At 68.9% G+C, this 55,343-nt stretch carries 59 protein-coding genes and 2 tRNA genes (1 of these 61 running past the window's edge); 31 read left to right on the top strand and 30 right to left on the bottom strand.

Annotated features, from left to right (window positions below):
* Both selA and L2C96_RS14005 read right to left on the bottom strand, forming a co-directional pair.
* Nucleotides 1–66, bottom strand: partial view of an L-seryl-tRNA(Sec) selenium transferase gene (gene selA / locus L2C96_RS14010; protein WP_237336443.1) — the start only. 1,215 nt of this gene lie to the left of the window's left edge; only the first 66 of its 1,281 coding nucleotides appear in the window; its start codon is at nt 64–66; the stop codon falls past the left edge of the window.
* Between the two features lie 18 nt (nt 67–84).
* Nucleotides 85–179: transfer RNA gene (locus L2C96_RS14005), tRNA-Sec, on the bottom strand.
* 66 nt (nt 180–245) lie between these two features.
* Between L2C96_RS14005 and selD the strand changes: the two genes are divergently transcribed.
* The 3 genes from selD to L2C96_RS13990 are packed head-to-tail and all read left to right on the top strand — an operon-like array spanning nt 246 to nt 3,834.
* Entirely contained in the window at nt 246–1,238 is a 993-nt protein-coding gene (gene selD, locus L2C96_RS14000; RefSeq protein WP_237336442.1) for a selenide, water dikinase SelD, read from the top strand.
* A 15-nt stretch (nt 1,239–1,253) separates the two neighbouring features.
* Entirely contained in the window at nt 1,254–3,401 is a 2,148-nt protein-coding gene (locus L2C96_RS13995; protein WP_237336441.1) for a KAP family NTPase, read from the top strand.
* A gap of 28 nt (nt 3,402–3,429) precedes the next feature.
* Nucleotides 3,430–3,834, top strand: coding sequence for a CoA-binding protein (locus tag L2C96_RS13990; RefSeq protein ID WP_020417021.1), 405 nt, complete (start codon nt 3,430–3,432; stop codon nt 3,832–3,834).
* A 1-nt stretch (nt 3,835) separates the two neighbouring features.
* Here the strand turns inward: L2C96_RS13990 and L2C96_RS13985 are convergent, their stop codons facing one another.
* The gene (locus L2C96_RS13985; RefSeq protein WP_237336440.1) at nt 3,836–4,612 is read right to left on the bottom strand and encodes an SDR family NAD(P)-dependent oxidoreductase; all 777 of its coding nucleotides are present in this window, start codon (nt 4,610–4,612) and stop codon (nt 3,836–3,838) included.
* Nucleotides 4,613–4,720: 108 nt separating this feature from the next.
* On the opposite strand from L2C96_RS13985, the gene L2C96_RS13980 reads away from it, so the two are divergent.
* The 5 genes from L2C96_RS13980 (at nt 4,721) to L2C96_RS13960 (ending at nt 9,893) form a co-directional block, all read left to right on the top strand.
* Nucleotides 4,721–5,839 carry a PucR family transcriptional regulator gene (locus L2C96_RS13980; RefSeq protein ID WP_237336439.1) on the top strand — a complete coding sequence of 373 codons (1,119 nt, stop codon included), beginning with the start codon at nt 4,721–4,723 and terminating at the stop codon, nt 5,837–5,839.
* A 119-nt stretch (nt 5,840–5,958) separates the two neighbouring features.
* A complete protein-coding gene (locus L2C96_RS13975) occupies nt 5,959–7,254 on the top strand; it encodes an MFS transporter (protein WP_237336438.1) in 1,296 nt (431 codons plus the stop codon).
* Nucleotides 7,255–7,329: 75 nt separating this feature from the next.
* Entirely contained in the window at nt 7,330–8,238 is a 909-nt protein-coding gene (locus L2C96_RS13970) for an endonuclease/exonuclease/phosphatase family protein (protein WP_237336437.1), read from the top strand.
* A gap of 99 nt (nt 8,239–8,337) precedes the next feature.
* Nucleotides 8,338–8,682, top strand: a complete 345-nt coding sequence (locus L2C96_RS13965; RefSeq protein WP_020417026.1) for a YciI family protein — start codon at nt 8,338–8,340, stop codon at nt 8,680–8,682.
* Nucleotides 8,683–8,684: 2 nt separating this feature from the next.
* The gene (locus L2C96_RS13960) at nt 8,685–9,893 is read left to right on the top strand and encodes an RNA polymerase sigma factor (protein WP_020417027.1); all 1,209 of its coding nucleotides are present in this window, start codon (nt 8,685–8,687) and stop codon (nt 9,891–9,893) included.
* A 13-nt stretch (nt 9,894–9,906) separates the two neighbouring features.
* Here L2C96_RS13960 and L2C96_RS13955 read toward each other — a convergent pair whose 3' ends face one another.
* From L2C96_RS13955 to L2C96_RS13945, 3 genes are all read right to left on the bottom strand, one after another.
* Nucleotides 9,907–10,344, bottom strand: a complete 438-nt coding sequence (locus tag L2C96_RS13955; RefSeq protein ID WP_020417028.1) for an ester cyclase — start codon at nt 10,342–10,344, stop codon at nt 9,907–9,909.
* Between the two features lie 113 nt (nt 10,345–10,457).
* Nucleotides 10,458–11,267 (bottom strand): PrsW family intramembrane metalloprotease, encoded by an 810-nt coding sequence (locus tag L2C96_RS13950; RefSeq protein ID WP_237336436.1) that lies wholly within the window; start codon nt 11,265–11,267, stop codon nt 10,458–10,460.
* Between the two features lie 60 nt (nt 11,268–11,327).
* Nucleotides 11,328–12,011 carry a hypothetical protein gene (locus tag L2C96_RS13945; protein ID WP_237336435.1) on the bottom strand — a complete coding sequence of 228 codons (684 nt, stop codon included), beginning with the start codon at nt 12,009–12,011 and terminating at the stop codon, nt 11,328–11,330.
* Nucleotides 12,012–12,305: 294 nt separating this feature from the next.
* Between L2C96_RS13945 and L2C96_RS13940 the strand changes: the two genes are divergently transcribed.
* The 5 genes from L2C96_RS13940 (at nt 12,306) to L2C96_RS13920 (ending at nt 16,164) form a co-directional block, all read left to right on the top strand.
* Nucleotides 12,306–12,746 (top strand): CBS domain-containing protein, encoded by a 441-nt coding sequence (locus tag L2C96_RS13940; protein ID WP_027935716.1) that lies wholly within the window; start codon nt 12,306–12,308, stop codon nt 12,744–12,746.
* A gap of 10 nt (nt 12,747–12,756) precedes the next feature.
* A complete protein-coding gene (locus L2C96_RS13935; RefSeq protein WP_237336434.1) occupies nt 12,757–14,046 on the top strand; it encodes an ArsB/NhaD family transporter in 1,290 nt (429 codons plus the stop codon).
* Between the two features lie 30 nt (nt 14,047–14,076).
* Nucleotides 14,077–15,267 carry a tyrosine-type recombinase/integrase gene (locus L2C96_RS13930; protein WP_308191150.1) on the top strand — a complete coding sequence of 397 codons (1,191 nt, stop codon included), beginning with the start codon at nt 14,077–14,079 and terminating at the stop codon, nt 15,265–15,267.
* 389 nt (nt 15,268–15,656) lie between these two features.
* Nucleotides 15,657–15,839, top strand: a complete 183-nt coding sequence (locus L2C96_RS13925) for a hypothetical protein (RefSeq protein WP_237336432.1) — start codon at nt 15,657–15,659, stop codon at nt 15,837–15,839.
* A 7-nt stretch (nt 15,840–15,846) separates the two neighbouring features.
* Nucleotides 15,847–16,164: a hypothetical protein gene (locus tag L2C96_RS13920; protein ID WP_237336431.1), complete on the top strand. Its 318-nt coding sequence runs from the start codon at nt 15,847–15,849 to the stop codon at nt 16,162–16,164.
* A gap of 38 nt (nt 16,165–16,202) precedes the next feature.
* Here L2C96_RS13920 and L2C96_RS13915 read toward each other — a convergent pair whose 3' ends face one another.
* A complete protein-coding gene (locus L2C96_RS13915) occupies nt 16,203–16,736 on the bottom strand; it encodes a hypothetical protein (RefSeq protein ID WP_237336430.1) in 534 nt (177 codons plus the stop codon).
* A 25-nt stretch (nt 16,737–16,761) separates the two neighbouring features.
* Nucleotides 16,762–16,980, bottom strand: a complete 219-nt coding sequence (locus tag L2C96_RS13910; protein ID WP_237336429.1) for a hypothetical protein — start codon at nt 16,978–16,980, stop codon at nt 16,762–16,764.
* 119 nt (nt 16,981–17,099) lie between these two features.
* Here L2C96_RS13910 and L2C96_RS13905 point away from each other — a divergent pair, with 119 nt between their 5' ends.
* Complete coding sequence (locus L2C96_RS13905) at nt 17,100–17,285, top strand: MerR family DNA-binding transcriptional regulator (protein WP_237336428.1); 186 nt, start codon at nt 17,100–17,102, stop codon at nt 17,283–17,285.
* A 163-nt stretch (nt 17,286–17,448) separates the two neighbouring features.
* Here the strand turns inward: L2C96_RS13905 and L2C96_RS13900 are convergent, their stop codons facing one another.
* The 10 genes from L2C96_RS13900 to L2C96_RS13855 all read right to left on the bottom strand — a co-directional run bounded on the left by L2C96_RS13900 (nt 17,449) and on the right by L2C96_RS13855 (nt 25,433).
* Complete coding sequence (locus tag L2C96_RS13900; protein ID WP_237336427.1) at nt 17,449–17,922, bottom strand: hypothetical protein; 474 nt, start codon at nt 17,920–17,922, stop codon at nt 17,449–17,451.
* A 72-nt stretch (nt 17,923–17,994) separates the two neighbouring features.
* Entirely contained in the window at nt 17,995–20,679 is a 2,685-nt protein-coding gene (locus L2C96_RS13895) for a phage tail protein (RefSeq protein ID WP_237336426.1), read from the bottom strand.
* A gap of 168 nt (nt 20,680–20,847) precedes the next feature.
* A complete protein-coding gene (locus tag L2C96_RS13890; protein ID WP_237336425.1) occupies nt 20,848–21,408 on the bottom strand; it encodes a hypothetical protein in 561 nt (186 codons plus the stop codon).
* Nucleotides 21,405–21,584 (bottom strand): hypothetical protein, encoded by a 180-nt coding sequence (locus tag L2C96_RS13885; RefSeq protein ID WP_237336424.1) that lies wholly within the window; start codon nt 21,582–21,584, stop codon nt 21,405–21,407. Before L2C96_RS13885 ends, L2C96_RS13890 begins: the two co-directional genes overlap by 4 nt.
* Nucleotides 21,565–21,909, bottom strand: coding sequence for a hypothetical protein (locus L2C96_RS13880; RefSeq protein WP_237336423.1), 345 nt, complete (start codon nt 21,907–21,909; stop codon nt 21,565–21,567). Before L2C96_RS13880 ends, L2C96_RS13885 begins: the two co-directional genes overlap by 20 nt.
* Nucleotides 21,910–22,342: 433 nt before the next feature.
* On the bottom strand, nt 22,343–22,969 hold the full coding sequence (locus L2C96_RS13875; RefSeq protein WP_237336422.1) for a hypothetical protein: 627 nt from the start codon (nt 22,967–22,969) through the stop codon (nt 22,343–22,345).
* Nucleotides 22,966–23,280: a hypothetical protein gene (locus L2C96_RS13870; protein WP_237336421.1), complete on the bottom strand. Its 315-nt coding sequence runs from the start codon at nt 23,278–23,280 to the stop codon at nt 22,966–22,968. The genes L2C96_RS13875 and L2C96_RS13870 overlap by 4 nt, the downstream gene beginning before the upstream one ends.
* A gap of 209 nt (nt 23,281–23,489) precedes the next feature.
* The gene (locus L2C96_RS13865) at nt 23,490–24,761 is read right to left on the bottom strand and encodes an AAA family ATPase (RefSeq protein ID WP_237336420.1); all 1,272 of its coding nucleotides are present in this window, start codon (nt 24,759–24,761) and stop codon (nt 23,490–23,492) included.
* 1 nt (nt 24,762) lies between these two features.
* The gene (locus L2C96_RS13860; protein WP_237336419.1) at nt 24,763–24,939 is read right to left on the bottom strand and encodes a hypothetical protein; all 177 of its coding nucleotides are present in this window, start codon (nt 24,937–24,939) and stop codon (nt 24,763–24,765) included.
* Nucleotides 24,936–25,433, bottom strand: coding sequence for a helix-turn-helix domain-containing protein (locus tag L2C96_RS13855; RefSeq protein ID WP_237336418.1), 498 nt, complete (start codon nt 25,431–25,433; stop codon nt 24,936–24,938). Before L2C96_RS13855 ends, L2C96_RS13860 begins: the two co-directional genes overlap by 4 nt.
* Nucleotides 25,434–25,451: 18 nt before the next feature.
* Here L2C96_RS13855 and L2C96_RS13850 point away from each other — a divergent pair, with 18 nt between their 5' ends.
* Nucleotides 25,452–25,886, top strand: a complete 435-nt coding sequence (locus L2C96_RS13850) for a helix-turn-helix domain-containing protein (RefSeq protein ID WP_237336417.1) — start codon at nt 25,452–25,454, stop codon at nt 25,884–25,886.
* A gap of 96 nt (nt 25,887–25,982) precedes the next feature.
* Nucleotides 25,983–27,311, top strand: a complete 1,329-nt coding sequence (locus L2C96_RS13845; protein ID WP_237336416.1) for a site-specific integrase — start codon at nt 25,983–25,985, stop codon at nt 27,309–27,311.
* 99 nt (nt 27,312–27,410) lie between these two features.
* Here the strand turns inward: L2C96_RS13845 and L2C96_RS13840 are convergent.
* A tRNA-Thr gene (locus tag L2C96_RS13840) sits at nt 27,411–27,486 on the bottom strand.
* A gap of 150 nt (nt 27,487–27,636) precedes the next feature.
* Here L2C96_RS13840 and L2C96_RS13835 point away from each other — a divergent pair.
* From L2C96_RS13835 to otsB, 3 genes are all read left to right on the top strand, one after another.
* Complete coding sequence (locus tag L2C96_RS13835) at nt 27,637–29,157, top strand: threonine/serine exporter family protein (protein WP_237336415.1); 1,521 nt, start codon at nt 27,637–27,639, stop codon at nt 29,155–29,157.
* Between the two features lie 82 nt (nt 29,158–29,239).
* Nucleotides 29,240–30,682: an alpha,alpha-trehalose-phosphate synthase (UDP-forming) gene (locus L2C96_RS13830; RefSeq protein ID WP_017985373.1), complete on the top strand. Its 1,443-nt coding sequence runs from the start codon at nt 29,240–29,242 to the stop codon at nt 30,680–30,682.
* Nucleotides 30,683–30,729: 47 nt separating this feature from the next.
* Entirely contained in the window at nt 30,730–33,261 is a 2,532-nt protein-coding gene (otsB, locus tag L2C96_RS13825; RefSeq protein WP_237336414.1) for a trehalose-phosphatase, read from the top strand.
* Between the two features lie 51 nt (nt 33,262–33,312).
* On the opposite strand, the gene L2C96_RS13820 is transcribed toward otsB, so the two are convergent.
* The 3 genes from L2C96_RS13820 to L2C96_RS13810 form a co-directional block, all read right to left on the bottom strand.
* Nucleotides 33,313–33,822 carry a hypothetical protein gene (locus L2C96_RS13820; protein WP_237336413.1) on the bottom strand — a complete coding sequence of 170 codons (510 nt, stop codon included), beginning with the start codon at nt 33,820–33,822 and terminating at the stop codon, nt 33,313–33,315.
* Between the two features lie 188 nt (nt 33,823–34,010).
* A complete protein-coding gene (gene radA / locus L2C96_RS13815) occupies nt 34,011–35,369 on the bottom strand; it encodes a DNA repair protein RadA (RefSeq protein WP_237336412.1) in 1,359 nt (452 codons plus the stop codon).
* Between the two features lie 33 nt (nt 35,370–35,402).
* Entirely contained in the window at nt 35,403–36,080 is a 678-nt protein-coding gene (locus L2C96_RS13810; RefSeq protein WP_237336411.1) for a copper chaperone PCu(A)C domain-containing protein, read from the bottom strand.
* Between the two features lie 325 nt (nt 36,081–36,405).
* Here L2C96_RS13810 and L2C96_RS13805 point away from each other — a divergent pair, with 325 nt between their 5' ends.
* The 7 genes from L2C96_RS13805 to L2C96_RS13775 all read left to right on the top strand — a co-directional run bounded on the left by L2C96_RS13805 (nt 36,406) and on the right by L2C96_RS13775 (nt 42,803).
* On the top strand, nt 36,406–36,897 hold the full coding sequence (locus L2C96_RS13805) for a CarD family transcriptional regulator (RefSeq protein ID WP_020417039.1): 492 nt from the start codon (nt 36,406–36,408) through the stop codon (nt 36,895–36,897).
* Nucleotides 36,898–36,995: 98 nt separating this feature from the next.
* Entirely contained in the window at nt 36,996–37,631 is a 636-nt protein-coding gene (locus L2C96_RS13800) for an IspD/TarI family cytidylyltransferase (RefSeq protein WP_237336410.1), read from the top strand.
* On the top strand, nt 37,628–38,095 hold the full coding sequence (ispF, locus tag L2C96_RS13795; RefSeq protein ID WP_020417041.1) for a 2-C-methyl-D-erythritol 2,4-cyclodiphosphate synthase: 468 nt from the start codon (nt 37,628–37,630) through the stop codon (nt 38,093–38,095). The genes L2C96_RS13800 and ispF overlap by 4 nt, the downstream gene beginning before the upstream one ends.
* Nucleotides 38,096–38,136: 41 nt before the next feature.
* Complete coding sequence (locus L2C96_RS13790; RefSeq protein WP_027935721.1) at nt 38,137–38,823, top strand: HAD family hydrolase; 687 nt, start codon at nt 38,137–38,139, stop codon at nt 38,821–38,823.
* A 31-nt stretch (nt 38,824–38,854) separates the two neighbouring features.
* Nucleotides 38,855–40,246 (top strand): cysteine--tRNA ligase, encoded by a 1,392-nt coding sequence (gene cysS / locus L2C96_RS13785; RefSeq protein ID WP_027935722.1) that lies wholly within the window; start codon nt 38,855–38,857, stop codon nt 40,244–40,246.
* A complete protein-coding gene (rlmB, locus tag L2C96_RS13780) occupies nt 40,247–41,203 on the top strand; it encodes a 23S rRNA (guanosine(2251)-2'-O)-methyltransferase RlmB (RefSeq protein ID WP_020417044.1) in 957 nt (318 codons plus the stop codon).
* A gap of 166 nt (nt 41,204–41,369) precedes the next feature.
* On the top strand, nt 41,370–42,803 hold the full coding sequence (locus tag L2C96_RS13775; protein WP_237336409.1) for an MBOAT family O-acyltransferase: 1,434 nt from the start codon (nt 41,370–41,372) through the stop codon (nt 42,801–42,803).
* Between the two features lie 563 nt (nt 42,804–43,366).
* Here L2C96_RS13775 and L2C96_RS13770 read toward each other — a convergent pair.
* On the bottom strand, nt 43,367–43,819 hold the full coding sequence (locus L2C96_RS13770) for a hypothetical protein (protein ID WP_237336408.1): 453 nt from the start codon (nt 43,817–43,819) through the stop codon (nt 43,367–43,369).
* Between the two features lie 120 nt (nt 43,820–43,939).
* On the opposite strand from L2C96_RS13770, the gene L2C96_RS13765 reads away from it, so the two are divergent.
* Entirely contained in the window at nt 43,940–44,245 is a 306-nt protein-coding gene (locus L2C96_RS13765) for a hypothetical protein (RefSeq protein ID WP_051123489.1), read from the top strand.
* On the opposite strand, the gene L2C96_RS13760 is transcribed toward L2C96_RS13765, so the two are convergent.
* Genes L2C96_RS13760 through L2C96_RS13730 form a run of 7 tightly spaced genes read right to left on the bottom strand, consistent with a single transcriptional unit; the run spans nt 44,242 to nt 50,749 of the window.
* Nucleotides 44,242–44,745: a GNAT family N-acetyltransferase gene (locus L2C96_RS13760; protein WP_237336407.1), complete on the bottom strand. Its 504-nt coding sequence runs from the start codon at nt 44,743–44,745 to the stop codon at nt 44,242–44,244. The genes L2C96_RS13765 and L2C96_RS13760 overlap by 4 nt on opposite strands.
* Before the next feature lie 25 nt (nt 44,746–44,770).
* Nucleotides 44,771–45,421: a class II aldolase/adducin family protein gene (locus L2C96_RS13755; protein WP_237336500.1), complete on the bottom strand. Its 651-nt coding sequence runs from the start codon at nt 45,419–45,421 to the stop codon at nt 44,771–44,773.
* On the bottom strand, nt 45,418–46,866 hold the full coding sequence (locus L2C96_RS13750; RefSeq protein WP_020417050.1) for an FGGY-family carbohydrate kinase: 1,449 nt from the start codon (nt 46,864–46,866) through the stop codon (nt 45,418–45,420). The genes L2C96_RS13755 and L2C96_RS13750 overlap by 4 nt, the downstream gene beginning before the upstream one ends.
* Entirely contained in the window at nt 46,863–47,894 is a 1,032-nt protein-coding gene (locus tag L2C96_RS13745; protein ID WP_020417051.1) for a 2-hydroxyacid dehydrogenase, read from the bottom strand. Before L2C96_RS13745 ends, L2C96_RS13750 begins: the two co-directional genes overlap by 4 nt.
* A gap of 28 nt (nt 47,895–47,922) precedes the next feature.
* Nucleotides 47,923–48,387: a ribose-5-phosphate isomerase gene (locus L2C96_RS13740; RefSeq protein WP_017985389.1), complete on the bottom strand. Its 465-nt coding sequence runs from the start codon at nt 48,385–48,387 to the stop codon at nt 47,923–47,925.
* Nucleotides 48,387–50,075, bottom strand: a complete 1,689-nt coding sequence (gene dhaL / locus L2C96_RS13735) for a dihydroxyacetone kinase subunit DhaL (protein ID WP_237336406.1) — start codon at nt 50,073–50,075, stop codon at nt 48,387–48,389. Before dhaL ends, L2C96_RS13740 begins: the two co-directional genes overlap by 1 nt.
* Nucleotides 50,072–50,749 (bottom strand): HAD family hydrolase, encoded by a 678-nt coding sequence (locus tag L2C96_RS13730; RefSeq protein WP_020417053.1) that lies wholly within the window; start codon nt 50,747–50,749, stop codon nt 50,072–50,074. Before L2C96_RS13730 ends, dhaL begins: the two co-directional genes overlap by 4 nt.
* A 68-nt stretch (nt 50,750–50,817) precedes the next feature.
* Here L2C96_RS13730 and L2C96_RS13725 point away from each other — a divergent pair, with 68 nt between their 5' ends.
* The 4 genes from L2C96_RS13725 to L2C96_RS13710 all read left to right on the top strand — a co-directional run bounded on the left by L2C96_RS13725 (nt 50,818) and on the right by L2C96_RS13710 (nt 55,026).
* On the top strand, nt 50,818–51,423 hold the full coding sequence (locus L2C96_RS13725; protein ID WP_237336405.1) for a histidine phosphatase family protein: 606 nt from the start codon (nt 50,818–50,820) through the stop codon (nt 51,421–51,423).
* A 9-nt stretch (nt 51,424–51,432) separates the two neighbouring features.
* Nucleotides 51,433–52,221 carry a DeoR/GlpR family DNA-binding transcription regulator gene (locus L2C96_RS13720; protein WP_237336404.1) on the top strand — a complete coding sequence of 263 codons (789 nt, stop codon included), beginning with the start codon at nt 51,433–51,435 and terminating at the stop codon, nt 52,219–52,221.
* Nucleotides 52,222–52,294: 73 nt separating this feature from the next.
* On the top strand, nt 52,295–53,626 hold the full coding sequence (locus L2C96_RS13715) for an MFS transporter (RefSeq protein ID WP_237336403.1): 1,332 nt from the start codon (nt 52,295–52,297) through the stop codon (nt 53,624–53,626).
* Nucleotides 53,623–55,026, top strand: coding sequence for an FGGY-family carbohydrate kinase (locus L2C96_RS13710; protein ID WP_237336402.1), 1,404 nt, complete (start codon nt 53,623–53,625; stop codon nt 55,024–55,026). The genes L2C96_RS13715 and L2C96_RS13710 overlap by 4 nt, the downstream gene beginning before the upstream one ends.
* Nucleotides 55,027–55,343: the final 317 nt, after the last annotated feature.

The following is a 55,343-nucleotide window of genomic DNA, read 5'->3' as shown; positions in this document are numbered from 1 at the left end:
CTCGGCCAGGCGCGGGTGCGCGAGCAGCACGTCGGTCCGCGGCACGCGGCGACGGGGGTCCGTCACTCCTCGCTCCTCCCTGGGTGGCGGAGGCGGACGGGAATCGAACCCGCCGGCGACAGCGGCTGCCGCCCAACGGTTTTGAAGACCGCGCCGGTCACCAGACCGGATACGCCTCCTCGGGGGACACCCCATGATCGCAACTTCGCGCGGCCCGCGCAGCGCGAACGCGGCACGATGTGGGCATGGGCCATCGACTGACGCAGTACGCGCACGGCGGCGGGTGCGCGTGCAAGATCCCGCCGGGCGAGCTGGAGGACGTGGTGCGCGGGCTGGTCGGCAGGCAGCCGTGCGATCCGGCAGGCGAACTGCTGGTCGGCCTGGACGACGGCGACGACGCGGCCGCGGTGCGGATCTCCGGCGGGCTCGCGTTGATCGCCACCACGGACTTCTTCACGCCCGTCGTCGACGACGCCTACGACTGGGGGCGCATCGCGGCGGCCAACGCGCTCTCCGACGTCTACGCGATGGGCGGCCGCCCGGTGGTGGCAGTGAACCTGCTCGGCTGGCCGCGGGACGTGCTGCCGTTCGAGCTGGCGGCGGAGGCGCTGCGCGGCGGGGCGGACGTCTGCGCCGACGCCGGGTGCCACCTCGCCGGCGGGCACAGCGTCGACGACCCGGAGCCGAAGTACGGGCTCGCGGTCACCGGCGTCGGCGATCCGGATCGCCTCCTGCGCAACGATTCCGCCCGGCCCGGGATGGCGTTGTCGCTGACCAAGCCGCTCGGCATCGGGGTGCTGAACTCGCGGCACAAGGCGACCGGCGAGCGCTTTCCGGAGGCGATCGAGGTGATGACCACGCTGAACGCCCCGGCCGCCAGTGCCGCGCTGGACGCCGGCATCCCCGCGGCGACCGACGTGACCGGCTTCGGCCTGCTCGGGCACCTGTACAAGATGGCGCGCGCCAGCGGGGTGACGGCCGTCGTGAACTCCGCCGCGGTGTCCTATGTGGACGGCGCACGGGCGGCGCTGGCCGAGGGCTACGTCAGCGGCGGCACACGGCGCAACCTCGACTGGGTGCGGCCGCACGCCGACCTGTCCGCGGTGGCCGAGGAGGAGGCCCTGCTCCTGGCCGACGCCCAGACCTCGGGCGGCCTCCTGCTGGCAGGCGAGATCCCGGGCGCCCCGGTGATCGGCGAGTTCGTCCCGCGCGGGGAGCACGTCGTGGTGGTGCGCTGATCTAACCTGATCGCCATGGGGGACGACGAGCTGATCGCGGGCGTCCTGTTCGGTGACGACGCGCGCGACCTGCTCGCCGAGGAGCGGATCCCGCTGCGCGAGGCGCGCGAGGCGTTGTCCGCGGACCCGGAGCTGCGCGAACGGCTGACCACCGGGCGCGACACCTTCCTGCGCGACCCCGCCTTCGAGGGCGTGATCACGTCGAGGCTGCCCGAGCACCGGCTCGTCGACCTCCGGCTCGCCGCCGCCTTCGCCGTCGTGTTCGGCTACCACCTGCTGCTGGTCCGGGCGTGGCCGCAGCTGCCGTGGGGGTTCGCCGCGTTCGCGGTGGCCGCCTACCTCGCCGTGCTCGCGATCGCCTGCCGCATCGGGTACCGCTGGATCGCGCCGCTGCGCGGGCTGTTCCGCCGCGTCGGCGCGTTGCCCGTCGAGGACCTGTGGCGGGTGTACGCGGTCGAGCAGATCGTGTGGCCGGCGCTGGTCCGCTACGTCGAGGAGAAGCGGACTCCGCCGGACAGCACCGAGTTCACCTACCGCGCGGTCGACGGCCTCTACCGCGAATCCCCCTCCGCGACGCCGGTCATCACGGGCGCCGGGGAGCGTCTGCGCACCGCCGTCGCGCGGTCGGAGACCGGGGCGATCGCGCTCGCCGGGCACCGCGGGGTCGGCAAGACCACCGCGATCCGGTTCGTGGCAGGCGGGGTGCTCGGTGATCCGGACCGGCCGCCGCTCGCCGTGGTCGCGTCCGCGCCCGCCCGCTACGACGCCCGCGACTTCGTCCTCTACCTGCACGCCCTGCTGTGCAAGGAGGTCATCACCCGCACCCATGGCGCCGGGCAACCGCAGCGGTGGGCGACGTTCGCCCGCCTGGCGGCGCCGGTCCGGCGACGTGAACGGGCCGCGCACGTGGTCCGCTCCCTGCTGGCCCACCTCGTCGCGATCGCGGTGCCGGTGCTGCTCGGCGCGTGGGCGTGGGGACGGCCGCCGCTGGAGTTCGTCACCGATCCGCCGCCGCTGTTCCGCGATCTGACCGGCTGGCGGATCGCGGTCCTGGTGCTCGCCGGGTTCGTCGCGCTGGCCGTCGTCGCCGACCTGAGCGCGTTCGCCTGGCGGGCGGCGCGCGGGCTGCGTCCGGTGCGGCCGGCCGACCCGCGCCTGCGTGAGCTGCGCGCGGTCGCCGGGCAGCAATTGCGGCGCATCCGGTTCCTGCAGACCTACACCACCGGCTGGTCCGGCAAGCTCACCCTGCCGCTGAAGAGCGAGGCCGGGTGGACCCGCTCCACGCAGAGCGCCGAACAGCAGCTCAGCTACCCCGAGGTCGTCGACGAGTTCCGCGCCTTCGCCGAGCACGCGGCGGAGGTGCTGCGGGCCACCGGCGTGACCGAGCGGGTGGTCATCGCGATCGACGAGCTGGACAAGATCGCCGAGCCGGAGAAGGCGCAGGAGCTGATCAACGACATCAAGGGCGTCTTCGACGTGCCCGGGTGCCTGTTCCTGGTGTCGGTGTCCGACGACGCGATCGTCTCCTTCGAGCGCCGCGGCATCCCGGCGCGCGACGCGTTCGACAGCGCCTTCTCCGAGATGGTGCGGCTGGACAACTTCACCCCGGACGACACGCGGAACTGGATCAGCCGCCGCGTGCTCGGGCTGCCGGAGCAGTTCGTCTGCCTGTGCCACTGCCTGTCCGGCGGCCTGCCCCGTGACCTGCGGCGCACGGTCGTCGAACTGCTCGACGTGCCTGCCGGGCAGCAGCTGAGCGCGGTCGTCGAGGTGCTGGTCCGGCGCGAGCTGGACCGCAAGGCGCACGCCTTCACCGGGGCCGCGCGCGGCATCGAACCCTCGCCGGAGCGGTCCGGGCTCATCGCGGACCTGGTGTCGATCCCGACCGTGCGCGGACCCGGGGAGCTGCGCGCGCTGGCGACGAAGATCGACTCGGGCGACGGGCTCGCCGCGCTGCGCACGCAGGCCGCCGCGTACCTGCTGTTCAGCGCGACGATCCTGGAGGTGTTCACCGACAACCTCACCCGCGACCGGCTCTACGGCGTGCCCGGCGGCGAGCCACAGCTGCTCGCGCTGGCCCGGCAGCAGATGGCGTTCGACCCGCGGGTGTCGATGGACCTGCTCGCCTCCTTCCGCGCCGCCCGCGGGCTCGCCGTGGAATAGCGCCTGTTCGGCGGCGGTTTCCACGGATATGGCCGACCTTGCCGAAGAAGTCCTGAAAGCCGCGAACACCATCGCCGTGGTGGGCCTGAGCCGTGACCCGGCGAAGGCCGCGCACTCGGTTCCGGCCGCGATGCAGGCCGCCGGGTTCCGGGTGATCCCGGTGCACCCCTCCGCCGACGAGCTCCTCGGCGAGAAGGTCTACCGGAGCCTCGCCGACATCCCCGAGCCGGTGGACATCGTCGACGTCTTCCGCCCGGCGCGCGAGGCGCCGGGGGTGGCGGAGCAGGCTGTCGCGATCGGGGCGAAGACGTTGTGGCTGCAGCAGGGCATCGTCTCGGCGGAGGCCCGGCGCATCGCCGAGTCCGGCGGGCTGAACTACGTCGAGGACCGGTGCATCGCGGTCGTCCGCGCCCTCGCCCGGATCCGGAAGTGAGTCAGGCGCAGCGCGCGGTCAGCCCGCCGTCCACCGGCAGGCAGACCCCGTTGACGTAGGCCGCCTCGTCCGAGGCCAGGAACACCGCCGCGGCGGCCACGTCCCACGGGCTGCCCATCCGCCCCGTCGGGCTGGCCGCGTGCCGCCGCGCCAGCTCACCGGGATCGGCCGCGATGCCGCGTGTCACCAGCGGCGTCTCGATCAGCCCCGGCAGGATCGCGTTGACCCGGATCCCCGCATCCGCGTACCGCAGCGCCAGCGCGACCGTCAGCTGGTTCACCGCCGCCTTCGCCGCGCTGTAGGCCGGGTAGACGTAACCGGTGTCGCGGATCGCGGCGATCGACGAGACGTTCACGATCGCGCCGCCGCCTGCCGCGAGCATCCGCGGCACCACGTGTTTGCAGGTCAGGAACACCGGCCGCAGGTTCACCGCGAGCGCGGCGTCCCACTCCGCCAGTGACAGGTCCGCCACGTCCCCGACCCGCGTCGCGCCGACGTTGTTGTGCAGCACCGACGGTGGCCCCAGCTCGGACGCGGCCTCGACCGCTTCGGCCACCTGCGCTTCGTCCGTGACGTCCGCGGTCAGCGCCAGCGCGTCACCGCCCGCCGCCGTGATCTCCGCGGCAGTGCGCCTCGCCTCCGCGGCCCGGATGTCGATCGCCGCGACCAGCGCCCCCTCCCGCGCGAAGGCGAGCGCGGCCGCCTTGCCGTTGCTCATCCCGTCACCGCTGGAGCCCGCGCCGAAGACGAGCGCCACCTTGCCGGCCAGTCTCCCCATGCCCCGCAGTATCGGCACGCCACCGGCCTGCCCGGAACCGACGGACGTCGAAGACCGCGCGGCGGCCGTTCCGAAAACCGGAGGAACGGCCTGGTGGATCATGGGTCCATGGTCGGGAGCGAACTGCAGCGGAGGGTCGACGCGCTCGCGGAGGATCTCGGCCGGTCGGTGGCGATCAACGACCCGTCGGTCCGGCTGCTGTGCGCGAGCAGGCACTTCGGCGACGAGGACGCCGTGCGGGTGCGCGCGATGCTGCAGCGCAGCGCGGGCAGCGAGGCGATCGGCCACATCCTGGCGCAGGGGGTGACCCGGTGGACCGGCCCCGGCGTCATCCCGCCCCGGCCCGACCTGGACATGCTCGCCCGCGTCAGCATGCCGCTGCGCTGGCGCGGCACCCTCCTCGGCCTGCTGATGGTGATCGACCCGGACGGCACGCTCACCGCCGCCGACCTGGACGCGATCAAGACCGCCGCCGAGCCCATGGCCGCCCTGCTCTACCGGGACTTCCTGGTCGCCGACTCGGAACGCGCGGCGCGCGAGGAGACCCTGCAACGGCTGCTCAGCGCGGACCCGGCCGAGCGCACGGTCACGCACGACTTCCCGGACACGTCCACAGTCCTGATCGCCGAGGTCCTCTCCGGCGAAACCGCCCGGATCGAAGTGGCGCTGCGGACCGCGCTGGAGGCCGCCACCCGCGGCCGCGAACCGTCCTTCTACGTGCGCGGACGGCAGGGCGTGCTGCTCGGCGCCGCGGACGCCGCGGCGATCGTCAAGCAGGCCGAGGACGTCCTCGGCGCGGGCGCCCGCTGCGTGGCAGGCATCGGCACGTCCGCCGACGGCCAGGCGTGGGTCGCCCGGGACCGCGCCGCCGTCGCCGTCCGGGCCGCCGCGACGCTGCCCTGCTTCGACGGCATCGCGCACTGGGACGACCTCGGCGCCTACGGACTGCTCCTGCGCGTCCCCGCGCCGGCCAGGGCGCACCTGCCCGAGCCGCTGCTCGCGCTGGTCGCCAAGGACCCGGGCGGACGGCTCGTGGAAACCCTCGCCGCCTACCTCGACCACGCCGGATCGAGCCTGGACACGGCCGCCGCGCTGCACATCCACCGCACGTCGCTGTACTACCGGCTGCACCGGATCGAGGAGATCACCGGACTCGACCTCGCCGACGGCGAGCACCGGCTCACCCTGCACCTCGGCCTGAAACTGCTCCCCCTGGTGCGCGACTGACCTGCCCGTTTCGACAGGATGAGGAATCACAGCCGGCAAAACCCGACCACCGTAGGTCGTCACCCGCCGGGGTTGCGCAGATACTCCCACCGGATCAACCGGCCCCGAAGGAGCAGCCGATGAGTACCGCCGCGCAGACGTCCGCCGCCCCGGTGTCGGCCTCGCGGATCGCGATCGCCAGTTTCATCGGCACGGCCATCGAGTTCTACGACTTCTACCTCTACGGCACGGCCGCCGCGCTGGTGTTCGGGCACCAGTTCTTCCCGACGTTCTCCCCGCTCGCCGGCACGCTGGCCGCGTTCGCGACCTTCGGGGTCGGGTTCGTCGCGCGGCCGGTCGGCGCGGTGGTGTTCGGGCACTTCGGCGACCGGATCGGGCGCAAGGCGATGCTCGTCGCGTCGCTGCTGGTCATGGGCACCGGCACGGTCGCGATCGGCGCGCTGCCCACCTACAGCGCGATCGGCATCGGCGCGCCGATCCTGCTCGTGCTGTGCCGGTTCCTGCAGGGCTTCGGGCTCGGCGGCGAGTGGGGCGGCGCGGTGCTGCTGGCCACCGAGTACGCGCCACGCAACCGGCGCGGCCTGTGGTCGAGCTTCCCGCAGATGGGGCCGGCGATCGGGTTCATCATCGCGGGCGGCGCGTTCCTGGTGCTGGGCGGCACGATGTCGCAGGAGTCCTTCGACGACTGGGGCTGGCGCATCCCGTTCCTGGCCAGCTCGCTGCTCATCGTCATCGGCTACTACATCCGGATGAAGATCGCCGAGACGCCGGTGTTCGAGCGCGCGATGGCCGAGCACGACAAGGCGAAGGTGCCGATCGTCGAGGTCCTGCAGCGGCAGCCGAAGACCCTGTTCCTCAGCACGTGCGCGTTCATCCTGGCGCACACGCTCTTCTACACGATCACCACGTTCTCGCTGTCCTACGGCACCACGGTGCTGGAGCTGGACAAGAACATGCTGCTGATCTGCGCCATGATCAGCGCGCTCGTGATGGGCCTGGCGACCCCCCTGCTCGCGACGTGGTCGGACCGGGTCGGCCGCCGCCGGGTGTGCCTCGGCGCCGCGGTGCTCGCGGTGGCCTGGGCGTTCCCGCTGTTCGCGCTGATCAACACGGGCAACCCGGTGCTGATCGCGCTCGCGATGGCGGTCGGGATGATCGCGTTCGCCGCGCTGTTCGCGCCGATGGGCGCGTTCCTGCCGGAGCTGTTCGCGACCCGCTACCGCTACACCGGCGCGTCGATCGCGTACAACGCCAGCGGCGTGATCGGCGGTGGGGTGAGCCCCATCCTGGCCACGCAACTCATCGCCGCGACGGGTTCGTCCCTGCCGGTTTCCGGGTACGTCGCGGGGATAGCGGTGATTTGCGCGGTGTGCGTCTGGTTCCTGCGCGAGACCCGGGGCAACGAACTCGAGTGAGATCGACGCGCGTTGTTCGCCCGGGCGTCGCCTGACGGTCGGCACCGCCACACGCGGAACGGACAAAGTGCGCACATGTCTGACATCACTCGAAGGGGTGCACTCGGCCTCGCCGGCGCGGGTGCGGTGACGTTGATGACCGCGAGCGGGGCGCAGGCCCGGCCCGGGGACGACGCGGTGATCGGCCACGCCGCCGGCGACACGCTGCACGTGACCACGTTCAACATCCGCCTGGACACGAAGGCCGCGCCGGGCACGCCGGACTCGTGGACCGACCGGCGGCCGGTGCTCGCGCGGTTCCTGGAGATCGAGCAGCCCACCGTGCTGGGCATCCAGGAGGGCCTGTACCACCAGGTCAAGGAGATCGCGGCGGACCTGCCCAAGCACTACGAGTGGATCGGCCTCGGCCGCGAGGGCGGCGGGCGCGGCGAGTTCATGGCGATCTACTACGACACGCGCCGCGTCGAGCCGCTCGACTTCGACCACTTCTGGCTGTCCGACACGCCGTACGTGATCGGGTCGAAGTCCTGGGGCAACAACGTCGTGCGGATGGTCACCTGGGTGCGCTTCCGCGATGCCCGCACCGGCAAGGAGTTCGTGCACGTCAACACCCACTTCGACCACCAGTCGGAGAACGCGCGGCAGCGCAGCGCGGGCTTGGTGCGCGACCGGATCGCCGGCTTCGACCCGGCGCTGCCGGTGGTGCTGACCGGCGACTTCAACACCCCGGCCGGCTCGGTGTCGTACCGGACACTGATCGAGGGCGGGCTGTCCGACACCTGGCGCACGGCGGCGAAGCAGCTCACGCCGGAGTGGGGCACGTTCCCGAACTACCGCGACCCGGTGCTGGGCGCGAACCGGATCGACTGGGTGCTGGCGAACTCGCGGGTGTCGGTCCTGGCTGCGGCGATCAACACGTTCCGCGTTGACGGCCGCTACCCGTCCGACCACGTGCCGGTGCAGGCGCTGGTTCGGCTGAGCTGAAAAAAAGTCCGGCCGCGGTGTCCAGCGCGGTGGGAGGCTGTTCGTCCTTATCGTGAACACCGGCGATCGGCGCCGGTGCCCACACGGGAGGAGCAGCCAATGCCCACCTATGCCGCCCTGCTGTACGCCGCGGACGTCGACTGGTCGCAGCCCGAGTACGCGGAGACGATCAAGGAGTACCGGGAGTTCGGCGAAGCCGCCGCAGCCGTCATCAGGGGCGGGAAGGCGCTGTACCCGACCTCGACCGCGACCACCGTGCGGGTGTCCGGCGGGAAGGGCGGCGAGATCCTGACCAGCGACGGCCCCTACGTCGAGACGAAGGAGGCCCTGACCGGCTTCTACCTGCTCGAGTGCGCCGACCTCGACGAGGCGGTGAAGCTCGCCGCGCAGCTCCCGGCCGCCTGGGACGGCGTCGTCGAGGTCCGCCCGGTGATCGAGTTCTGACCGTGGAGGCCGGTGACGCGGTCGCGCGGCTGGTGCGGGACGAGGGGACCCGCGTGCTGGCCACGCTGATCCGCGTCACCGGCAGCGTCGGCCTCGCCGAGGACGCGGTGCAGGACGCCGTCGTGCGGGCGCTGGAGACCTGGCCGCGCGACGGCGTGCCGGACAACCCGCGTGGCTGGTTGCTGGTCACCGCGAAGCGGCGGGCCGTGGACCTGTTCCGCCGCGAGGCCGCGCGATCCGGGAAGGAGGCGGCGGCGATGCCGTTCGTCGAACCGGAGCCGGCCGAGGTGGTCGCGGACGACCTGTTGCGGCTCGTGTTCACCTGCTGCCACCCGGCGTTGTCGCTGGAGGCTCAGGTGGCGCTCGCCTTGCGGACGCTCGGCGGGTTGTCGACCGCCGAGGTCGCGCGGGCGCTGCTGGTGCCCGAGGCGACGATGGCGAAGCGCCTGACGCGGGCGAAGCAGAAGATCGCGCGGGCGCGGATCCCGTACCGAGTGCCGGAGGCGGCCGAGCTGCCGGACCGGCTGACGGCGGTCGCCGCGACGGTGTACCTGATCTTCAACGAGGGCTACGCCGCCGCGGCGGGCGCCGACCTGGTGCGCGCCGAGCTGACCGCGGAGGCGATCCGGCTCGCGCGGCTGCTGGCTTCGCTGATGCCCGACGAGCCGACGGTGCTGGGCCTGCTCGCGTTGTTGCTGCTGCAGAACTCCCGTCGCGACGCGCGGGTGGACGCCGACGGGGTGCCGGTGCTGCTGCCGGACCAGGACCGGTCGCGGTGGGACCGCTCCGCGATCAAGGAGGGCGTGTCGCTGGTGGGCCGCGGCCTGCGGCGCGCGGTGGAACCGGACCGGTACGTCGTCCAGGCCGCGATCGCCGCCTGCCACGCGCTGGCGCCGTCCTACGCCGAGACAGACTGGGACGCCGTGATCTCCTGGTACGACGTGTTGCTGCGCATCTCCGACACGCCGGTGGTCCGCCTGAACCACGCGGTGGCGGTGGCCGAGCGGGACGGCCCGGCGGCCGGCCTGGCGTTGGTGGACGCGATCCCCGGGCTGACTTCGTACCCGTGGTGGCACGCGGCCCGCGCCGAACTGCTGCACCGGCTGGGCGCGGCAGCCGAGGCGCGGACCGCGTACCGGCAGGCGCTGGCGCTCGGGATGAGCGAACCGCAGGCCGCCCACCTGCGCCTGCGCCTCGCCGAACTGGGCTGAGGCGCGCCGGTTTTCAGCCGGCCGTCTCGCGGGGCGCCATCTCCGGGATGATGCCCAGCTGCTGCAACGCGCCGAGCATGTCGTAGTTGACCCACATCTCCACGATCCGGTCGTCGGCCCACTTGGCGCACATCATGCCGGTCATCACGTACGTCTTGCCGGTCGCGGGCAGGCCGCGGAACTCCGCCCGCGACGTGCCGCCCATGGTGAACCGGACCGCGCACAGGTCGCCGTCGACGAGCACGTCGTGAATGTCCATGTGCAGGTCCGGGTTGGCGGTGCGCAGGTCGCTGACCTGGCGCTGGAACCCGGCGACGCCGTCCACCTCGAAGGTCGGGTCGTGGAACGTGCAGTGCGGTGCGCACAGCTCTTCGCAGGCGTCGAGCTCGCCCTGGTTCCACATCAGGTCCAGCACCCGGCGCAACCGTTCGCGCCGCTCGTCGGAAGTCATGAGGTGCCTCCTTCCGGCCGCGCCGGGGCGGGCGGCGCCCGCTGAGTACTGCCGCGGCCGCGACCCGCAGTGGACACCCGGCGCGCGCGGCGCGGCCAGAGGCTTAGGGCTCTTTATCGCGCGGCGCGGACGCGGCGGCCGTAGGGCGAGCGGTGGTGGCCGATGCGGTGCACGGCCAGCGCGAGCAGCCCGAGACTGAGGGCGGCGAGCACGACGTAGCTGAGCGTCGTGCCGATCCCGTCCCACGCGGCGTGCAGCGCCACGGCGACCACGAACGTCACGGCGAAGCGGCCCATCCAGCGGGACCGCCCGCGGTGCCGGACCGCCGCCCACAACGCGGCGGCGGTCAGCCCGGTCCAGGCCATGTGCGTGGCCGGGCTGAGCACGCCGCGGATCAGCAGCGTCTGGTCGACGGCGCTGATGTCGCCCTGGGACTTGAGGAACGCGACGAGGGCGTAGCCCATCGTTTCGAGCGCCGCGAAGCCCGCCCCGGACGCGACGCCGAGCAGGAGCCCGGTCGCCGCGCGGCGGTCGCGGACGACCACGAGGACGACGGCGGGCGCGATGAGCTTCGCGGTCTCCTCGATGACGCCGACCCCGGCCATCTGGAAGGGACCGAGGTCCTTGAGAACGTCGTACTCGAGCGCCCCGGCCGTGACGACGCCGACCACACCGCCCACGATGGCGACGAGCCCGACGAGCACCGGATCGACCCCGAAGGAGAGCCGCCGCCCCCACACGAAGGTGACGAAGGTGGCCGGCCCGACGACGGCGCCGAGCAGGATCAGGGAGGGCACCAGGTTGGGGTTCTCGGTGTCCAGCAGAACCCGCCGGACGAGCTCGAACAACCCGAGCCCCACGACGAGCACGAGCACCCACGCCCACCGCCAGGACACCTTCCAAGTCGCGGTCCGCGTCCGCATGGCACCTCCGCTAAGCCCGGTGACCAGAAATCGGCCCGACGCCAGGCGGTGTTACCCCGCTCAGGCGCGCGGCAGGTGGACGGCCACCTCGGCCAGCGCGTCCAGCACGGCTTCGCTGACCTGCCCGGTCGCCCGTTCACTCTCGGCGATGACGACGGTGTTGCCCGCCAACCGGGAGTCGAAGTGGTGCGCCGTGAACCGCACGTCGGCCATCTGGATCAGCGAGGCCGCCAGCGGCGTGATGTCACCGTTGCCGTGGATCTTCTCCAGGCGCTCGAAGTCGCGCGCTTGGCCACGAGAGCGGAAACTCACCCAGACGACGGACACCAGCGCGGTGTTCCCGTTGCCGTCACCGATCGCGAGCAATTGACGGTCCAGCGAAGTGCACGGCGTGCGCAGGAAGAATTCGCGGATTTCGCCGTGCGAATGAATCAGGCACGAGGCATCCCGCTTCGCGGTTTTCCGCATGCCGCGCAGTCCCAGACGCTGCCACGCCTCATCCGGACGTCCTCGGCCTGCGGAACGCTTGCTGTCGGCCTTCCGGCTGTTCAGGCCACGTCCAGCCACCGCGTTCGCGCCCGAGTCCGCGACCGCGCCCTCGATCGCGGCACTGCCACCCAGGCTGACCGTCCCGCTGGTCACGCCGACCACGCCGACCAGTGCGGCCGCAGCCACGACCCGGCCGGTCTTCTTGCCGGGACCGGGGTCGGAACCACCGCCCTTACCGCCGATTCTTCTGCCCACGGAAAACCTCCCCGCCGGACTTTATGTCCAGGAGGGCGGCCGCGATTCCGCCGAATGAGCGATTGGCAATAGGTATTCCGATACCCGCGTCATTCCGTGCACCGTCGACGCCGCCCGGCTTGCCGCGGTCGCCTCCGTGCGGCATCTTTACGGTCGGCGCGCCGGGAAGTCTGGTCGGCACACCCGTCCTGAGCAGGGCCGGGCGAACGGTCGACGGCAGGAGTGGCGCGGTGGTGCTCGTCAGGATCCCGGCAAGACCCGGTGACCGCGGCGAGATCGTCGTACGCTGCGGGCATGCACGCGTCGGAGATGGCCGAGGACTTCCCGGTCGTCGCGTCGGATTCGGACGCTCTCGAGGCGGCCCGCCTGCTGGCCGCGAACCGGCTGCCCGGCCTGGTCGTCACCGATCCGCGCGGCCGTCCGGTGGCGGTCCTGCCCGCGTCGCAGGTGGTGCGGTTGCTGGTGCCGCACTACGTCCAGGACGACCCGTCGCTCGCGGGGGTGCTGTCGGAGTCGATGGCCGACCGGGTGGCGGAGAAGCTGCACGGCAAGACCGTCCGGGCTCTGCTGCCCGAGGACCGGCCGGAGCTGCCCGTGGTCAAGGCCGACGACACGATCGTGGAGGTCGCTGCGGCGATGGCGCGGTTGCGCTGTCCCCTGGTGGCGGTGGTGGACGGCGACGGGCTCACCGGGGTGATCACCGCGTCGCGGCTGCTGGAGCTGGCGCTGCGGTAGGCGGTGTGCGGTGACCGTGCTCGCGATCGTCGTGTTCGCGGTCGCCTACCTGCTGATCGCGACCGACCGCGTCCCGAAGGCTGCCGCGGCGCTGGGTGGCGCCGGGATCGTGCTCGCGGCGGGCGTGGTCGGTTCGGACGAGGCGTTCTACTCGCACGACACCGGCATCGACTGGGACGTCGTGTTCCTGCTGCTCGGCATGATGATCATCGTCGGGATCCTGCGCCGCACCGGTGTCTTCGAGTTCACCGCGATCTGGGCGGCCAAGCGCGCGAAGGGCTCGCCGCTGCGGGTGATGGTCCTGCTGGTCCTGCTGACGGCGACGGCGTCGGCGTTCCTGGACAACGTCACCACGGTCCTGCTGATCGCACCGGTGACGCTGCTGGTGTGCGACCGGCTCGGGATCAGCCCGGTGCCGTTCCTGATCGCCGAGGTGTTCGCGTCGAACATCGGCGGCACGGCGACGCTGATCGGCGATCCGCCGAACATCATCATCGGCAGCCGCGCCGGCCTGACGTTCAACGACTTCCTCGTGCACCTGGCGCCGATCGTGGTCGTCGAGGTCGCCGTGTTCGCGCTGGTGCTGCGCTGGCTGTTCCGCGGCGCGTTCGACGCGGACCCGGCGCGCATCGCCGAGGTGATGACCCTCGACGAGCGCGAAGCCATCCGCGACAAGCGGTTGCTGGTGAAGTGCGGCGTCGTGCTGGCGCTGGTGTTCACCGGGTTCATCGGGCATTCGGTGTTCCACCTGGACCCGTCGGTCGTGGCGCTGCTCGGCGCCGGGGTCCTCGTGCTCGTCTCGGGCACGCGGCCGCGGGACTACCTGGCCGCGGTCGAATGGGAGACGCTGCTGTTCTTCGCGGGCCTGTTCATCATGATCGGCGCGCTCGTGCACACCGGAGTGATCGGCCGCCTGGCGCGACTCGCGGCGGACGCGACCGGCGGGAACGCGCTGCTGGCCGTGATGCTGATCCTGGTGGTCTCCGCGGTGCTCTCCGGTTTCATCGACAACATCCCCTACGTGGCGACGATGAGCCCGCTCGTGGCAGGCCTCGTGGCGGACCTGCCGGACCCCGGGCAGGCCCAGTCGCTGTGGTGGGCGCTGGCCCTGGGAGCCGACTTCGGCGGAAACCTCACGGCGATCGGCGCCAGCGCGAACGTGGTGATGCTGGGAATCGCCGCGCGCGCCGGCACACCGATCTCGTTCTGGGAATTCACCCGGAAAGGCGCGGTGGTCACGCTGATGACCGTCACGCTGGCGGCGCCGTACCTGTGGCTGAGGTACTTCGTGCTGGGGTGAGCCCTTCAAGCCAAGACGGAAACCGAGGTCATCAAAAAGGTCCGGAAACTCGAACGAGAGCGCGACGCGGGCACGGTCCGGAGGCCCGGCCAGGAATGGACGGTCGAGAAGTGGGTGATGCACTGGTACGAAACGATCGCCGTGCCGAACGTCCGCTACAAGACCCGCAGCTACTACTGGACTGCGGTCGACAAGTACATCGTCCCGGGGATCGGCACGCACAAGCTGACGCGGCTCGAATCCGAACACATCGAACGGTTCTATGCGCGCCTGCGGAATGAAGGCGCCAAGTCGGCAACCCTGCAACAGGTCCACATCGCTCTGCGCGCGTCCCTCAACGAAGCCGAGCGACGGAACCGGATCACGCGCAATCCGATCCGCGCCGTGCGGTCACCGAAGATCGAAGAGACCGAGATCGAGCCTCTGACCGTGGACGACGCGCGGGCAATCCTCCACGTTGCCCATGACCGGCGAAACGGCGTGCGCTGGGCCATCGCCCTCGCGCTGGGACTGCGGCAGGGCGAGGCGATCGGCCTCAAGTGGACCGACCTCAAGGTCCAGTGGCACCACGGGTGTGGGGTGGCGGAGCCGTGCGGGAAGAAGCGTCCGGAAGACTGCCCGTTTGCCCAGGTCACGGGAATGCTCACCGTCCGGCGAGCGTTGCAACGGCAGACGTGGCAGCACGGCTGCGACCCGGACAAGAAGTGTGGTCGTAAGCGGGGCGCTGACTGCCCGGCACGACACAGTGGCGGCCTCGTCGTCGTGGAACCCAAGTCCCGGGCCGGTCGACGCGTGCTGAGCGTGCCGCCGCCGCTGGTGCTCGCGCTGCTCGAACACCGGAAGGTCCAGGACGCAGAGCGGCAGCGAGCGGCCGACGTCTGGCAGGACGACGATTGGATGTTCGCCCAGCCGACTGGCCGGCCGACCGACCCGCGAGCCGACTACGGCGAGTGGAAGGACGTCCTGAAGGCGGCCGGGGTGCGCGAGGCGCGGCTCCATGACGCCCGGCACACCGCCGCGACGTTCCTGCTCGTGCTCGGCGTCGCGCAGCGGGCGGTTATGGACGTGATGGGCTGGTCCAAGATCGACATGGCCCAGCGGTACCAGCACGTGCCGGACGAGCTACGGCAGAGCATCGCGACGCAGCTCGGCGGACTGCTCTGGACAGGCCCCGACGACGGTGACGGCGACGAACCGACAGCCGCTTCGGTACCGGCCTGAACGACCAACTGAGACGGAAACTGAAACGAGCCCTGACCAGGGTGTTTCCCACCACAGGGAAACACCCTGGTCAGACGGGGAGCCGACTAGGGGGCTCGAACCCCTGACCTGCTGTTTACAAGTGAGTGCGAGTGAATCCTCCGATGTAGTTGAGCGTACGTCCCCGTATCACTCAGACGCAGGTCAGGACGCCTTTCTGACCCCGGTTGTATGCCTTTGTGATTCGACGTTCGTGAACGTGTGTTGTCACACTGATGCACACACACGCCTGCCCTCCCGTAGGCATCGCGGAGACCTTGGCGGCGCAAGGTCACAACTTCCCACGGATCGCCTGACTCCGCTGGTCATCGCGTCTTACGTTGCTGCCTCCTCGCCACCAAGGAGACGCGATGCTGTACCTCGTTCGACGACCCGACGGGCACGTCTATGCCCGCGACACCGACCTCGGCCTGTGCCGCTTCGCAGCCGACGGGCTGGGTGTGGGCGCGACGATCGAGCAGCCCGACGGCGAAGTGATCTACCGCGTGACCGAGGAATCGCTGCACAACGACTACGACCTGTTCAACGAGTAAGGAGATCATGATGGCCGAGAAGAAGGTCGAGACGCTGACGACCAAGCAGGTCGCCGAGGCGCTGGACACCACACCCCGTGAGCTGCGCGTGTTCCTCCGCGCGAGCGAGCACTACGACAACGCCGGGTCGGGCGGACGCTATGCCTTCCAGGCGAAGGACCTGGGCCCGATGAAGACGCGCTTCACGACGTGGAAGAAGGAGCGCGAAGAAGCACGCAAGGCCGCCGCCGAGAAGGCTGCTGCTGAAGCCCAGGCGGATGATGCCGAAACGACCGAAGAGGCCGAGACGCCTACGCCTGCACGTCGCGCACGCAAGACCGCCTGATCCACACTACGACAACTGGCGCCTTCGGGCGCCTTTTGTCAGAGACGGCTCGTTTGCTTGTGCAGACCGGCGCTGAGATCGTCCGTACGGCGTCTGCGATGCGACGAACGAGTGACGACACCAGCGAGCACGCGCAGAGGCGTCACGGACGCACTCAGGTGTGGATGCGCACGTGCGACGATGACGCAATGATGTTTCGACGGCGTCTGACCAGCGCACATGTGCACGAGGCGGGTCACGTCGTCGCACACCTCGCTCTGGACATCCCGTTCGAGTTCGTCCAGGCCGGCCGCGATGAGGGGTATGTTCGTCGTCGCCGAGATCATGGAGCGGACCCGCTCGACACGATCCGGGCTTACCTCGCCGGGCCGATAGCCGAGTCGTTGTGCTCGGGTTTCGACGACCTCGAAGACTGCATCAGGATCTACGGGCGACACGACATTAAGCAGGCCGCCGAGATTCACCGCGAACTCGGGGGTGGACCGATCCCCCACGTCTTCCACGAGACAGTGAAGCTCGTGACAAGCCGGGCCGCGGAGCTGCTGACCATCGCAGAAGCTCTGCGTGATCACCCGCACGGTCTCACGTACGAGCAGATCACGAAGCTGGCTCGTCCACTTCCGAAACGCTGGACGTGGTTTCGAGGCTGACAAAGCCGTACGGTTCCCAGCGCACCGGGAACAGGGTGCCGTGTCGCCACTCACCTGTCACCTCGTCGATCCACCCGTACGGGAGCACCCGGCCGTACTCCCACACGTTGTAGTGCTGGTGCTTACGTCGAACGCGGGCCCCGGGTGTGGGCATGAACGTCAGCACGACCACGGCACCTTCTCCCAAACGTAGCGAACATGGCGATCGTAGCGTGTCAACGTATCAAACGTGGCGAACGTAGCAAACGCCTGGATCGTGGCTGGTCAGCGTGATGTGCTGTCGCCGTGGCTCAAGATCGACTTGTCAGCACCGGCGAGGCAGCGAAGGCGCCGTCCGTCGATCGCTCGACACTTGATCGATGGGCCCGCGAAGGACTCGTGACACCGGCAGCTAAGACCGCTGGCGGGCACAATCGGTGGGATGTTGAAGACCTCAAGCGGCAGGTGCGCGAGCTTCAGAAGCGTGGCTGATCATCTTCTGCTCACACGTGCCCCGACGTGGTGTGGATCAGCACGTATCTGATGGGTCATCAGGTCACTACCAAGAACCCCCGACAGTGTCTGAGGTATCGGGGGCCTTGGCCGTCTCGGGAGAGGCTGGCGAGACGTATTCAGTTGGCTTTCCGTAGATTGATTACGCGAGATCGTCTGCCGCTAACCTACGCTCGGACATACGCCACACCTGCACTCGGGATGCTTCAACATCAGCACTGGTCCTCTGCCGCAAGCTCGCTCGCCATTTTCGTTGCGCTCCGACGTGTCGTCGCTTTATTTCTAGCACTTCGAGGTTGATAGGCGACTCGTCTCGCAAGCGAAGACATGGACCATCCTTGATTCGCGTACTCAGGCGGTGGCGTAATTTACCGAGAGCACATCGACTAAGGTGAGCCGCCTTGGCTGTCGCAACGTCGGAAAGTCCGTCATAGAGGTGTATACCGTCGGCGTAATCCTCGGCCTTGAGGAATGGTTCAGTTAGTGCAATATCCATCAGCGTGTCGCGGTCGTTAGGGTCGATGTCATATTCGGCCGAGCGCCATTCGAGCGTATCCGTGGGCATAATGTGCACATGCTTCGAAATCTTGCCCTCGTCGATCAGCGTGTACGTCACCCGCCAATACTCCATTGACGCCTTGGAGATCTTGTCAATAGACGATACGGAAGCTGTGACCATCGCTACTCTTCACCAATCCTGGTTGATACGAAATGCGTTGTACAGGACGCGAACGGGGCCCGAAGGATCCCAGCGGCAACCAAATCCGGAAGGAGTCAAGTTGTCCACGTTCGACCGATTGATCGTTCCTGCGAAGAAGTAAATTGTAACGTTAGGAACCATACGCGTAGCCATCGTTGAGCCCCAACCGAAACTCGCTGAATCAGAGTTCACATCGAAGTTGCCGACATAGATCGCCGACTGAGGGTTACTATCGTCCTGGCTCCACTTACCACGAAGGGTAATTAGTTCGTCTTGCCAGAAAGTTATGCCCCCCTGATAATTGACACCGCGTTGGAATCCATAGGTCGCACGTACGCCATCCCAGTAAATCCGACCGCCGTCGGGAGTTCTGGAAGCATCGGTCTCGCGCTGATTGATCCAGTTGCCGGAGAAGTTTACAGCGGTGATATGAGAGTCAGATCCGTCGTCGTACCAGTCGATCCGGGCAATACCGTTGGGTTCGGGATTCATGACGACACGCTGATTACCAGTACCCGACTGAACAGTGCCGGTCAGAGTTGCGAAGCCCGTATCGGCGTCTAGGTCGACGGTGTTAGTTCCATCTTCACGGTAAAGACGTAGGCCATCCGCATCAGCTTCCATGCGAGGACCTGCAACACCCGTTTTGATCGAGCCAGCAAGAAGCCAGTCAGCTGAAATGGTACCTGCCGTCACCTTACTAACGCTCAAATCCGAGATATGCGCGTCATCGATAAGTTCAGCTGTTTGCTGTACAGCCTCGCTAGGATTCGACTTATTACCATCGACATCTACCGCAATAACTTTGAAGTACGTGGGTGCGGTCCGCTCGATAGGCACGGTACCGACCGCAGGAAGATGCCCACTGATCATTCCCTTATTGGCCATCACCTTGCCTAGCAACGTCTCTTCGGACGGAGTGAACAGCGGCTCGTACTCGCCATGGATCTCAAGATGATGGAGATCTGGCTCAAGGTTGAATTCGCCGCCCCCAGCCTGCCCGAGATGATGCACGATCTGAACCTGGAGTCGAGACGCATACACCGTCGGCGGAGCAGGCTGGGAAGGGGCGATCGTGTCACCATTGGTCTGCCACACCACTAGGTCGGACCACTCACCCGTGTTGGGTGGCGTAGCCGAGTCGACTGCCCGAATCTGTGCCTCGTAAGGCATGTTCGGAGCAAGGTCGATAATCATGGTGTTGAGCAGTTCCCACGGGACGTACAGGTACGCCCAATCTCCTGTCTCGTACTGGATCGGATTATCCCACGTAGCTCCCGAGTCATGAAGCTCTTGCCAGGTGTACTCACCAAGCTGAGCCCACGTCACCGGAAAGATTGGTGTGGAAGAACTTCGCCAGCGGATCTCGTAGTGATCGCCGTCCACGATCGGGGTGCCGTCTGTGTTGTTGGGACGAAGCCATCCAAGCTGACACTGAGCGCGAGTCTCACCCGTCAAAGGCGACTGATACACAGACTGAATGAACGGCGTGACCCAAGTCGGCTGGCCGGGGATAGACGAGTCAGCAACAGGACGAGAGCCGATAACCCCGCCAGTCGCTCCGCTAAGTGATCGACGAAACTCCCCAACGATGAGAGCCGTTTCACCATTCTCGGGAACCAAGTAATCCGTGAGGTTGTACCACTTTCCGGATGGGTGGCGATAACCCACGCTCATCCGAGACACAATGGGCCAAGTCATCTCAGCCAAACGCAACTTGATTGGGTTCAGACGCTGACCCTTGAACACAATCTCGTTGGATACGTCGACCAGCCCAACCTGCTCATCGAGCACCCATACATAATCGCCGACGCTAACGTCACCCTTCACGTCGTAGTCGCTCGTAGAGAGTGCCAGCGCGTCCACAGGGCGCGTAAATCGGTTCAATTGCAGTTGCGCTCGCGCCGGGGCGTTCGAGGCGTCAGTGGACGACTCAGACACCAATCGCGTCATCACGACCGGGTTGCCGTGAAGATCACGATAGGGATTGAGTGCTGGGTTGATATCAGCAGAGGCGGTGGCGGTTGCAGCCTCGGTGCCTGACGCGAGCAACACGACCCGTGTGGTGAATTCCTCCACGTCCTGCGAAGTTTTGGCGTCACCGACGTATGCCCGGAGCGTCATGTCCACACCACCGGATTTACGGCGGATCAGTGTTTTCGGGTTTGTGACGAATAGATCTGACGCTCGGCCGGCATGGAGTTTCGCGTCACCCGTAATCTTCCATTCAGCGTCGACCGTCTCGCAGACGTAGTCGATAGCCTCGCGTGGACTGACGTACTGAAAAGTGCCCTTGAACGTCTCGTCGATGTTGAACAAAGTGCCTTCTGCTACCGAGGCTGGCAGCAAGGAACGAATAGTTTCGTCGAATGGCAGGTTGTCAATAGTGATCAGATCTTCGATCACCTGGCCTTTCTGGTCTTCGTCGCCGAGCCACATGGCCATCCCGGCTCCGCCTATGCTTACCACTTCGTCGTTGGCGTCTACCTTTCGTAAGACACCCGTGTAGCGACCGCTCGTGAGGGCGGCGTCTCCTTCCTTGCGATAGTCGATCCAACCCGTGTGGATCACGACATGCCCGAAGTATTCCAGGTTGTCGACGATGTCTTGAGGTACGTCTCGGAGAGTCAGTCCCCACGCACCTACGCCTTGCAGCGTTTCAGTTACCGCCATGGCTATTTTCTCCAACCGCCCGCCGGATGGTCCTTACGGTCGAGCACGGCCATCGGTCGCATCCATTACTGGCAACGCAGTGATCAGACCCGGTATAGCGGCCATGCATATCGAGAACCGCCTTGAGTGCGGAGCGGACCTGTGCGTCGGACAATTTGTCTACGTCCATTACGCGTCCGGGTGCCTGAGCTGCGAAGCGTCAATCGCATCTCCCCCACCAGGATGAGCACGCACCGCTGCGCGTCGCTTTGCGTCGGAGACGTACTCATCGACAGCCTGGGCCAGTGTCGGAGCCTTCTCGCGGTCCGCAGGGAATCGCTGGAAGCACTCATCCTGGAAGTCGTCCACACTCTTCGCCTCGAACGCGGCTAGCGACGGCTCCATTTCCGCAATGGCCGCGTGCTGCTGCGTCAGCTGTTCGTGATAGCTGAACACGTCTCGCAGCCACGCCCGCCCTTCCTCCGGGCTCATCAGGCCATTCGTCACCTTCGACAGCATCTCCTTGGCTGTCTGAGCGGTGGCCTTGGCGACCTCGACCACCTCGGCGTGCTGCCGATTACGCATGGCGAGACTGTTGGCGTACTGCTCCTGCTTGCGCTGGGCCCACTGGGACTCGACGCGTCCGATCGCCGCATCCACGGCCCGACGACTCATAGGCGACAGCGCGGCGGATTCGGCGAATAGGCGCATGTCGGCCAAGCGACGCGAGTTCACGAGCTCGTCCATCATCGATCACCCTTCAGTGCGGGGAACCGCTGGGCCATGTCCTCGGGCACGCCGGCCGCGGCCATGCGGGCCTTTCGCGCTTCTGCCTCCGTGATGGCCTGCTCTACCTTGACCAGTTCGCGATGCATGATGCCGAGGTGATATTCACGCTCAGCGTCATTAGCTTCCTGGTGTGACATCGGTGTCTCCCTTCATGATTTCTTCTGCAATCTGCTTCTTGTATTCGTCGACCGCTGCACGTAAACGCAGGCTCGGCGCGTCCCTGCTGTTGAGCAATCGAGGATCCAGCCGAGAGGCTGTTTCCAGAGCTTGTTTGAGTGTCCTGCCGAATGGATCCTCAGGGATCGTGCGCCGCTCCAAACCTTCCCTGATGAAGGTGCGAATGAGCGACGCGATGGGGACACCATCGAGCTCAGCGAAGATGCGAAGACGCGCATTGGTCGATCGAGTCAACCTCAGCGGAATTGTCGTCTGGTACTGAGGAGTCCTTCCGCGTGCACCCATTGCCACACCTCCCGTAATGTCGATATCGCCATAATGACATCAAGAGATCAATCGTGGCAAATTCTTGCGCGAAATTGACGGGGAATGCGACGACGTAGGCGATAAATGCGATATCGCGATTTGTGAGATCAACTCCCCTCCGCCGAGGGGGTCACGACCATTAGAATTTTAGGGGCCTACTGGTGCTGGGGTCGTGTCAGATCCTCGCGCGGGCGCTGAGCGTCGCTGTGACGCGCCTTCACGGTGTGGCGAGCATGAATCCTCGTCGGGATGATGTTCGGGCCGCAGCGAGCGACTGGGGGCCGGATGCGATGCCTTGCACCGTCACGTTGTCGGCGTCGCACACGCGGTTGACCCGTCATGCACACACAGCCTGATCACACCGCCCGTGACCTGCTAAGACGAGGCGCTCATCTGATGTGCAATCAGCAGGCTAACCGACCTCCTGCATGGGTCCTCCACACCGCGCGCAGTACAGCCAATCCGGTTCGCCGAACTGGTGGCACTTGCCCGCACACTGGCGTCTAACCGGGCGTGAGCCGTCTGAGCCGTCGATTTCGGCCAAGAGGTTGTGCAGGTCGGTCACGATGCGCTTGAGCTTGCGATCGAGGCGATAGCGGCCCCACAGGGCTCGCTCCGACCGGATGACGGCTTTCGACGAGCTGGCGGTGTGGGTTCGCGTTACGTGCCGGGTCTCGGTCTTGCTGGTCGACAAGCGAGGGCCGGAACCTCTGCCCACACCCACCAGTTCATGAGGGTTGCCCGGTCGTGCTGATCCGAGGTTGTGAGCGCCGAACTCGATCTCCAGGACTCGCGAGTACAGGTCAACGAATCCGGGCGGCAGGAAACGAGCCACGATCTCCAGATCCGATGCTTCCGTGTCGGCGGCGAACAGCTTGGCTTGATTGCGCGAACGCCCTGCGGCTTTGGCCCGCTGCCCAGGTGTGGACTTGTCGGCCACGCTCATGAGCACCAGCTTGCGCTCGTCGGGATCGGCCGGCCTGCAATGGGCGCAGTCCGTGACCAGCAATTCCGTACGCTCACAACGCTCGTCGATCATTTCTTGATCTGTTCCCGGGAAACGACCTGCGGACAGGTCTTATCGTGGATGACGCGCGTAACCTTCAGACTCGAATCCACGTCAAGCGCTGTAGTCCAGCAGTCTGGGCAGAGCTGCGAGGTTGGGACTTCGAACTTCTGGCCGGTTTTTGGGTCTTGGAACTTTTCCATGTCCCATAGGTCGAGTGAACCGATGTGGTAGATTCGCATCTTGTCCTCCCAATTTGTCAGTCCGACGTTATCACTAATTTCCCACACCCCCGAAATCGAAGATGAGCGATGATCTGCGTTAGCAGCATGAGGCTTGACCACGCCACGACGATGATTCCCATTCTCTTCTCTCTTTACTTAGGCGATACCCGTCACATCGGCGATAGGTGATACCAGTACCAACGCGTGATACCCCTCCTAAAGGAGGGGGGTATCGTCGCGGTACTGGTACCACTCTTATCACCTGGACGATTCGATGCACCGGTACCAATACCAGTACCAATACCAGTACCAAACGTTTTGGTACCACCCTAGGTTTCAGCGGTTCGCGCAGCTCGTACTTCGTCTACCTTTGCCAGCACCGCTTTGCGATTCCCTTTTACCTCATCATAAATCTTATTCTTACTCATGTTCGGGTCGCGGTCCAGACAAGCCTTAATCCCTTCAACGTTCACGCCACCCGTGGAGCCTCGACGACGCGCACCGGGGTGACGACGCCGGGAGGGTGTGGGAAGGCGCTCTACGATGACCTCAGGCATGTCTAGGTACACGTCCAGGTCGGCGACCTGTCGTGTTTCGCCATCGGCACGCAGGATGCCGACCAGTTCCATGATCCCGTCAGTCGGATACCCATGTTCTCGTAGAGAATTGGTCTTGACACCTTCTTCTTTGTCCTTGGCAAGCCACACCCGTGATTCGCCTTGACCGTCCGAGGTGATCGGCACGACTTGTTCGATGACATACGCGGCACCGTTCGCCATAGCAAGCTTGTGCTTCGCGCCCATCGGGTAACGGCTGATCCGTTCGCTAGGCCCGGTGTGGTCGATCACAAGAGCCGCCGCACCGGTCTTGGTGATCGGCACCAGAACCCGATTCTTGAACTCGATCACGTGATTCGGATTCATGACGAGATCAAGACCTTCGTTCACCGCGGCCTCAGTCGCCGTGTCGATAATGACCAGATCTGGCTCTACAAAACTAAGCATCCGAAGGAATGTTTCTTTTGCATATGGATCGGAAAGAGGGGCGGCGGGCTTAATATAGTAGAAGTGCTCACGCAGATAGTCAGGATGTGCACCCATCTTGATCAATCGATTCGCGAGACCATCGAAGTTGTGGTCGAAGTCTATGTATACGACGTCTTTTCCTTCTTCAATCGTCTGCAATGCGGTCATGAGAGCGAACCAGCTTTTGCCGTGCCCGGTCTCTCCGGCCACCCAGTTGATCGCGCCTGAGTACACCAGATTCTGACCATCTTCGCGATAACCCAAATCAGGCTTGAGATTGGAGTCACACCCGTCGGGGTCCTCGTAAAGCCAATCGTATAAGCCGTCTGGATGCTCGGGGTACCACGAATTCGGGCCGTCATCCTCGCGATCGAAGTACTTGTACGGATCCCACTCCCCAGCGGCCTCAAGGTGTGGAGCGAGCTGCGGCCGGTTGTCGCGACCATCGTCGGTGCGTGCGATGGCGATTAGGTGCTCCTCAGATCGCTCCTGAGCGAGTGCTGTTCGCTCGTCGCGTGATTCGTCGTCGGTGTCATGTTCGGCGTGCAGAAACGCGCTCAGAGACTGAGTTGCCATGTCAGGGCTCCCGTTCGTATCGGACGTGCTGGATCACGCCTCCGTTGCTCACGATTGCCAGAACACGTTGTAAGGCTTCGATAACCTCAGAGCGAGGCATGTCGGAAGGCGTGGACATCCCGATGCCATTCAGGCCGGGCTCATCGCGCAACAGAATGGTGATTCGCTTGTCGCTCATCGCGCGAGCCTCCGCAAGATTTCGGCTCCGGTGAAGAACTCATCAATGGCGCGAACGTAGTAGACTTTCTCAGGGTCGATCGGCTTGCCGTTCTTAGCGCGAGGCCGAAAGTCTAGCTCACGCCTGACTGCACGTGAGAAAGTTGCTTCCTCATCGGAGGTAGGCGCGTGTGTGTCACGGCTGTGATCAGGCTCGACACCTAGATATTTGAGCAGCGCATCAGTCGAGACACGAAGTCGCTTGCCAACTCGCAGAATCGGCAGCGGGAACTCACCATCGCGCACGAGTTTATACGCCTTGTCACGATTCATCCCTAGCACCGCTCCCGCCGTTGGCACATCGATCGTGGGCGGCATAGCAAGCACTTGTTCGATCCGCAAAGACATCTGTAACTCCTTGTATTCGTCAATCACGTTGAGTGATATTTCAACGCTCGCATACGTCATCGTTGTTGTCAACCAGTGGACGTGGTACGTTGCAACGTACGTCGACATCAGGCGAACGGGAGGCTCATGGAGATCGAAGCCGTGATCGGCGCGAACATCGCCGAGGCACGAGAACAGCGCGGGGTCACCCAAGGTGAGCTGGGCAAACAGCTCGGGCGATACCTGGAGAAAGACTGGTCACGACAGATGGTGTGGGCAGCCGAACGAGGTAAGCGCGCCTTCACGGCCGTGGAACTCGTCGCCTTCGCGCACGTGCTGTCGGTGGGTGTGGATCAGCTACTTACGCCGGGCGTCGAGGTTCGAGCCATCGATATGCCAAGCGGGGCAACGATTTCTCGCTCTGAGCTGTTCGAGGCGACGTTACCGAGCGAACCCGTGCGCGAGGTGTTCCACGACATGCAGCAGGCGCTAGCTGACCTCGTGGAGGACTTGAGTCGCGCGCATGACCGAGCGGGATCGATTGGTACGCAACTGGATCAGGCAAGACGACTTACCAAGTAATCCCCAGCGATCGGCCCCGGAAACGGGGCCATTGCTATGTCTGGAGGAAGAATGGCTCAGGGAACGGTTTTCAAACGGTGCGGGTGCACCGAGGTCGTGGACGGCAAGCGCCGCCAGCTCGGGCGATCGTGCCCGAAGCTCAAGCGGCCGGACGGGGCGTGGAACCCCCGGCACGGCACGTGGTACTTCGTGCTCCCCGTCGTGGGTGTAGGCGGCAAGCGTAGCCAGATGCTGCGCGGCGGGTTCGAGTCCAAGGACGCCGCCCAGGACGCGATGGACGAGATCAAGGCGAAGGCGTCAAAGGGGATCATCGTCAACGATCGTCTGACGGTCGGCGAATACCTGGATGGCTGGATCAAGGGCAAGACCGACATCAAGCGCAAGACGCGTGCTCTCTACCAAGGTCACATCGACCGCTACTGGACGCCACACCTCGGGCACCTCCGCCTCGGCGATCTGCGGGTGGCGCACGTGTCCGCCGTGTTCGACGCGATCAACGAGCGCAATGAGCAGGTGCGAAAAGGGCGTCTCAGGAACGTCAAGCACGTCGGAGCGGCGACGATGCAACGCATACGCGCGACGTTGCGCGTGGCGCTCTCAGACGCGCTCAGGGAGGGGCTCGTGTCGGTCAACGTCGCGTCACTGGTCAAGCTGCCCAGCGGCAAGTCACCCAAGCCGATGGTGTGGACGATCGAACGCGAGAAGCGCTGGCGCGCGGAGGTCGCCAAGCTGGTCGAGCAGGGCAAGTCGTACAGCCGCGCCCGCGACCTTGTGCCGCCGCCTCAGTCGGTCATGGTGTGGCGTCCTGATCAGCTCGGGGTGTTCCTCGACCACGTGCAGGACCATCGTCTCTATGCGCTGTGGTTCCTGCTTTCGCACCGCGGCCTACGTCGAGGGGAAGCCTGCGGGCTGGAATGGCTCGATTGCGCGATGGACGCTGACGTGCCTTCAGCGACGATCGAGCGTCAGCGCGTGGTCGTCGAGGGACAGGTAATAGAGGACACGCCCAAGTCCGAGGCCGGCGGCCGCGTGATCCCGCTCGGCGCTGACGGCGTGGAGGTGTTCCGCGCGCACCGGGTCGCCCAGAAGAAAGAACGTCTCGCGTGGGGTGAGGCATGGGTCGACTCAGGCAAGGTGTTCACGCAGGAGGACGGCTCGCCCCTGCACCCGGACTGGGTGTCCGACGAGTTCGAGCGGCTGATCGAGGAATGCGACCTTCCGCCCGTGCGCCTGCACGACCTCAGGCACGGAGCAGCATCGATCATGCTCGCCGCCAAGGTGGACATGAAAGTCGTTCAAGAAATCCTCGGCCACGCGAACCTGTCCACGACGGCCAACACGTATACCTCTGTCTATCCCGAGGTTGCAGCCGCCGCAGCAGAGGCCGTAGCCGGGTTCATCCCGCGTCGCGCGAAGACGTCATGACAGGCACGCCGGTTATCACACCGTTGTCACACCCCTCTGCGGCGATCTCCTGCGTCAAGGGTGTGGAACGCATCACTGCACGTCGGCACGTGAACTTCGTGGAGCCGACTAGGGGGCTCGAACCCCTGACCTGCTGTTTACAAGACAGCTGCTCTACCAGCTGAGCTAAGTCGGCCTGATCGGGGTCATCCTAGCAACCGCTGCCGGGCCCTCCGGATTCGTGGATGATCGGCGAAGTGGCGCACGCCACGGTTGCCCCTTTGCAACGACCGGCGTGATCCAGGCGATGGGCACCCGGGAGGCCAATCAAGGAGGTGACGGCCGTATGAACAGCACCCAGCGCGTCCGGGGCCCGGTGACCCGCAGGCGCGGCTGGCACATCCTCGAAGCGCCGGAGGACCCGGGCGTCGAGAAGGCGAACCGGCGGCGGCGGGCGACCGAGCCGCGTCGCCGGGCCTGGCACATCCTGGAAGCGCCGACCGGCGAGCAGCCGGCGCCGGACGCGACCACCGAACTCGGTCCCGCCCTGCCGGACGAGGCGACGGTCAACTTCGTCCTCGACCTGGTCCTCCGAGTCGGCGAGGTGCAGATGGCCAGCGGCGCCGGCGCCTCCGACGTGACCGCCACCATCCTCTCCCTCACCGCGGCCTTCGGTCTCCCGCACTGCGAGGTGGACGTCATCTTCACGTCCATCACCGTCACCTGCCACCGGGGCACCGACGCGAACCCGATCACGGCACTGCGCGTCGTCCGCTCGCGCAGCCTCGACTACACCCGCCTGTCGCAGACGGAGATGCTGGTCCAGCAGATCCTGCGCGGCAACCTCAGCGCGGAAGAGGCCTACACCGAGCTGCACAAGATCACCACCGCGCCGCACCCGTACCCGCGCTGGTTCGCCACGCTGGCCTGGGGCGGCATGGCCTTCTTCATCACCCTGCTGCTCAGCGGCACCCTGGACGTCGCGGTCGGCGCGCTGATCATCTCCGCCCTCATCGACCGGCTCGGGCGCCTCCTCAACCGCGTCGCGCTGCCGTTCTTCTTCCAGCAAGCCGTCGGCGGGCTGGTCGCGACGGGGCTGGCCACCTTCGCCGTCAACACCGGACTCGTGCCGACCCGGTTCTCCACGCTGGTCGCCGCCGCGGCGATCACCGTGCTCCTCTCCGGTCTGTCCACCGTGTCCGCGGTGCAGGACGCCATCACCGGCTACAACGTCACCGCCGCGGGCCGCACGATGGAAACGATCCTCATGTCCGCGGGCCTGATCACCGGCGTCGCCCTCGCGCTGAACATCGCCAAGGCGCTCGGCTTCACCCCGGCCGAACCGGTGCTGCCCGCGCAGACTGCCGACAGCCTGCTGGTGATCGTGCCGGCGGGCGCGGCCGCGGCGGCCTGCTTCGCCGTCGCCTCCTACTCGACGTTGCGGTCGATGCTCGTGGCCGCCGCCGCGGGCGCGATCGGCGCCGGTGTCTACGGCGCGCTGGTGATCGTCGGCCGGCTCGACGTCATCACCTCCTCCGCCGTCGCGGCCGTCGTGATCGGGTTCTCCGGCGGCGTTCTGGCCCGCCGTCTGAAGGTGACGCCGCTGGTCGTGGCGGTGTCGGGAATCACCCCCCTGCTGCCCGGTCTGTCGACGTACCGTGGCCTGTATGAGCTGGCCACGCAGAGCAACGGCAACCTCTCCACGCTGATCAAAGCCGCGGCGATCGGGCTTGCGCTGGCCGCGGGCGTGGTACTCGGGGAGTACCTCGCGCAGCCGGTCCGGACCGGTCTCGGCCGGCTCGAACGGAAGCTCGCCGGCCCCCGGATGGCGGGTCCGCTGCGGACGACCGATCGGCGACTGGAGTAGCCGCTGGTGGGCCACCGCGCGGTGGATCTTGGTTCGCCGTCGCGAGATAGTGTTCGAGCGGACGACAAGGGAGCATGGCCACGTGAGCGAACCAGGGATCGGCACGGCTTCGGCGGACTTCGTCGTGGTCGCCAACCGGCTGCCCGTCGACCTCGAACGGACGGCCGACGGCAACCAGCGCTGGACCGCGAGTCCGGGCGGCTTGGTGTCGGCGCTGGAGCCGTTCCTGCGTTCGCGCAAGGGCGCCTGGGTGGGCTGGCCGGGCGTGCCGGGCGTGGACGTCGACCCGTTCAGTGACGAGGGCATGGTCCTCTACCCCGTCTCGCTGTCCACCGAAGAGGTCCGCGACTACTACGAGGGCTTCTCCAACGCCACGCTGTGGCCGCTCTACCACGACGTGGTCGCGCCGCCGGTGTTCGACCGCGGCTGGTGGGAGAGCTACGTCCAGGTCAACCGCCGCTTCGCCGAGGCCAGCGCACAGGTCTCGGCCGAGGGCGCCACCGTGTGGGTGCAGGACTACCAGCTGCAGCTGGTGCCGAGCATGCTCCGCGAGCTGCGCCCCGACCTGCGCATCGGCTTCTTCCTGCACATCCCGTTCCCGCCGGTCGAGCTGTTCATGCAGCTGCCGTGGCGCGCGGAGATCGTGCGCGGCCTGATCGGCGCCGACCTGGTCGGGTTCCACCGGCCCGGCGGCGCGCAGAACTTCCTGTGGCTGGCCCGCACGCTGCTCGGGCTGGAGCCCAGCCGCGGCGCGGTCGGCGTGCGGTCCCGGCCGGGCATGATGCAGGTCGGCAACCGCACGGTCCGGGTCGGCGCGTTCCCGATCTCGATCGACGCGGCCGGCCTGGACACCCTCGCCCGCACCAAGGAGGTCGCGGAGCGGGCCGCGCAGATCCGCCGCGACCTGGGCAACCCGAAGACCGTCCTGCTCGGGGTCGACCGCCTGGACTACACCAAGGGCATCGACCTGCGGCTGCAGGCGCTGCACGAACTGCTCCAGGAGGGCCGGGTCCAGCCCGAGGACGTCACCTTCGTCCAGCTGGCCACCCCGAGCCGGGAACGCGTCGAGCACTACCAGCGGATGCGCACCGAGATCGAGCAGATGGTGGGCCGCATCAACGGCGAGTTCGCCCGCGTCGGTCACCCGGTGGTGCACTACCTGCACCAGTCGGTCGACCGCAAGGAGCTGGCCGCGTTCTACAGTGCGGCCGACGTCATGGTCGTCACCCCACTACGCGATGGGATGAATCTCGTCTGCAAGGAGTACGTCGCTTGCCGTCACGATCTCGGCGGCTCGCTCGTGCTGTCCGAGTTCGCCGGCGCCGCCGCCGAGCTGACCAGCGCTTTTCTCGTCAACCCGCATGATCTCGACGGGGTTAAGAACGCGTTGGAGGCGGCCATTACGCTCGACCCTGCCGAGGGCAGACGCCGGATGCGCGCGTTGCGGCGTCAGGTCCTCACCCACGACGTCGACAGGTGGGCACGGTCGTTCCTCGAGGCACTCGGGTCCGAACCGGCCGCCTGAGTGGCCCACCTGCAGCAACAAGCTTTTGAGCTCCTTAAGGAGGAGTGGTGACCGCCGAGTCCCTGCCCGCTGAGCTGCGCCGTGCGATCGTGCAGATCGCTCGCACGCCGCGATTGCTGGTCGCTTGCGACTACGACGGGACCTTGGCTCCGATCGTGACCAACCCGGACGAGGCGCGCCCGCTGCCCGAGTCGGTGGGCGCGCTGCGCTCGCTGGCCGGGCTGCACGAGACGACCACCGCGGTCATCTCCGGCCGCGCGCTGCGCGACCTCGCCATCCTGTCGCGACTGCCGCACGAGGTGCACCTGGTCGGCAGCCACGGTTCCGAATTCGACATCGGCTTCGTGCACGAGCTCGACGCCCAGGCCCGCGACCTGCACCGCAGGGTCGAGCAGGAGCTGGAGCGCATCGCCGGTGACGTGCCGGGCGTGAGCCTGGAGGTCAAGCCGGCCAGCATCGCCGTGCACGTCCGCCGCGCCGACCGCGAGGCCGCCCGCCGCGTGCTCGACGAGGTCCACAGTGGACCGTGCACGTGGGAGGGCGTGACGACCACCGACGGCAAGGAGGTCGTCGAGCTCGCCGTCGTGCAGACCGACAAGGGCCGCGCGCTGGACACCCTGCGCCACCAGGTCGGCGCCACCGCGGCGATCTTCCTCGGTGACGACGTCACCGACGAGAAGGCGTTCGCGCGGCTGTCCGGCCCCGACGTCGGCGTCAAGGTCGGCGACGGGGAGACCCTGGCCGCCTACCGCGTGCCCGGCACCGAGGACGTCGCCACGGTTCTGGCGTTCATGCTGGAGGAGCGCCGCAACTGGCTCTACGGCGAGCAGGCGCCGCCGATCGAGCGGCTGTCGATGCTGTCCAACGAGCGCGCGGTCGCCCTGGTCACGCCGGACGCCCGGCTGACCTGGATGTGCCACCCCGGCCCGGACGCGCCCGCGGTGTTCGCCGACCTGCTCGGCGGCACCAGCGCGGGCCACTTCTCGATCAAGCCGCACCACAACGGCCTGCCGCTGGGCCAGCGGTACCTGCCGAACACGATGACGGTGGAGACCCGCTGGTCACGGCTGCTGGTGACGGACTACCTGGAGCCGGAGGGCCCGCCGCACCGCACCGACCTGGTGCGCGTGGTCTCCGGGACCGCCGCCGCGTCCGTGGTGTTCGCGCCGCGGCCGGAGTTCGGCGGTGTCCCGGTCCGGCTGGTGCCCGACCCCGAGGGCCTGCGCGTGCTGGGCACGTCGGAGCCGATCGTGCTGCGCTCGCCGGGCGTGGCGTGGGAGATCACCTCCGACGGCCTGCACGACACCGCGACCGCGCTCGTCCAGCCCACCCAGGACGAGCCGGTCGTGCTCGAACTGCGCTGCGGCACCACGGACCTGACCGCGCACGAACTGTCCGAACCGGAGCGGCGGGCCCGGGCGGGCGCCTACTGGAGCGACTGGGCGACCACGCTGAAGCTGCCGAACGTGGAGCCGGAGCTGGTCGCGCGCTCGGCGCTGACGCTGCGCGGGCTGTGCAACGCCGACACCGGCGCGGTGCTCGCGGCGGCCACGACGTCGCTGCCGGAGGAGATCGGCGGCGTGCGGAACTGGGACTACCGCTACTGCTGGATCCGCGACGCGGCGTTCACCGTGCGCGAGCTGGTCGGGCTGGGCTCGCTGGCCGAGGCCGAGGGCTACCTGCGGTGGCTGCACGGCGTGCTGTCGACGCTGGCCGGCCCGGAGCGGCTGCACCCGCTGTACACGATCAACGGCACCCAGCTGGGCGCCGAGGCCGTGATCGACTCGCTGCCCGGCTATGCGGGTTCGCGCCCGGTGCGCGTCGGCAACCTGGCGAACCACCAGGTGCAGCTGGACGTGTTCGGCCCGGTCGTCGAGCTGGTGGCCGAGCTGGCGCAGGTGCGCGGCGAGCTGCGGGACGAGGACTGGCAGCTGGTGCGCGCGATGGCCGAGGCCGTCACGCGGCGCTGGTCGGAGCCTGACCACGGCATCTGGGAGGAGCGGCACGTGCCGCGCCACCGGGTGTACTCGCGCGTCATGTGCTGGGTGACCGTCGACCGCGCCATCAAGCTCGGCGAGGTGTACGGGCGCGAGATCCCGGCCGGGTGGCACGACCTGCGCGAGGAGATCGCCACCGACGTGCTGACCCACGGCTGGAACGACGAGGTCCAGGCGTTCACCACGGCCTACGACGGCACCGACCTGGACGCGGCTTCGCTGTTCGTCGGGCTGGCCGGGCTGATCGACCCGTCGGACGAGCGGTTCCAGCACACGGTGACCGCGATCGAGGCCGAGCTGCGCAGCGGTTCCACGGTGTACCGCTACCGCCGCGACGACGGCCTGCCCGGCGGCGAGGGCGGGTTCCACCTGTGCGCCGCGTGGCTGATCGAGGCGTACCTGCTGACCGGCCGCCGCACCGAGGCGGAGGAGCTGTTCGAGCAGCTGGTCGACGCGGCAGGCCCGACGGGTCTGCTGCCCGAGCAGTACGACCCGGTGGCGGAGCGCTCGCTGGGCAACCACCCGCAGGCGTACTCGCACCTCGGGCTGATCCGCTGCGCCAAGCTGCTGTCCGGCGCCTGATCCGACTGCGCGAACGGCCCCTCCGGCACGTCCGGAGGGGCCGTTCGCGTCTCAACGGGCCACCCGGTCGGCCGCCGCGACCTCGCGCACGGCCTCGGCGACGGCCCGGAAGTCCTTCTGCAGAATCTTCGAGTGGTTGCTGGCGACCTTCGCGCTGATCCGCAGGTTCGGGTTGCGGGCGAGCACCGGTTCGAGCGAGGCCCGCGACGCCTCCATCTCCTCCACGCCACCGCCGAGATCGACCCGGTGGCCAGGACGTAGCCGAATCGGGCAGGACACGCTCTCCAGCACCGGCGCGAGAGCCGCGGCGATCTCGTTCAACTCGATGTTGACCTCGGCGTGCTGCTCGGCGGACATCCGCGCGGCCATCCCGAACGGGCGTGCCAGGGGCAGCAGGAACCGTATGCGGTGGAACAGCTGCTGGATCCGCTCCTGGCCCTCTTCGCCGGTCAGGCCGTAGGGCAACGCGCCGTCCACCACGACCACACCGGCGACGCGCTCCGGGTTGCGGGCCGCCCAGTGCGCCGTCGGACCAGCCGACGAGGGTCGGCCGCTCCACACCGGTCGCGTCGAGGACGGCGTCGATGTCGCGGACGCACGCCTCGACGGAGTAGTCCGCCGACCGCCGCGACCGGCCGCGGGTGTCGGTGACGGCGAGGGCGCCGGTCTTCGAAGGGGCCCATCCCGGTCCAGGTCGTTGCGCTCATGGGAACACCATCGCGGCGCGCGCCGACGCCAGGCGGGCTCCGTCAGGCGTAGTTGGCCGCGTGCAGGGCCGCCGCCACCGAGTCGACCTCCAGCACCCGTATCCCGTCCGGCAGCTTGCCCGGGTCGGGCGGCACCAGCGCGTGCGTGAACCCCATCCGGGCGGCCTCCGCCAGCCGCCGCCCGGCGCCGGTCACCCGGCGGACCTCCCCGGCGAGCCCGACCTCGCCGACGACCACCAGCCGCGGCGACAACGCGACGTCCCGCACCGACGACCACAGCGCCAGCAACACGGACAGGTCCACCGCCGGCTCGGTGACCTTCATCCCGCCGACCGTCGCCGAGTAGACGTCCCGGTCGCCCAGCTTGATCCCGCCGCGCTTCTCCAGCACGGCGAGGATCATCGCCACCCGCGCGGAGTCCAGGCCGCTCACGGCCCGCCTGGGCTGCGGCGCGCCCGCGCTCGACACGAGCGCCTGCACCTCGCACAGCAGCGGCCGCTTGCCCTCGACCGTGACCGTCACCGCGGTGCCCGGCACCGCGTCCTCCCGCCGGTTCAGGAACAGCCCGGACGGGTCCGGCACCCCGACGATGCCGTCCTCACGCAGCTCGAAGCACCCGATCTCGTCCGCGGGCCCGAACCGGTTCTTCACCCCGCGCACCATCCGCAGCGTGGAGTGCCGGTCGCCCTCGAAGTGCAGCACCACGTCGACCAGGTGCTCCAGCACACGCGGCCCGGCGACCGAGCCGTCCTTCGTGACGTGCCCCACGAGCACGACCGGCAGGCCGCGCTCCTTCGCCAGCGCCACCAGGCCGGCCGTGACCGCCCGGACCTGCGTCACACCGCCCGGCGCGCCCTCCACCTGCGGCGAGGCCATCGTCTGCACCGAGTCGACGATCAGCACACCCGGCTTGACCGCGTCGACGTGCCCGAGGATCGCCGAAAGATCGCTTTCCGCCGCCAGGAACACGCCCTCGTGCACGTTCTTCGTCCGCTCGGCGCGCAGCCGCACCTGCCCCGCGGACTCCTCGCCGGTGACGTACAGCGCGGGCCCGGACCCGCCGCGGGCCCACTGGTAGGCCACCTCGAGCAGGAGGGTGGACTTGCCGACGCCCGGCTCACCCGCCAGCAGCACGACCGCGCCGGGCACCAGCCCGCCGCCGAGCACGCGGTCCAGCTCGCCGACGCCCGTGGTGCGGGCGCGCGCGGCCTCGATGTCGACCTGGCCGATCGGCCGCGCCGGGGCGCTGGGCGCGCCGGCCGCCACGCGGGCTATCGCCGGGCGCGCGTCACCGCGCTCCTCGATGGTTCCCCACGCCTGGCACTCCGGGCAGCGGCCGACCCACTTGGCGGTCTCGTACCCGCACTCACCGCAGCGGTAGCTGGTGCCCTTCTTGACCATGGTCGGTCACGCTAGCTGGCACCACCGACAGTTCTAGTGACCGCCGGCTTCCGCCTCGCCGGACGGCTGGCAGCTCAGCTCGACCGTGGGCGCCTGGATCGGCAGCTGCACGGTGACCGGGCCGGCGTCGCGGAAGGTGAAGGTGACCGGGATGGTCTGGCCGGGCCACACGACCTGCTTGATGCCCTGCAGGACGACCTCGGCGTGACCGATCCGGGTCGGCTGCCCGGTGGGGCCCGCGGTCGGCGACGCGGACGCCGACGAGGTGGGCGAGGCCGACGAGGTGGGCGAGGCCTGGGTCGAGCTCGGCGCCGCGGAGCTGGACTCCGGCTGCTGCACGGACTCGCCCTCGTTGGCCGGGCCGATCAGGAGCTTGCTGCCCGCGACGATGGCCTTCTGGCCCTCGACGGTGGCGCTCGCCGCGTTCGCGCTGCTCACGGAGACCAGCTCGTCGTCGGCGGTGCCGTCGTTGGCGATCACCAGCGTCAGCGGGGCACTCGACCCGGTCGCGTAGGCCTGCTGGCAGTCGTTGCGGTTCACCAGGCCGGCGTCCCGCAGGACGAGCTTGCCCGCCTGGGCCATGGCGCCGTTGACCGCGGGCAGCATGGTGTTGGTCTGGGTGATCTGCCCGGCCCCGCACCCGGCCAGAGCCAGGGCGGCACCCACGGCGACCACGCTCGCGCCGACCACACGACGTTTCTGCAGCCTCACGGTCTCAGTCCCTCCTAAAGCCAGTGGCAGCCCGATCCTATCTGCGCCGCGAAGCGGCTCCGTTGAGGGTGGTGGTGGGCCGGCGGGAGGGGCCTAGCTATGGCCGGAAAGCCCGCCACCGAGGGTGCGCCGAGGGGGCCGGAAACCGTCCACAATGGATCAGACAATCAATGTCGACAGGGTTCCCCACCACCTGCATGAGCATGCACTTTATCGGTTTGTCAACCCCCCGGATGGCCCCTGACCTGCGACGACGATCTCGGCCCGCTAGGTGGGCCCCCTCGCCGCGTGCTAGGATGGAGGCAGCGAAAGGGGCAGAGGACACATGGTTTTCAAGGTCGGAGAGACCGTCGTCTACCCGCACCACGGTGCCGCACTCATCGAAGCGATCGAGACCCGCGTGATCAAGGGCGAGGAGAAGCAGTACCTCGTCCTCAAAGTCGCGCAAGGGGACCTCACGGTTCGCGTGCCCGCTGACAACGCCGAGATCGTCGGCGTGCGGGACGTCGTGGGCCAGGATGGTCTGAACCGGGTTTTCGACGTACTGCGAGCGCCGCACACCGAGGAGCCCACGAACTGGTCTCGTCGGTACAAGGCCAACCTCGAGAAGCTCGCCTCGGGCGATGTGAACAAGGTGGCCGAAGTGGTGCGCGACCTCTGGCGGCGCGAGAAGGACCGCGGCCTGTCCGCCGGCGAGAAGCGCATGCTGGCCAAGGCGCGGCAGATACTGGTCAGTGAGCTCGCCCTGGCGGAGGGCACCGACGAGGGCAAGGCGGAGACGCTGCTCGACGAGGTTCTGGAGACAGCGGCCGTCTAGAGCACAGGCTGACCTCGCGAGATGAGCCGGGCAGACGTGCTCATCTACTGCGTGTGCCTCATGAGACACAGCTCGTCCCGCGAAGTGAGACCCCGGCGATGAAGGTCGCGGCAGTCCTCATCGCCGACCCCGAGGGGCCGGACTCGTGCGCGCTCGTGCGCGGTGCGCCGCTGTTGCGGCACGCCGTGGACGGCCTGCTGGAGTCCGGATGCGCGGACCGCCTGGCGGTGGCGGTTCCCAAACCCGTGCTCGGGGATTGTGAATTGATCATACGGGCAGTACCCGGCGCCGGTTCCCGGTGCCGGGTACTGGCCTGTGGTCCTGAGCGCGCCGAATCCGTTCGGGCGGCCGTCGAGGCCACCGGGGAATCCGATGTCGTGCTCGTGCACGACGTCGCGCGTCCGTTCGTGCCTCCCGCCACCGTCCGCGCGGTGGCCGAGGCGGTGTTCGCCGGGGCAGAGGCGATCATCCCGGTCCTACCCGTGACCGACACCGTCAAACTCGTTTCCGGCGACGTGATCGCCGCCACCTCGGACCGCGACCACCTGCGTGTCGTGCAGACCCCCGTCGGCTACCGCCCCGAAGTGCTCCGCGAGCTCTGCGCACGCGGCGCGGACCCGCTGTCGGACCTGCCCGGTAGCGTGCGCACCGTGGCCGGGCACCCCACCGCGCTCCGGCTCACCACGGCCTTCGACGTGGCCGTCGCGGAAGCACTACTCGAGGAGCAGGGTTGAGGGTCGGGACCGGGGTCGACGTCCATCCGATCGAGGCTGGCCGCGAGTGCTGGATCGCCGGGCTGCTGTGGGAGGGCGCCGACGGCTGCGCCGGCCACTCCGACGGCGACGTGGCCGCCCACGCGCTGTGCGACGCGATGCTGTCCGCCGCCGGGCTCGGCGACCTGGGCGCGGTGTTCGGCACCAGCGACCCCCGCTGGGCAGGCGCGCACGGCGCCGAGTTCGTGGCCGAGGCGCGCCGGCTCGTCGAGGCCCAAGGCTGGCGGCTCGGCAACGCGTCGGTGCAGGTCATCGGCAACGCGCCGCGCATCGGCAAGCGGCGTGAAGAGGCCCAGGACGTCCTGAGCAAGGCCGCGGGCGGCGCGGTCAGCGTCAGCGGCACCACCACCGACGGGCTCGGCCTGACCGGCCGCGGCGAGGGCATCGCCGCGGTCGCCACCGCGCTGCTGCTGCCGGCGGAATAAGTCACACGAATCCCGAGGTCATCCCCGGTAGCCTGTGTTCTGTGACGATTCAGGCGGTGATGTTCGACTTCTCCGGCACCCTCTTCCGGCTCGAGCAGAACTCCAGCTGGCTGTCCGACCTCACGACCCCCGACGGCGCCCCGCTCGACGTCGAGGCGCAGACCGAGCTGATGCGCCGCATGACCGCCCCGACCGGGCAGGTCGTCGAGCTGTCCGAGGAGTACCAGCACGCGTGGGAGAACCGGGACCTCGACCCGGCGCTGCACCGCAAGATCTACCTCGAGGTGCTGCGCAAGTCCGGCGTCGCGCACGCCCACCAGGCCGAGGCGCTCTACAACCGCCTGATCGACCCCGCGGAGTGGACGCCGTACCCGGACACCGAGGCCGCGCTGAAGGACACCGCCGCCAAGGGCGTCAAGGTCGGCGTGCTGAGCAACATCGCCTTCGACATCCGGCCCGCGTTCGCGATGCGCGGTTACACCGACTTCGTCGACGAGTTCCTGCTCTCCTTCGAGGAGGGCTACATCAAGCCGCAGCCCGAGGTGTTCCGGCTGCTGATCGACAAGCTCGGGGTGGCGCCGGAGAACACGCTCATGGTCGGCGACAGCGAGGAGGCCGACGGCGGGGCGAAGGCGCTCGGCTGCGCGTTCGCCCTCGTCGACCCGCTGCCGACCGCCGAACGCCCGGACGGCCTGCTCACGGCCCTGCGCACGCACGGGGTGCTCTGAGCGGCGTCAAGGTGACCCGTACCATTTCAGGGTGGCCCTTCATCTGTACGACACCGCGAGCAGGAGCGTGCGGGAGTTCCACCCCGCCCGTAGCGGAACGGCGTCCATGTACGTGTGTGGGGCCACCGTGCAGGGCATTCCGCACATCGGGCACGTCCGCGGCGCCCTGAACTACGACGTCCTGCGCCGCTGGCTGATCCACAGTGGACTGGACGTGTTGTTCGTGCGGAACGTCACGGACATCGACGACAAGATCCTCACCAAGGCCGCCGACGCCGGACGGCCGTGGTGGGAGTGGGCGGCGACGCACGAACGGGCGTTCGAGGAGGCCTACACGGTCCTCGGCTGCCTGCCGCCGTCCATCGCGCCGCGCGCCACCGGGCACGTCACGCAGATGGTGGAGCTGATGCAGCGCCTCATCGACGCCGGGCACGCCTACGCGGCAGGCGGCGACGTGTACTTCGCCGTGTCCACGTTCCCCGAGTACGGCGCGCTGTCCCGGCAGAAGCTGGACGAGGTGCAGCAGGGCGAGACCCTGGCCGAGGGCAAGCGCGACCCGCGGGACTTCACGCTGTGGAAGAGCGCTAAGCCGGGCGAGCCGTCGTGGCCGACCCCGTGGGGCGACGGGCGGCCGGGCTGGCACCTGGAGTGCTCCGCGATGGCGACCACCTACCTGGGCGCCGAGTTCGACATTCACGGCGGGGGCGTCGACCTGGTGTTCCCGCACCACGAGAACGAGCGCGCCCAGTCGCAGGCGGCGGGTGACCCGTTCGCGCGGTTCTGGCTGCACAACGCGTGGGTGACGCTGTCCGGCGAGAAGATGTCGAAGTCGCTGGGCAACGTCGTGTCGATCGAGGCGATGCTGCGCAACTACCGGGCCGCCGAGCTGCGGTACTACTTGGTGCAGCCGCACTACCGGTCGACCATCGAGTACTCCGACGGCGCGTTGTCCGAGGCGGCCCAGGGCTACCGGCGGATCGAGGGCTTCCTGCGCCGGGCGGCGCAGCGGACGGGCACGGTCGAGCCGGGTGAGCTGGCGCCCGAGTTCGTCGCCGCGATGGACGACGACCTGTCCACGCCGGCGGCGGTCGCGGCCGTGCACAACCTGGTCCGCGAGGGTAATGCGGCACTGGACTCCGGCGATGACGCCAAGGCGCGCGCGGCCGCGGGCTCGGTGCGCGCGATGATGGGTGTGCTCGGGCTGGACCCGCTGGCACCGGAATGGGCGGAGAGCTCGGCGGCGGAGACGCCGGCGAGGGCCGCACTGGCCGAGTTGGTCGAGGCGATGCTCGTGGAGCGCCAGGAGGCGCGCGCCACGCGTGACTTCGCCAGGGCCGACGCCGTGCGCGACCGCCTGCTCAAGGCGGGGATCGCGGTCGAAGATACTCCCGATGGTCCGGTGTGGACCGTGAAAGAAGCTTAAATGGCAGGCAATTCCAAGCGCCGGGGTGCGGTTCGCAAAGAGGGCACCAAGAAGGGCGCCGTCGTCGGCTCCGGCGGTCAGCGCCGCCGCGGGCTGGAGGGCAAGGGCCCGACGCCGCGCGCGGAGATGCGCCCCGGGCACCCGAAGCAGAAGCGTGCCGCGGCGGCTGCCGCGCGCGCCGAGAAGTCCCGCGACCGCCGCGAAGGGCCGGAGATCATCGCGGGCCGCAACCCGGTGGTTGAGGCCCTGCGCGCGGGCGTGCCGGGCACCACGCTGTTCGTGGCCCTGAACATCGACGCCGACGACCGGGTCACCGAAGCGGTGCGGCTGGCGGCGGACAAGGGCATCTCGATCCTGGAGATCCCGCGCGAGGAGCTGGACCGCAAGACCAACCGCGCGGTGCACCAGGGGCTCGGGCTGCAGGTCCCGCCGTTCGAGTACAGCCACCCGGACGACCTGCTGGCGATCGCGAAGAACTCGGGTGAGCCGCCGCTGCTGGTGGCGCTCGACGGCGTGACCGACCCGCGGAACCTGGGTGCGGTGGTGCGTTCGGCGGCGGCGTTCGGGGCGCACGGGGTGCTGCTGCCGCAGCGTCGCAGCGCGGGCGTCACGGCCGTGGCGTGGCGGACGAGCGCCGGCACCGCGGCGAAGATGCCGATCGCGATCGCGACCAACCTGACCCGGCAGCTGAAGCTGTGGGCGGAGGAGGGCCTGATGATCGCGGGCCTGGACGCGGACGGCTCGGTCGGGATCGACGACCTGTCGCTGGCGACGGATCCGCTGGTGGTCGTGGTGGGCTCCGAGGGGCGTGGCCTGTCCCGCCTGGTGCGCGAGACCTGCGACGAGACGGTGTCGATCCCGATGGCCGCCGGGGTGGAGTCGCTGAACGCGTCCGTCGCGGCGGCGGTGCTGCTGGCGGAGGTCGCGCGGCGGCGTCGGGTGGCGGGCCGCATCTGATCGTGGCTGTTCGAGCGGCGCCGGTCTCCGGCGCCGCTTCTTTTTGTGGCGGGCAGCGGGGAACTTCACACACCCGCTGCTGAAGCGGTGAGTTTCACTCCTTCGGGCCAACCGGGTCGGCTAAGGTCAGTGCGCTGATCCGCGTGCACAGGGGGACCCCAGGTCGATGTCGTTCGCTTCACCGCTGTTCCTCTGGTACTTCCTCCCGGCGACGTTGCTCGCCGTGCTGGTGCTGCCGAGGAGCTGGCGGAACGGCATCATCGCGGTCGCCAGCCTGATCTTCTACGCCAGTGGCGCGGGCGCGTTCACCCTGCTGCTACTGGCGTGCATGGTGGTCAACTTCGCGGCAGGCACGGCGCTGGAACCGAACCCGTGGGAGCCGCGGTCGAGCCGGAAGCGGTCGCTGCTGATCGCGGTCATCTGCTTCGACGTCGGCATCCTGGTGGTCTGGAAGTACGCCGGGTTCGCCACACAGCAGATCGACTACTTCACCCAGCTCTTCGGCGGTTCGTTCCCGGTGGCGCACCTGGCGTTGCCGATCGGCATTTCGTTCTTCACGTTCCACCACATCTCGTACGTGGTCGACATCTACCGGGGTGAGCGGCGGGCGCTGCGGAACCCGGTGTCGTTCGTGACCTACATCGCGATGTTCCCGCAGCTGGTGGCGGGGCCGATCGTGCGGTACCGGGAGATCGCGGACCAGTTGCCGCAGCACCGGTCGCACCGGTTGGACGACATCGCCGCGGGCTTCCCGCGGTTCGCGCTGGGCCTGTGCAAGAAGGCGATCATCGCGGACTCGCTGAGCCCGATGGTGGAAGCGTGCTTCGCGACGCCCGGCGACGAGATGACGTTCGCGATCGCGTGGCTTGGCGCGGTCGGGTACACGCTGCAGCTGTACTTCGACTTCTCCGGCTACTCGGACATGGCGATCGGGCTGGGCCGGATGCTCGGGTTCCGGCTGCCGGAGAACTTCGCGCGGCCGTACTCGTCGGTGACGGTGACCGAGTTCTGGCGGCGCTGGCACATGTCGCTGAGCCGCTGGTTCCGCGACTACGTGTACATCCCGCTCGGCGGCAACCGGGCGGGCGCGGCGAAGACGTACCGGAACCTGTGCATCGTGTTCGTGCTGACGGGTTTCTGGCACGGCGCGAACTGGACGTTCCTGGTGTGGGGTTGTTACCACGGGCTGCTGCTGATCATCGAGCGCCGGTTCGGCTGGGACCGCACCCCGGCCGCGGTGGGCTCGAGGGTGGGCCGCCGAGTGCTGACGCTGGTGCTCGTGGTGTTCGGCTGGGTGTTCTTCAAGTCGGCCGACATCGGGCACGCGTTCACCATGATCGGGCACATGCTGGTCCCCGACTTCGACGGCCTGACGGACGTCGTCGAGGCGGCGCTGACCAACCAGCGGGTGGTCATCCTGATCGCCGCGCTGGCGATCTTCGCGGTGCCTGCCAACCCGGTCACCGGGCCGCTGCTGGAGTCCGCCCGAACCCGCGGCGCCGTCGGCTTGCGGATCGGCGTGATGACGGCAGGCGCGTTGTACGCCGCGATCCTGGTCGCGAACGGGACTTTCAGCCCGTTCCTGTACTACCAGTTCTGATCGCCGTTCGGCGGCGACCTGGCTCCGGTAGCTCGAAACCGCCTCTGACCTGCTGGTTCAGGTCTCGACAGTTCTCACGGATTCTCGCGCGTGCCCGACGCTTGACGGCCTGGAGACGGCCTGAGAGCGCCGGGCCGTCGTCCTGCCCCTTGCTCGTGCCGCGGTCTCCCGTGGGCTTGCGCGCCGCTGTCGGCCGAGCTGCCGGGGACGGCACCCAGGCCGTGCCCGCGCGGCTCGCCGGGCGAAGCGGAGCGGCAGCCCGGCTTATGCCGCGCTCGGGACTCGCGTGGCTGCCAGCGCACCGGGCCGAGCGCGCCGCCGACGGCGGCGCGCCTTGACGCCGGGGAGACCATCACGGCGCTCGCGGAGTACCTGGGCCACTCCGACCCGGGCTTCATCTTGCGGACGTGCACGCACCTCATGCCTTCGAGCAAGGATCGGACCCGCCGGGCTATCGATCAGGTCTTCGGCGCACGGCCTGTGTCCCCCGAACGGCCTGGTGACGGCCTGGCGGCTTAATCAGTGGCCGTTTCGGCTGGTCAACACTACTTTCATACCGAGTACTACCAGCTCTGAGTGGCGGCGTGCTCCAGGGCGTTCCGGTACTCGTCCGCGCTGAACCGGAAAGGGCCGACGCCCGGGTAGCTTTCGAGCTCCTGGTCTTGTGAGTCCTGCCAGCGGAAGTCGCGCCAGATGATGCAGTCGTCCTGCTGGATGATCATCGCGGTGATGGCTCCGCAGCCGAGATCGCCGCACTCTGGGCAGCAGTAGAGCACCTGTCGCCCGTCCGGAAGGCTGGACGGGCCGCGGAGCAGCAGACGGTCCACCTCTCCGCTCAGGGCACGCGGCGGAAGATCAGTGGCGAGCGCCGAAACCACGTCCTCCCCGTCGAAGAGCGACAGCAGGGGCCGGTCATCGATCACGAAGTCCAGGAACTCCCGTCGCCTGCGCCTTGCACCAGCCCCCAGCACGGCGCCACCGCGGACGGCGGGTTTCAGTCCGAAGTTCTGGAACATCGGCCGGCTCCTTGTCTGGCTCTGACGCTGCCCGCGACTTAACCGGTGGCTGTTTCGCCTGCTCGACGCTACGTTTCCCAGTATCACCGGGGTGAGGGGGATGCCGTGCCGGAGCGGATCATGTTCGTTCAGCTGAAGACCGGTTTCGACACCGATCGTGGTCCGTCGTGGATCGGGTGGGTGCGGTTTTCCCGGACGTGGCAGACGGCCTACTTCCACGGCCGGACGCTGCGCCGCTGGACCGGGCTGCCGAGCGCGAACTTCGTCGACGTCGAGACGGACGAGTTGTTCTGGCTCTCCGGCCCGAAACGCGACCGGACGGACACCCGCTACGGCCCCGAGCTTCCGGAGGTCGAAGAGGACGCCCGCGAAGCCTACGAGGCCTTCCTCCGCGGTGAGCCGCTGCCGGGGCGGGAGGACGGTTAGCGTTGTCCGCGGGCGGTGCGGAACGTGCGGAAGCCTCGGCGGTGGTAGTTCGGCAGGGCGTGCGGGTGGTCGAGGTCCGAGGTGTGCAGCCACACGCGGCGGACGTCCGGTGTGAGTTGCCACGCCTGCTCGACCGCCAGGGTCAGCGCGTAGCCGCCAATGCCCTTGCCCACGTACTCCGGGACCAGGCCGAAAGTAGTGATCTCCACTTCGCCGTCGCCGTGGGACTGGTAGTCCGCCAGGCCCGCGACCTCGCCCAGGTGGCGGATCAGCACGCAGTGGCGCCCCTCGCGGGACAGGTACCACTCCCAGTCGTCGTCGGACCAGCGGGAGCTCGGCCAGTTGTACGGCTTGCCGATCCGCACCGTCGTCGGGCGCACCAGCGGGGAGTCGGCGGGGACGGGCTCCACCGCGACCCCCGGCACGGGCGGCGCCGGGCGCAGGTCGGCCGGGCTGGTCATCTCGAGATGGGTGACGATCTCCTCCACCCCGCCCAGCATGCCGACCGCTCCCGGCTCGCGCGACCTATTTCTGGCCGTACCCCCGCAGTTTCTCCACCACGTGGGCGATCTCCTCGGCCGGCAGCAGCCGTGGGTTGCCCGCCGAACGGGCGAGCAGCCACACCTGGCAGAGCCACTCCAGCTGCTCGGCCCGGCTGTACGCCGCCGCAAGACCGTCGCCGTACGTGATGGTTCCGTGGTTGCCCAGCAGGCAGCCCCGGCGGCCCTCCAGCGCGGCGAGCATCGACTCGGCCAGCTCCTCCGTGCCGTACGTCGCGTAGCGGGCCACCCGCGCGGACGGGCCGATCGTGGCCAGCATGTAGTGCACCGCGGGCACTTCGTCGACCAAAGTGGACACCGCGGTCGCGTGCACCGAGTGCGTGTGCACGATGCCGGTGATCGGCGCGCCGTCCGGGTCGGCCGCCTTCGTGTACACCGACAGGTGCATCGGCATCTCGCTGGTGGGCCGCAGCTTGCCCTCCACAATGGACCCGTCGAGCGCCACCACCGGGATGTCCTCAGGCGTCAGCACGCCGTAGTCCACGCCGGTCGGCGTCACGGCGATCAGCTCGCCCGAGCGGGCGGAGATGTTGCCGGAGGTGCCCACCACGAGCCCGTCGGCGGTCAATCGTCGCGCGTACTCGCACACCGCTCGCCGTTCGTCGGCCAGGATCACAGTCGCCACAACCCCCGCGCGGCGGTCAGCGACGCCTGGTAGTCCGCGTAACCGCTCTGGTAGAACTCGACATTTTCGGGTACCGGCGACACGGTCCGCGAACTGCTCGCCCACAGCTCCGCGTCGAACGGCTGGTTCAGCGCCTCGGCCGCGACCAGGACGGCACCCCGCGCCCCGACACCCGGATCGCTCGGGATCACGATAGGGCGGCCGAGCACGTCGGCGAAGATCTGCGTCCACTCGGCGGAGCGCACCCCGCCGCCGCACGCGTACAACCGGCCGGACAACCCGGCCGCGTCGAAGCAGTGCCGTGCCGCGTACGCGATCGACTCGCACAGCGCACGCACCACGTCCGCCCGCCCGTGCTCCAGGCTCAGCCCGGCGAACTGCGCCCGCGCGGACGCGTCGACGAACGGCGCCCGCTCACCGGACGCGGACAGGAACGGCAGCGCCCGCACCCCGGCGGCACCGGGCGGGCTCTGCGCGAGCAGCGTCCCGATCTCGGTGACCTCGATGCCCAGCAGGCGGCAGATCCAGTCGATGCTCGCGGTGCCGACCATCGCCGGCATCGCGTGCAGGTACTCGCCGGGGGTCGGCGTGGACAGGAACATCCCGGCCGGCTCGCCCTCGCCGTCGAACTCGGCGTTGTCGGTGAGCACCTGGCAGGCCAGCGTGGTGCCCGCGGTGAGGATGCCGTCTCCCGGCGCGCGAACGCCGGCGCCGATGGCGCTGGCAGGCAGGTCGAACGGGCCGGCGGTGACCGGCAGCCCCTCGGGCAGCCCGAGGAGTTCGGCGCCGCGGCGGTTCAGGCTGAACACGGCCTTCGGCGCCGCCGGTTCGGCCAGCAGGTTCCGCCGGTGGGACAGTCCGACGGCGGCGATCGCGCCCTCGTCGTAGCGCCGGGTCTTCGGGTCGAGGAACGGCAGGGACGCGTCGGACACGTCGACCGTGATCTCACCGGTCAGCCGCTGCACCACGGCGTCGACGCAGTACCCGGCCACCGCGGCCCGGTCCAGCACCTCGGGTTCGTGGGTGTCCAGGTAGGACAGGATCGCGGCCGCGCAGCCGGGGAACATGCCCGATCCCGTGCGCCGGAACACCTCCCGCGACACACCGTCGGCCTGCCACTTGGCGAGCAGCGCGTTGGCCCGGCCGTCGAGCCAGGAAATGGCCGGCCGCACCGCGTTGCCGTCCTCGTCGCGGAGCCACACACCGTCGCCCTGGCCGGTCAGCGCCAGCGCGGTGACCGGGGCGTCCAGTTTCGCCGCGACCTCGCGCACGACGGTCGCGACCGTGCCGACGACCTGGTCGAGGTCCTGCTCGACCCGGCCGCCGGACAGGTGGTGCACCTCAGACGGCGTGCAGGCCTGGTGCAGCGACACCCCGGCCTCGTCGAACACGACGGCCTTCGTCAGTGAAGTACCGATGTCGACGCCGATGATCATCGCAGCACTTCCGGGTTCGCGACGTTCGCCAGCTGCTCCCCACGGGCGTACCGGCCCACCTCGGCGGCGACGATCCGCGCGGCGCGCTCGGCGGTCTGGCGGCTGGCACCCGCCAGGTGCGGCGTCGCGATCACGTTCGGCGCGTCCCGCAGGGCCCAGTCGGCGGGCGGCGGCTCGACGTCGTAGACGTCCAGCGCGAGCGCGCCCAGCCGCCCGGACTTCAGCAGGTCCGGCAGCGGCGCGTAGTCCAGCAGGCCACCGCGGGCGGAGTTGACCAGCACCGCGCCCTCGGGCAGCAGGGCAAGGCGCTCGGCGTTGATCAGGTGGCGCGTCTCGTCGGTCAGGCGAGCGTGAAGGCTGACCACCGCGCTGCGGCGGAGCAGGTCGTCCAGTTCGACCAGCTCGGCCCCGTCCGCCGCGATCTGCTCCGGCTTCGCGTACGGGTCGGCGACCAGGACCTTCGACCCGAACGCGACGAGCACCTTGGCCACCCGAGAGCCGATCGCGCCGTAGCCGACCAGGCCGACTGTGGTGCCCTCCAGCTCGAGCCCGGCGTTCGGGTAGGCGTAGTAGTCACCGCGCCAGGTGCCGCCGAGCAGCTCGGCCGACGACGTCGAGATGCGGCGCATGGCGGCGAGGATCATGCCGATCGCGAACTCGGCGGCGGCGGTCGCGTTGCGGCCCGGCGCGTAGGTGACCGCCACGCCGGCCTCGGTGGCGGCGGCGAGGTCGACGTTCACCGGCCCGCCCCGGCACACCGACACGAGCTTCAGCTCGGGCGCGGCGGCGAAGACCTTCTTGGTGAACGGCGCCATCTGGGTGACCGCGACCTCGGCCCCGGCCAGCGCCTCGATGACCTGTTCCTCGGTGCCGCTCGCCTCGTGCACCCCGCCGACCGGGCCGAACGGCTCGACCGGCCAGGGCAGCGACAGCTCGGTGAACTCGGGCTCGGTGGCCAGCTCGGCCCGGACCGCGTCGGCAAGCAGGTTGTTGCCGACGAACTCGTCTCCCGCGCAGAGAACGCGCACTTCTGGCTCCTCCTTGAACCGCCGGGCCTCAGCCGGCCGCGTGGACCTGTTCGTATTCGGTGATGTGAGCGACCTTGGCCGCGCTCGGCGAACCCGGGTCGAACGTGTACCCCAGCCACTCGGTGACGATCTTCTTCGCCAGCTCGGCCCCGATGACCCTGGCGCCGAAGGTGATGATCTGGCAGTTGTTCGACTTCACCGACCGCTCGGCCGAGTATGAATCGTGCGCGACCGTCGCACGCACCCCCGGCACCTTGTTCGCCGAGATCGCCACACCGATGCCGGTGCCGCAGACCAGGACGCCGCGGTCGGCCTCGCCGTTGGCGATCTTCTCCGCCGCCGCCAGGCCGAAGATCGGGTACGCGCGGTCGTCGTCCGGGCTGTCCACGCCCAGGTCGATCACCTCGGTGACCCGCTCGTCCTTCGCCAGCAGGTCCCGCACCTCGTTCTTCAGCAGCACGCCTGCGTTGTCCGCGGCCACCACGACCCGCATCAGTTCCCCTCCTTGCCCAGAGCTTCCCCGATCGCCGTGACGATCAGGGCGAACGAGGTCGCGCCGGGATCGGCGTGCCCCTTGCTGCGCTGCGCCAGCCGGGCCGCGCGTCCCTTGGCGGGCACCAGGTTCGCGGTCTCCTCGGCGGCGAGCGCGGCCGCCTGCGCGGCCTCGCGCCACGCGTCCGGCAGCGCGGCGCCGGCCTCGGCCTGCTTGCGCAGCGACTGCCGGAACGGCTCGATCGCGTCGAGCATGGTCTTTTCGCCCAGCTCGGCCTTGCCCAGCTCGGTGAACGCGCGCACCGCGCCGTCGACCGCGTCCGCGACCACCGTGGTGGTGATCTCGTCGACCCGCAGTCCGGCGCCGGTCTCGGCCAGCAGCACGCCGTACAGGGCGCCGGACGCGCCACCGGCGGCGTCGGCGAGCGCGGTGCCGGCGGCCAGCAGCGTGTCGGCCACCGAGGACCCGGCGGCCTCGCGGGCGGCCGAAACCGCGGCCCGCATGCCGCGGGTCATGCCGAGGCCGTGGTCACCGTCGGCGGCGACCGCGTCCAGGCGGCCCAGCTCGGACTCGTTGTCCTCGATGCGGCGCATGGCCGCGGTCAGCAGGCGGTCGACGACCTCGACGCCCTCACCCTCCGGCCGGGCCAGCTGCTTGTCCACAGTGGACGAGAGCTCGACCGGCTCCAGGACCGCCCCGCCGCTGCGGTAGCCCGGGGTGTCACAGGGCGCGCCGTACAGCTCGGCCAGCTCGTCGTCCAGCACCAGCACCGACAGCGAGACCCCGGCCATGTCCAGCGAGGTGACGAACTCGCCGACCTCCGTGTGCACCGGGGTCAGCCCGGCTCCGGTCAGCCGCTCGTGGATCCGGGTGTAAGTCACGAACATCTCTTCGTACTTGGTCCGGCCGAGGCCGTTGACCAGCACCGCGACCCGGCCGTCGCCCCGCGGCAGCTCGGGCAGCAGGCCGTCGACCAGCTCGTCGGCCAGCTCCGCCGCGCCGAGGCGGCCGACGGTCCGCACCCCCGGCTCACCGTGGATGCCGAGGCCCAGCTCCATCTCGGACTCGCCGACGGTGAACAGCGGCTGGTCGGCGCCCGGCAGCGTGCAGCCGCCGAAGGCGACGCCGAAGGTGCGGGTGTGCGCGTTGGCCTTGACCGCCGCCGCGTGCACCGCGTCGAGGTCGTCACCCCGCTCGGCCGCGGCGCCTGCGACCTTGAAGACGATGAAGTCGCCGGCCACCCCGCGGCGCTTCTCCGGCGCGTCGGCCGGCCCGCTCGCGATGTCGTCGGTGACCAGGATGGTGCGGCTCTCGATGCCCTCCGCGGCCAGGCGGCGCGCGGCGAGGCCGAAGTGCAGGACGTCACCGGCGTAGTTGCCGTAGGCGAAGAGCACCCCCGCGCCACCCTCGGCGGCGCGGGCCGTGCGGTAGACGTGCTCGGCGCTCGGGCTGGTGAACACGTCACCGACCACCGCCGCGTCGGCGAGGCCGGGCCCGACCAGCCCGGCGAAGGCCGGGTAGTGGCCGCAGCCGCCGCCGATGACCACGGCGACCTTGCCCCGCCGCGGCACGTTCCGCCCGAGCACGCCGTACGCGCCCGGCACCTTGCGCACCTCGCGCCCGTACGCGGTGACGAAGCCGTCCAGCCAGTCACGCTTGAACGTCGCGGCCGTTCCGAGCGTGGTCATGAGCGCACCAGCTCCCCGGCGAGGTAGGCGAGCAGCAGCTTCCGGACGTCGTGGTTGGACTCCGCGACCTGCGCGGCCAGCTCCAGCGCGTCCGGCTTCGGCGGGTAGGTCGGGTTGGGCAGGGCGATGACGGTCAGCCCCGCGGCCGCGGCGGCCCGAATGCCGTTGCTGGAGTCCTCGACCCCCAGGCACTCCTCGCCGCGGAAGCCGAGCCGGGACGCGGCCTCGGCGTAGACGTCCGGGCTGGGCTTGCCGCGCGGCACCTCGGCGCTGGACACGGTGGCCGAGAACTCCCCCGTCAGCCCGTGGGTCTCCAGCACCGCGTCGATCACCCGCCGCGCCGCCGAGGACGCGAGCGCGACCGGGACGCGGGCCGCGACGTCGCGCACCATCGCGTCGGCGCCGTCCAGCAGCGGGGCCTCACCGTTGGCGATCGACCGGATCATCCCGTCGACCACGGCCTTCTCGACCTGCTCCGGGGTCTCCGGGGTGCCACTGCGCTCCGCCAGGTACGCGGCCCACTCGGGCGCGCTCATGCCCTGGACGGTGGCGGTGTCGGCGGCCGTCCACTCGACACCGTGGGCCGCCGCGTAGGCGACCCAGTTCTCCTCCCAGAGGTGTTCACTCTCGACCAGGACACCGTCGAGGTCGAACACCACCGCGGCGAAACCCATGCAACAACCCCTTTCACGCCGTTGGTGTTAAATTAACACCGCTGCCGAGATTTGTCACGGGAGGTCCGATGGGAACGCGGTTGCTGCTGGTCCGCCACGGCGAGACCGAATGGCACGCGGAGAACCGCTACGCCGGCACCAGCGAGGTGAGCCTCACCGAGCGGGGCCGCAGGCAGGCCGAGGGGCTGGCGGCGTACCTGGTCGGCGCCGGCGAACCGGTCACCGCGCTCTACCGGTCGCCGCAGGGGCGGGCGCGGGTCACCGCAGAGCCGTCCGCGCGGGCGCTCGGCCTCGAGCCCGTCGTGCTCGACGCGCTGCGCGAGGTGCACTTCGGGATCGCCGAGGGCAAGGTGCTGTCCGAGCTGGATCCGCAGGTCGTGGCCGCCTTCCGGGCGGATCCGGTGGCCGGCGCGTTCCCCGGGGCCGAGCCGACGGCCGACGCCGCGCGCCGGGGCGCGACGGCGCTGCGCACCATCGCGAAGCGCGAGGACGGCGGGCGGGTGCTGGTCGTCGCGCACAACACGCTGATCCGGCTCACGCTGTGCGAGCTGCTCGGCATCCCGGTCCGCGACTACCGCCGCGTGTTCCCGCGCCTGGAGAACGCGGCCATCACCGAGATCGGGATCGACGGCGACGCGACGAGCCTGCGGCGCTTCAACCTGCCCACGTCCTAGCCTTGTCCCGTGGAAGACAAGTCCAGCGGGAGCGCGCGCTCCCGTAACATCCGGCAGCAGCGCATCACCGACTACGTCGTGAAGAAGGGCCAGGCCTCCGCAGCGGAGCTGGCCGAGCTGACCGGCGTGAGCGTGATGACGGTGCACCGCGACCTGGACGAACTAGCCCGGCGCGGCCTGCTGCGCAAGTACCGCGGCGGGGTCTCGGCGCAGCCGTCGACGGTGTTCGAGAGCAACACCGAGTACCGGCTCAACGCACACGTCGAGGCGAAGGCCGCGATCGCCGAGAAGGCGTTGTCGCTGGTCGAGCCCGGGATGTCGATCCTGCTGGACGACTCGACCACCGCGCTCGCCCTGGCCAAGCTGCTGCACCAGGTCACGCCGCTCACCGTGGCGACGAACTACCTGCGGATCATCGAGGTGCTCAAGCAGGTCGACGACGTGCGCCTGATCGGGCTCGGTGGCGACTACTCCGCGACCCACGACTCGTTCCTCGGCATGCCCTGCCTGGAGGCCGTCGAGCGGCTCACCGTGGACGTCACGTTCGTGTCGACCTCGGCGATGAACGCGGAGATGACGTTCCACCAGGAACCCGAGATCGTCATGGTCAAGCGGGCGATGCTGGCCAGCGCGGAGATCCGGGTGCTGCTCATGGACTCCAGCAAGATGCCGCGCACCGCACTGCACCGCCTGGCCGAGATCGAGGACTTCCACCACCTCGTGGTCGACTCAGCCGTGTCCGCCTACCTGCTCGACCAGTACGAGGACCAGACGAACGTGCTCGTCGCCGAGATCTGATCGCATCACACCCTTGCGTGTTAATTTCACGTGCTCCATGATAACTTCGGTTTCGCACACTCATGGAGGCGTGATGACGCAGACGGCAACATCGAGGTTGTCCCAGCCGGACAGGGGGTTCGGGGGGCTTCTCGCCAGGTGGGGGCTACCGGCCCCGTTGTTCCTCGGGTACGTCGGCTTGTTGCTGTTCATGGTCGGCGACGGCGTGGAGTCCGGGTTCATCGCCCCGTTCATGGCCGACCACGGTGCCGGGGACGAAATTCACGCGTCCTATGTGATCACCGCGTACGGCGTGGCCGTGATGCTCGCGTCCTGGCTGTCCGGCGCGTTGTCGGAGCTGTGGGGGCCGCGCCGCGTCATGTGGATCGGCCTGGCGATCTGGCTCGTGTTCGACGTGCTGTTCCTCGCCGTGGCGGTGCCCAGCGAGAACTACCCGCTGATGCTGATCACCTACGGCATCCGCGGCTTCGGGTACCCGATGTTCGCGTTCGGGTTCCTGGTGTGGATCACCGCGGTGGCGCCCGTCGCGCGGCTCGGCGCCGCGGTCGGCTGGTTCTACTTCGCGTTCACCGGCGGCCTGCCCACGCTCGGCTCGCTGGTCGCGAGCTTCACCAACCCGGTGCTCGGCCACTACGGCACGCTGTGGCTGTCGGTCGGCATCCTGGCCGCGGGCGGTCTGCTGTGCGTGCTCGGGGTGCGGGAGCGGACCGGGTTCACGCGGCTCGCGCCGGAGGGCGTCCAGCCGGTGCAGAGCCTGGTGTCCAGCGTGTCGATCGCGTGGAAGAACCCGCGCGTGGGCGTCGGGATGATCGTGCGGATCATCAACACCGCGCCGGAGTTCGGCATGCTGGTGTTCTTCCCGACGATCTTCGCCGACCAGATCGGGTTCGGCGAGGGCCGGTGGCTGCTGCTGGTGTCGGTCATCTACGGCACGAACATCTTCTTCAACCTGATCTTCGGCGTGGCTTCGGACAAGATCGGCTGGCAGAGCACGATCTTCTGGTTCGGCGCGATCGGCTGCGCCATCTCGATCCTGCTGCTGTACTTCGTGCCGACGTCGCTGGGCGCCGACTACTACTGGGTGGCTCTGCTCGTGGGTGCGCTCTACGGGGCGACGCTGGCCGGGTTCGTGCCGATCTCGGCGCTGCTGCCCTCGCTCGCGCCGGAGAACAAGGGCGGCGCGATGGCGCTGCTGAACCTGGGCGCCGGTGCCGCGGCGTTCGTCGGGCCTGCGATCGTGTCGCTGTTCCTCGGCCCGGCCGGCGCCGCCGGCGTGGTGATCATCTTCGCCGCGCTGTACATCGTGGCGGCGGTGCTCACCCGGTTCCTGAAGCTGCCGGAGGCGACGCGGAAGGCCATCGACGAGGACGTCAGCTTGCAGGACGTGACGGCGGTCCGCCCGTGACGGTTGTCGGTGTCGACGTCGCGACCGCGGGGGTGCGTGCCTTCGCGGTCGGCGGCGACGGCTCGGTGCGGGCGACGGCTGCCGAGCCGTTGCCCGCCCCGGCCCGGGACGAGTCCGGCCGCAGCGAGCAGGACGCGCGGGCGTGGTGGCCCGCGGTCGAGTCGGTGCTGCGGCGGGTGACCGCGGAGTTGGCCGAGCCGGTGCGGGCGGTCGCGGTGTCGGCCACCTCGGGCACGGTCGTCGCGGTCGACGGCCGGGGTGAGCCGCTCGGTCCGGCGCTGATGTACGACGACCGGCGCGGCGCGGACGACAACGCGAAGGCGGCGGAGGTGGGCGCGCAGCGGTGGCACGAGCTGGGGATGAGCGTGTCGCCGACGGCGGCGCTGGGCCGGATCAACTGGCTGCGCCGCGCCTACCCGGATGCCGCCGGTGTCCGGCACACGCCGGACCTGATCGGTGAGAAGCTCCTCGGCCGTCCGGTGGCGACCGACTCCTCGCATGCCCTGAAGAGCGGGTACGACCCGTTGCGCGAGGAGTGGGCGGCCGAGGTGTTCGATTTCGGGGTGGACTGGCTCCCCGAGGTCGTGCGGCCGACGACCGTGCTGGGCGAGTTGCCCCGCCCGGTCGCCGGCCTGCCCCAGGGCTGCCTGGTGGTGGCCGGCATGACCGACGGTTGCGCAGGCCAGCTGGCGACGGGCGCCGTGACGCCGGGCAGTTTCGCGGGGATCCTCGGCACGACCTACGTGTTGAAGGGCGTGACCGAACACCTGGTGCGAGACCCGTCCGGCGCGATGTACAGCCACCGCCACCCGGACGGCTGGTGGCTGCCCGGCGGAGCGTCGAACACCGGTGGCGAGGCGGTGGCCGGTGGGCCCAACCTCGCCGAACTGGACGAGGCAGCAGCCCGGCGCGGCCCGGCGCGGGTCGTGGCCTACCCCTTGAAGCGGCCGGGAGAGCGCTTCCCGTTCGTGACGCCCGACGCGCGGGGCTTCGTACTGGGCGAGCCGCAGGACGAGGTGGAGCTGCACCGGGCTCGTCTGGAAGGCGTCGCCTTCGTGGAGAGGCTGGCGTTGGAGTGGTTGCGGGAGCTGGGAGTGCCCGTGACCGGCCCACTGGTGGCCGCCGGCGGGGGCAGCAAGAGTCCGTTGTGGACCCGCATCCGAGCGACGGTAAGTGGGATGGAACTGCGTGTGTCGCCCCAAGCCGAAACCGGCTACGGCGCGGCGCTGCTGGCTGCCGCGGCGGTATTGCCGGGGGGACTGACCGAGGCGGCGGAAATGATCGGCGAAGAAGCATCGGTGATCGAGCCGGACGCGGCGGAGCAAGAGCCGATGGAAGAGAACTACCGGCGGTTCAAAGAGGAATTGCGGAACCGGGGCTGGCTCCAGCGGCAGAACTGAGGACGGCTTGCTCTGGCGAGTGGGAAGACTGAGGCGGCTCTGACAGGAAATCCGGAAACTGCTGATAGGCAAGACCGGAAACCGGGCCGGCTCTGACAGGGAAACCGAAAGCCGGGCTGCTCAAGCCCGAAGCGCGCTGGTCTGGCGGGCAAGCCTGAGGCCGGGGCTGGCCTGACGGGCAAGCCGCACACCGGGCCTGGCCTGACGGGCAAGCCGCACACCGGGCCTGGCCTGACGGGCAAGCCGCACACCGGGCCTGGCCTGACGGGCAAGCCGCACACCGGGCCTGGCCTGACGGGCAAGCCGCACACCGGGCC

Origin of the sequence: Amycolatopsis tucumanensis (assembly GCF_021654135.1) — a bacterium.
GTDB classification, from domain to species: domain Bacteria; phylum Actinomycetota; class Actinomycetes; order Mycobacteriales; family Pseudonocardiaceae; genus Amycolatopsis_E; species Amycolatopsis_E tucumanensis.
This window is presented reverse-complemented; position numbering and strand designations above follow the sequence as displayed.

What these genes read in the sequence shown, in the direction of transcription:
- L2C96_RS13940 (WP_027935716.1), top strand. Translation starts at nt 12,306, where the DNA reads ATGCACGCGTCGGAGATGGCCGAGGACTTCCCGGTCGTCGCGTCGGAT.
- L2C96_RS13865 (WP_237336420.1), bottom strand. Translation starts at nt 24,761, where the DNA reads ATGGCAACTCAGTCTCTGAGCGCGTTTCTGCACGCCGAACATGACACC.
- L2C96_RS13800 (WP_237336410.1), top strand. Translation starts at nt 36,996, where the DNA reads ATGAAGGTCGCGGCAGTCCTCATCGCCGACCCCGAGGGGCCGGACTCG.
- L2C96_RS13855 (WP_237336418.1), bottom strand. Translation starts at nt 25,433, where the DNA reads ATGTCGACGTACGTTGCAACGTACCACGTCCACTGGTTGACAACAACG.
- L2C96_RS13895 (WP_237336426.1), bottom strand. Translation starts at nt 20,679, where the DNA reads ATGGCGGTAACTGAAACGCTGCAAGGCGTAGGTGCGTGGGGACTGACT.
- selD (WP_237336442.1), top strand. Translation starts at nt 246, where the DNA reads ATGGGCCATCGACTGACGCAGTACGCGCACGGCGGCGGGTGCGCGTGC.
- L2C96_RS13880 (WP_237336423.1), bottom strand. Translation starts at nt 21,909, where the DNA reads ATGGGTGCACGCGGAAGGACTCCTCAGTACCAGACGACAATTCCGCTG.
- L2C96_RS13885 (WP_237336424.1), bottom strand. Translation starts at nt 21,584, where the DNA reads ATGTCACACCAGGAAGCTAATGACGCTGAGCGTGAATATCACCTCGGC.
- L2C96_RS13920 (WP_237336431.1), top strand. Translation starts at nt 15,847, where the DNA reads ATGATGGCCGAGAAGAAGGTCGAGACGCTGACGACCAAGCAGGTCGCC.
- L2C96_RS13715 (WP_237336403.1), top strand. Translation starts at nt 52,295, where the DNA reads ATGACGCAGACGGCAACATCGAGGTTGTCCCAGCCGGACAGGGGGTTC.
- L2C96_RS13985 (WP_237336440.1), bottom strand. Translation starts at nt 4,612, where the DNA reads ATGGGGAGACTGGCCGGCAAGGTGGCGCTCGTCTTCGGCGCGGGCTCC.
- L2C96_RS13765 (WP_051123489.1), top strand. Translation starts at nt 43,940, where the DNA reads ATGTTCGTTCAGCTGAAGACCGGTTTCGACACCGATCGTGGTCCGTCG.
- L2C96_RS13970 (WP_237336437.1), top strand. Translation starts at nt 7,330, where the DNA reads ATGTCTGACATCACTCGAAGGGGTGCACTCGGCCTCGCCGGCGCGGGT.
- L2C96_RS13975 (WP_237336438.1), top strand. Translation starts at nt 5,959, where the DNA reads ATGAGTACCGCCGCGCAGACGTCCGCCGCCCCGGTGTCGGCCTCGCGG.
- L2C96_RS13860 (WP_237336419.1), bottom strand. Translation starts at nt 24,939, where the DNA reads ATGAGCGACAAGCGAATCACCATTCTGTTGCGCGATGAGCCCGGCCTG.
- L2C96_RS13850 (WP_237336417.1), top strand. Translation starts at nt 25,452, where the DNA reads ATGGAGATCGAAGCCGTGATCGGCGCGAACATCGCCGAGGCACGAGAA.
- L2C96_RS13775 (WP_237336409.1), top strand. Translation starts at nt 41,370, where the DNA reads ATGTCGTTCGCTTCACCGCTGTTCCTCTGGTACTTCCTCCCGGCGACG.
- L2C96_RS13965 (WP_020417026.1), top strand. Translation starts at nt 8,338, where the DNA reads ATGCCCACCTATGCCGCCCTGCTGTACGCCGCGGACGTCGACTGGTCG.
- L2C96_RS13925 (WP_237336432.1), top strand. Translation starts at nt 15,657, where the DNA reads ATGCTGTACCTCGTTCGACGACCCGACGGGCACGTCTATGCCCGCGAC.
- L2C96_RS13890 (WP_237336425.1), bottom strand. Translation starts at nt 21,408, where the DNA reads ATGATGGACGAGCTCGTGAACTCGCGTCGCTTGGCCGACATGCGCCTA.
- rlmB (WP_020417044.1), top strand. Translation starts at nt 40,247, where the DNA reads ATGGCAGGCAATTCCAAGCGCCGGGGTGCGGTTCGCAAAGAGGGCACC.
- L2C96_RS13750 (WP_020417050.1), bottom strand. Translation starts at nt 46,866, where the DNA reads ATGATCATCGGCGTCGACATCGGTACTTCACTGACGAAGGCCGTCGTG.
- L2C96_RS13950 (WP_237336436.1), bottom strand. Translation starts at nt 11,267, where the DNA reads ATGCGGACGCGGACCGCGACTTGGAAGGTGTCCTGGCGGTGGGCGTGG.
- radA (WP_237336412.1), bottom strand. Translation starts at nt 35,369, where the DNA reads ATGGTCAAGAAGGGCACCAGCTACCGCTGCGGTGAGTGCGGGTACGAG.
- L2C96_RS13725 (WP_237336405.1), top strand. Translation starts at nt 50,818, where the DNA reads ATGGGAACGCGGTTGCTGCTGGTCCGCCACGGCGAGACCGAATGGCAC.
- L2C96_RS13760 (WP_237336407.1), bottom strand. Translation starts at nt 44,745, where the DNA reads ATGCTGGGCGGGGTGGAGGAGATCGTCACCCATCTCGAGATGACCAGC.
- L2C96_RS13995 (WP_237336441.1), top strand. Translation starts at nt 1,254, where the DNA reads ATGGGGGACGACGAGCTGATCGCGGGCGTCCTGTTCGGTGACGACGCG.
- L2C96_RS13990 (WP_020417021.1), top strand. Translation starts at nt 3,430, where the DNA reads ATGGCCGACCTTGCCGAAGAAGTCCTGAAAGCCGCGAACACCATCGCC.
- L2C96_RS13980 (WP_237336439.1), top strand. Translation starts at nt 4,721, where the DNA reads ATGGTCGGGAGCGAACTGCAGCGGAGGGTCGACGCGCTCGCGGAGGAT.
- dhaL (WP_237336406.1), bottom strand. Translation starts at nt 50,075, where the DNA reads ATGACCACGCTCGGAACGGCCGCGACGTTCAAGCGTGACTGGCTGGAC.
- L2C96_RS13955 (WP_020417028.1), bottom strand. Translation starts at nt 10,344, where the DNA reads ATGACTTCCGACGAGCGGCGCGAACGGTTGCGCCGGGTGCTGGACCTG.
- L2C96_RS13805 (WP_020417039.1), top strand. Translation starts at nt 36,406, where the DNA reads ATGGTTTTCAAGGTCGGAGAGACCGTCGTCTACCCGCACCACGGTGCC.
- L2C96_RS13730 (WP_020417053.1), bottom strand. Translation starts at nt 50,749, where the DNA reads ATGGGTTTCGCCGCGGTGGTGTTCGACCTCGACGGTGTCCTGGTCGAG.
- L2C96_RS13740 (WP_017985389.1), bottom strand. Translation starts at nt 48,387, where the DNA reads ATGCGGGTCGTGGTGGCCGCGGACAACGCAGGCGTGCTGCTGAAGAAC.
- L2C96_RS13770 (WP_237336408.1), bottom strand. Translation starts at nt 43,819, where the DNA reads ATGTTCCAGAACTTCGGACTGAAACCCGCCGTCCGCGGTGGCGCCGTG.
- L2C96_RS13835 (WP_237336415.1), top strand. Translation starts at nt 27,637, where the DNA reads ATGAACAGCACCCAGCGCGTCCGGGGCCCGGTGACCCGCAGGCGCGGC.
- L2C96_RS13875 (WP_237336422.1), bottom strand. Translation starts at nt 22,969, where the DNA reads ATGATCGACGAGCGTTGTGAGCGTACGGAATTGCTGGTCACGGACTGC.